Below are 47,358 nucleotides of genomic sequence, written 5' to 3'. Positions count from 1 at the left end.
TCCCCCCCCCCCCCCCCGCGTTTCATCTGGGGCGGGATAGCTCTGTGTGCTAGAGGCTCCTTCTCTCGGGACGGGTATGTCATTGGCAAGATCAATCCGAAAGGATATTGAAGCGTTTTACCTATTCCTCTAAATAGGCCTAAAATGATGCTGCGCGGGTCGAGGCAGTAAGCCTCAGGTGACGACGCCCTGTGGGCTCGCCCGACAGAGCATTTATGCTTCGGGAAGGAGCGTGGCTTTATGGACAGGACGACGATCAAGGATATCGCCAGGGTTGCCGGTGTGTCTCCTGGCGCAGTGTCTTTCGCCCTCAATGACAAGCCGGGCGTTTCCGAGGCTACGAGATCCCGGGTGAAGGCTGTGGCCAAAGATCTGGGATGGCGTCCCAACGTGGCCGCGAGAGCGTTATCGGCCAATCGGGCTGGAGCCGTCGGACTTGTTATAGCGCGCGATGATCGCAGCTTCGCTGGTGAAGGGTTCTTTCTCCACCTTATTGCCGGCATGGAGGAGGTCCTCACTCCCGCACGCACCGCTTTGGTGTTGCAGTTGGTTGCGTCACGTGAGGAGGAATGCGAGGTCCATCGTCAGTGGTGGGCGCAGCGACGGGTTGACGGTGTGGTCCTCGTCGATCCGGCCCGCAACGATCCGCGGTGGCCGCTTATGGCACAGATCAAGATGCCGTGCACGGTTGTTGGCGCTATGAGTGACACGCCGTTGCCTGGTGTGCATATCGATGACGCAGCCGCTGTCAGAAGCATCGCCACTCACTTGGTTGATCAAGGTCATCGTCGTATTGCCCACATCGGTGGTGACCCTGCTCTCGAGCACAGTATGGTTCGGCGACGAGCCTTCGCTCAGGAAGCCGAGAGGCTGAAGGTTGTCGTTATCGAGGCAGCGGCAACAGATTATTCTGAGCAGTCCGGGTTGCGAGAGACCAGCGCGCTGCTGGAGACCGAGGATCGTCCTACCGCGATCGTCTACGACAACGAGGTGCTGACGCTGGGTGGTCTGGCTGCCGTCGCCGAGCGCCGGTTACAGGTTCCCACTGACGTTTCGGTGGTGTCGTTTGAGGACTCTCCGGCATGTCGGGTGATGTCACCAGGAATCACCGCGTTGCGACGAGATCCGTCGGTCCTAGGCCGGGATTGCGTCACCATGCTGATGGGAATCATTAGCGGTGACGATGTCGACAACGTCACTGAGCAACCCCCTGAACTCGTTGTGAGAGGATCCACCAGCCAGGCCCGGTAAGGGATCGACACGATGGTGGTCTCAACCTTTGACCCCACCACCCTCAACTCCGCGGAAGAACACCTTCTGCATGGACGCGAAGACGATAATGATGGGGATGAGGGCGATCACCGTGCCGGCTGCGACCTCGCGCGGATCAGTGGACATCGTCGAGCTGAGGTACTGCATACCGACCGTCAGCGTGTACTTGTCCGGATCGTTGAGGACGACCAGCGGCCACAGAAAGTCGTCCCAAGCCCCGATGAACGAGAACACCGCGACCACGGACGCCATGCCCTTGATGTTGGGCCATACGATGTGGCGAATCTTCGACCACGTGCTCGCCCCGTCAACGGTTGCGGCGTCTAAAACCGATGGCGGGACGGCTCCACAGGCGGTCGCCATGAGCAGGACGTTGATGGCGCCGACGATACCCGGAATGGCCACGCCGGTGAGCGTATTCGCAAGACCCATACCTTTGATGACGAGGTACTGGCTGGTCAGCGTCACTTCGCCCGGCAGCAGGAGAACCGACAGCAGGATGGCCATCACGACTTTCTTGCCGCGGAACTTCATGCAGGTCAGTGCGTAACCGGCCAGCGAGGCTAGCACGACATTGCCGACGACGCAGACTGCGGCGACGATCACTGAATGCCAGGCGTACCGGAATATTGGCACCACATGGGCAACGCGTCGGTACGCGTCAATACTGAATTCCTGCGGGATGAGGTGGGGCGGAAATGAGTAGATGTTTTCATTGACGCCTTTGAGGGAGGTTGAGAGCTGCCACAAGAACGGTCCGATCGAGATGATGACGACGAAGACCAGTAGGAGGTAACGCCCGATGAGCCCGGCCAGGGTGGGGCGGGTCGGGTCAAAAGCGCGTCGGCTGCGCCACGGTTTCTGGGAGGTTGCCCTTGCGGTGCTCATGCCATCGTCTCCTTGGTGGCGTTCTGGATAGCGGCGGTCTGGTGAGTGCGGCTCTGTCCCCGTCTGGTCCGACGTCCTGATTGAAGGTCCTTGTTGTTGGCCCAACCGATGACCGTCAATGGGATGAGTGTGAGGAAGAACAACACCACTGATATGGCCGAGGCATATCCGAGTTGTCCAGACAGTCCGGTTCCGACCTGCTTAATAACCATGACCAGGCTGGAATCCTCCCCGCCTGGGCCACCCGTGCCGTTGGTGAGGACATAGAGCTCGGAGAAGATCCTCATGCCGGACACCGCGCTGAGGGCAATGATGAGGACCATTGCGGGGCGGATGCCGGGAATAGTGACGTTGCGGAATCGCTGGAAGGTGCCCGCACCGTCCAGGGCAGCCGCTTCGTGGAGATCGTGATCGACGTTTCCCAGCGCCGCGAGGTAGACGATCATGTAGTAGCCGAGGCCTTTCCACACCGTAAGCAGGATCGCGCAGCCGAGTAGCTTCCAGCGATCAACGAGAAAGGGGATGGGGCTACTGGTAGCGCCCATCCATTGCAGGGACTGGTTGATGAGGCCGCGTGAATCGAACATCCAACTCCAGATAAGGGCGACCACGACGACCGATGCGATGACGGGGAAATACGCGACTGTGCGGAAAAACGAAATACCTGGGATCTTCTTCTCGACCAGTAGGGCCAGCAGCAGAGGCAAGATCGTCAACAGTGGTATGCAGACGATGACGTAGACGAATGTCGTCCCCATGGCATTCCAGAACATGTCGTCGTGCCACAGTTCGATGTAATTCGCGAAGCCGATGAACTGCCCGCCGACGAGTGGTCGGGTGTTCGTGAAGGACAGGATGATCGTGTTGATGAAGGGGTAGAGGGCGAACACGACGGTCCACACGACTGCCGGAGCCACCAACAACCACGGTGTGTACCAGCGGTGGGAGTTCATGGAGTGCAATCCTTGGGCGAGGTAGGTAGGCGATGTCGACGACGATCCTGCTGGCCCCGCAGCAGGGCGGAGCCAGCAGGAAGATCACTTGGCGAGGTGGTCGTTGCAATACTTGACGGCGGTGTCGAGCGCGTCCTTAGCCGAGGCATCGCCTCGCATTGCCGAGGAGAACTGCTGACCGACATAGGTCTTCATGGCGTCGGTGTAGGCCATGGGCTCACCGATCTTGGCGGTCTTCATCTCGTCGGCAAGGGCTTCGGCAGCTTTCTTCATCTGCGGATCGGAGATGACGGAGGTGAAGGAGTCTGGGTTCTCATTGGCTTCCTTGGTTCCCGGCAGGAAGCCCTGTGCAAGTTTGACGAAATCGACCTGGTTGGCGTTGTTGGTGGCGTACTGGGCGAATGCCAGGGCCAGATTGGGGTTCTTCGAGTCTGCGGAGACGCAGATGCCCTGCACGAACAACGGTGGGACGCCGATGTGTGCGGTCATGGCGACGTGGGGGAGGAGGTTAGGCGCTTTCTTCTTGAGGTCGACGGGGAAGGAGGCCGAGCCAGTGGTCCACGCTACCTTGCCCTGGATAAATAGCTTCGAGTTACCGAGGTAATTGTTCTGCAGCACTTCGGGGGGCATAGCCTTCTTGGCGTAAAGCTCGACATACTTCTGGATGATCCCGACGGCCTGGTCGGTGTTGAAGGTGAATTTTCCGTTTTTGTAGACCTCGACACCTTGGGCGGCAAGATCACCGAGAGTTGGCGCGGTGGAGATGAGGGGCATCGTGCCGTGGGACTTCTCGGCCATCGTGATCGCTTGGGCATAAAGCTCATCAAGCGTGCTTGGTAGTTTCTTGGGATCGAGACCGTACTTTTCGAAAGCTTCGGTGTTCCACCAGTTCAGGTCAGTTCCGAGGTACCACGGGTAGCCGTAGACGCCGTCGTAACCGTCGAAGCTATAGGCGTCAATGCCGCCCTTCGTGTACTTATCGATGGCTGCTGCGTCAGCCTTCTTGAGGTCCATGACCTTGTTAGCTTTGCAAAGCTGCCACGCGAAGTTTGGCGGTATGTTGACCACATCGGGAAGCTGTCCAGCGGTGGCTTGCTGCTGGACTTTTTCCTCATATCCCTCGCCCGGCTGGTCGACCCACTTGATGGTGGTTCCGGGATGCTCCTTTTCAAAGGACTTGACGAGCTTGTCGAAGTAGGGAGTGAACTTCTCGTTCTTGAGGGACCAGGTTTGAAATTGGATGCTGCCCTCGAGTTTGGCGGAGGGATTAATAGATGCCTGACTCGACGACTTGTCATTCGAGCCACTCATGCCACATGCGCTGGCAGCGAGCACGGACGCTAGCGCAGCGGTGCCGCCGAGCAGCTGACGTCGACCGATGGTGAGGTTTCCCATGATCTTGCCTCTTCCCTCAGAAATGGGTCCTAGGATCCAGCACCACCGTTGGTGCCGGTTCTTGCCAAACTAATACGCTTTAGTACAGTATTGCTCGAACCTGAGTCGACCGTCAAGGTGTTCGGGCGGCTAGCACGGTCAGCGTTACTCTGCCTGTGGCGGCGCCCTCGGGTCGGGGGCACGCATGCACCCGCATGGAGAACCTAAGATTTTGGTTCCAGCCGAAGCGACCATGTAGAGTAGTTAGCCGGTCATGACGTCGTCGTGTTCCACTGGTCGAAGGGATCTTTGCGATGAACACCACCCATCGCCACCCCGACGCGTACTCGGGTCTCGTTCTCGAGACTCATTCGTTGCGTCGGCAAGTGGGTCAGATGATCCGGGTTCAACGGACGGTACCCGCTCCAGCGGATCTCGGTGTCGACATGATCGGCGTTCCCGAGGGCTCTCCGCTCGAACTTGATCTCCGCATGGAGTCGGTTGGAGAGGGGGTTCTCGTGACCGGGACCGTCGAGACCACCCTGAAGGGGGAGTGCTCTCGCTGCTTGGATCCCCTCAAGGAGGAACTCCTTCTTGACGTCCAGGAGCTGTACTTCTACCCCGACAAGGAGGCCGAGGAGGATGCCAGTCGGGTCAGTGCCGAGGAGACTATCGACCTTGACCCGGTCGTGCGCGCCGCGGTCGTGTTGAACTGTCCGTTCAGCCCGCTGTGTCGCGATGACTGTGCCGGGCTATGCCCAGACTGTGGCGCCAACCTCAACGATGATCCTGGGCATGACCATCCGGATCGGATCGACCCACGCTGGGCGGCCCTTAAGGGTCTGGTCGGCGAGGATGACTTGGATCGGTCCTGAACGTTCCCCATAGGCAGCCGCCGTGCGCGGGTGCCGCCCCTGAAGCACACCAAGGAGAAGATTGTGGCCGTCCCGAAGCGGAAGATGTCCCGCAGCAACACCCGGCACCGTCGTTCGCAGTGGAAAACGGTTGCCACCAAACTCGTGACCTGCGCCAACCCGGCCTGCGGCGAGAAACACCTGCCTCACACTGCCTGCCCCTCATGCGGCGGATACGGCGCTCGCGGTGACCGCCGTCAGGTTGTCGAGGTCTGAGATCGACGCCGTGCACGCAAGCAGGGACCAGAATATCGGTCGCCCCGACGTTGAGGGTTGGCCTTTCCTTGCCCTTCTCGAGGAGTTGGGAATCCGATGTGATCCCCAGCTCCTCGATCTTGCGCTGACACACCGCTCGTATGCCTTCGAAAACGGTGGGATTCCCACGAATGAGAGGCTGGAGTTTTTAGGTGACGCCATCCTTGAGGTTGGCGTCACGGACTATTTGTACCGAGCGTTCCCAGATAAGCCCGAAGGTCAGCTGGCCAAGTTGAGGTCGGCCGTTGTGAGCACTGTCTCGTTAGGGCAGCTCGCCCGGCAACTCGGCATTGGTCCTCGGATCAAATTGGGCAGAGGAGAGGAACGTACTGGCGGCCACGACAAGACGTCGATCCTCGCCGACACTACCGAGGCACTGTTGGGTGCTGTTGAGGTGTCGTCCGGGCTTCCGGATGCGCTGCGCCTGGTCCACCACCTCTTCGATCCCCTCGTTGACGAGGCAAATCGCTCCGGCGCGGGCACTGACTGGAAGACGGTCTTGCAGGAGTACTGCGCTGAGCATGGCTTTGATGCTCCGCGATATGAGATCGTCGGATCCGGACCAGACCACAATCGTCGCTACTGTGCCAGAGCGAATGTGGACGGGAAGTTGCATGCTGCCTACACCGGCCACAACAAGAAAGAGGCGGAGCAAGGTGCGGCTCGCCTTGCTGTCTGTGCGCTGAAGCCAGACTCTCGCACAGGTGCCTGAGCTCCCTGAGGTTGAGACAGTTCGAGCCGGGCTTGAAAATCTCGTCATTCCGGCTGTCGTCGAGAGCGTCGATGTCGTTGATGCTCGCGGTCTGCGTCCCAGCGGTGAACCAGAGGATGCCGCATTTTTCGAGACGGTCTTGACCGGTCGTCAACTCACTGCCGTGAGCCGTCGAGGTAAGTATCTGTGGTTCGTCCTTGATGATGACACCGCGTTATTGGCTCATCTGGGCATGAGCGGTCATTTCCGTGTCGTTGACCGTCATGCCCCGCAGCATCGCCATACCCGCATTGTCATCGCCCTCGACGAAGGTCGTGACCTGCGCTTCCTCGACCAGCGCACCTTCGGCGGATTGACCCTGACCCCGCTCCTTGACGGTATCCCCGGTCCGGTGACCCATATCGCTCCCGATCCATTTGAGGAGTGCTTCGACGCTGACGAGGTAGCGCGACGGCTGTGCGCACGCAGGTCCACCATTAAGAGGAGTTTGCTCGATCAGACCCTCGTCTCCGGGATCGGCAATATATATGCCGACGAAACTCTTTGGCGGGTCCGCCGTCACCCCGAGACGCCGTGCTCTCGCCTGAGCCAATCCGAAGCGGTGGAATTGTTACAGACGGCCCGCGATGTTATGGCAGAGGCCATGTCTCAGGGCGGTACCTCTTTCGATTCCCTTTATGTCAACGTCAACGGGGAACCGGGGTGGTTTTCCCGCGTTTTGGATGCCTACGGCCGGGAGGATGAGCCCTGCCCCCGATGTGGGACGCCGATCGTACGCGAGTCTTTCATGAACCGGAGCTCGTTCCGGTGCCCGAGGTGTCAGAGACTACGGTGATCCTGGGTGGCCGCATCTGTGAAGTTGAATCGTAAATAGTAGGCGGGGTCTCCGTCCTGCCTGCGGAGTTAGCGATTGAAGTGACTGCGGCTTGCCCAGGAATTGCGCTCGGGACGAGTGACATTTCTGGTGCTCAGGAGACGGCCAGTTTGCGCGTGACGTACTGGTTCAGGCTGAGGTGCTGCTCTGCAGCCTCGATCACGAGTCGCCGATGCAGGTCCTCGCCAAGTCGGAGTTGGAACTTCCCGGAGTAGTGCCGGGTGGACAGGGGTTCGGGCACAGGTTCGTCATTGGCGCGCATGTCGTCGATGACCTCGTCGATGACGATCCGCAGCCCAGTCAGCGCTTCCTCGGGCGTACCGGCCAGCCACGACAGCGAGGGGAACTCGACGCACGTGGCGATGAACTCGGCGTCCTCGGGGGACCAGGTCACGCGGAAGCTGTAGCGTGCGGGGTCGATGATCGTCTGGCTCATCACTGTTCCTTCAACTTCTCGATTGCTTGGAGCACCTGTCGGACTTGGTATGCCTTGGCCTTGCCGTGGTTGTTCTGGATGTTGACCCGCGGGTCGCCGGGCCATGGGGTCTTGAAGACGGCGTGCGAGCCGCCGGTGTTCCTGGCTGCTCCGAAGAACTCCTCGCACACGCGGAACAAGTCGGCATAGTCGATGTTGCGTGGATTGGCTCGCATGGAAGCGAGGATCTTGGCAACGCTTGACATGGCTCAATGGTACTACATGTGGTACCAGAGAGAAGTGACTGGCGTCCTAGAGGCGGGGCTGCTGGAGATAGCTGCTGGCCCGATCCGATGTTCGCGTCGCCGAACAAGAGAAGGTAAGACTCGTTTGACGTATCAACGTGCATTGCTGATGTAGTTGGGCTACCTGATCGGTCGCTTGATGCCTATGGGGCGAGAGGATAAGCCTTGTAAGCGTTGTGGCACCCCGATGGTGCGCGAGCACTTCACTAACCGGAGCTCGTACCGGTGTCTGAGATGCCGGCGATTGCGCCTTTCTGGACGCATCAGCCCCGCTCTCAATCGGATATGGCCGAGAGGACGTGGCCCGTGTTTTCAGGTGTCTCAGTATCGGGTCTATTATATCGGGAGTGATTACTGAGTCGACGACACCTGCGGGGAGACGCATCAAGAAGCGTCACTTGATTGAATTCATCAAGTTCGGGGTCGTCGGTGGATCTGGGTTTCTGGTCAACATCATCGTCGCCATCATCATGAATAAGGCGAACGGCGGTACTGAGCATGCCCAGGACATCCTGTTTAACTTTGCGGGTACCGAGTGGAATTTCCGCTTCACTAGTCTGGTGTGGCTAGTCGGTTTCGTGGTGGCCAACATTACGAACTTCCAACTCAACCGTTCTTGGACGTTCAAGCGGGAGTACCGGCGAGGATGGTGGCGTGAATTCTGGCCTTTCTTTGCCGTGGGATCGGTAGCCGCCATCATCGGTATGTTTATCAAGATCTTCTTTACTAACCCGACCTCTCCGATTTACCTGCCCGAGCCGTGGTTTAACGAGGGGAGGGGGATCCAGTCACGCGAGTACTGGTCCCAGATCTTCGCCATCGTCGTGACAATGCCTATCAACTTCGTCGTCAATAAGTTGTGGACCTTCCGAACGGTGAAGCACTCCGGAGAGCGTCCGGTGGCTGCCTGTGCGGTGACTCCCGAAAGTCTTGATGACGACAAGGTAGCCGAGTCGCGCTAGGGAGCGCGGCATCTCGGGTACTCTGCATTTGCGTACCCTGACGGAAAGGTCGTTCTCGGATGGTCATCTTCATCATTGCGATGGTCCTGATTCTCGCGGTCGCCCTGGGCGTCTGCGCTGTGGTGATGTTGGGGCTACGCCATCCTGGTGCCGATCCCGATGCCAGCTTTTGGCGTCACACCGCGACCCGTGTTGGGGAAGATCTCAGCGGTGTTCGACGTCGCTGAGGCGAATCATCCTCGTGGTTTTGTGAGCTGACCGACTAATATCGGCGAACGTGAACCCCATAATCCTGATCTGGATCATCTTCGGCATACTTATCCTGGTGACGGTGGTTGCCGCCGTCACTGCTGGGATTTCGCGGCGTAAGGCTCTGCGTGAGGGGTCTAAGCCTGCCCAAGTGCCCCCGGCTCCCACGGAAGGTGGGAAAGCAGCTCCCGAAGTGGAGTCTGAGGCCGGTGGCGCGACTGCTGTGGAGCACCCGGAGCCAGAAACATCGCAGATCGCCGGACCAGCGGTCGAGACGCCCGAGGCGCCAGGGTCACGGATGGCCCGACTGCGTCGCCGGTTGGCCAACAGCAACAACGCACTTGCTCGTGGCCTGGCCGAGTTGCTGAGCGCTGACAAGCTCGACGATGAGGCCTGGGACGACTTCGAGACCACCCTCATTACCTCCGACCTGGGCGTTGGTCCGACGACGGAACTCGTCGAGAAACTGCGTTCGGAGTTGGCTATTGATGGTATCTCTGACCCGGCTCATGCCCGCGAGGTCCTGCACCGTGAGCTGGTCGATCTTGTCGGACCGGACACGGATCGGTCTATTAACCTAGATCACCCGGAAGGCAAACCGTCCGTCGTCCTCATGGTGGGGGTCAATGGCACGGGTAAAACGACTACCTGCGGCAAACTGGCGCGTGTCTTTGTTGCCGAGGGAAAGACGGTCCTCCTTGGCGCAGCAGATACGTTCCGTGCCGCTGCTGGCGAGCAGTTGGAGACATGGGGAGAGCGCGTTGGTGTGCGCACCATCCACAAGGACGAAGGCGCTGATCCTGCCTCCGTTGCTTACGAGGCCGTTCAGGCTGGCATCGATGAGGGTGTTGACGTCGTGCTCGTTGATACTGCTGGCCGGCTTCACACCAAGGCTGGCCTCATGGACGAGCTGGGCAAGGTCAAGCGCGTCATCGAGAAGCTGGCACCGGTGAGCGAAGTGTTACTTGTCCTGGACGCCACCACGGGGCAGAATGGTTTGGCCCAGGCTCGCATCTTCTCGGAGGTCGTCGACGTGACTGGCATCGTGTTGTCAAAGCTTGACGGCTCCGCGAAAGGTGGGATCGTTGTTCAGGTGCAGCGTGAGCTAGGAGTGCCGGTCAAGCTTATCGGTCTTGGCGAGGGCGCTGACGACCTGGCCCCCTTTGATGCTGATGACTTTGTTACCGGTCTCATGGGTGACGATCCTGCCGAGCACTGAGGTCCGATAAGTGACAGATATCACGTGGTGTGCCCCGACCTGTGGGGTCATGATGGTTAGTATTCTCAGCCACAAGCTGTGTGTAACGGTGCTTGTTGCGGCCTTCGCTTTACCTCTAGCTTTCGTCACCTGGCGAACGGTTATGAGTACGGGAAGCTGGTGGCGCAAGATCCTGCGCGGTCTCGGCCATCTCGTGGTGATTCTGCTCGCGCAGGCCTTACTGATCACCGGCGTATTTCTTTACACCAACCGCGAATATGGGTTTTTCACGTCGTGGTCTGACCTGTTGGGAGAGGTTCAACCAGAGGGGCCAGTTCATGATCTGGTGCCGATCCGACGCACGAGGGTCAAGGATATTCCGATCAGTAAGTCCAATCCCCATCCCGACGGGCAGGTGACGGGCATGACGATGCCCGGTGCCGATGCCCAATATGCGTACGTTCAGGTCTGGCTTCCGCCCCAGTACTTTGAAAAATCTGAACATGGCACCCGATTCCCGGTGCTGTTTTACATCGGGGGCGTCAATGACACCGGCGCGCATGACAACCAGTCGATCAACCTGATAGATCCAGCAACCGAGCTCATCAAGGGCAGGAAGGTTAATCCCTTCGTCATCGTGTTTTTGCCAGGCAGGATCCGCAATGGCATTGACAGTGAGTGCGTTGACGTTGGCCCGTACAAGCACGAATCGTGGATTATGAAGACTGTCATCCCGCAGATCGAGTCGCACTACCGGGTCGGTCACGAGCGCGGGTCGCGGTTCATCAGTGGGTGGAGCACCGGTGGCTACTGCGCTGCCAATCTGTCGACCAAATACCCCAGAACTTTCAATGCCGGGTTCTCTTTGGGCGGGTACTACCATCCGATGTTTGAGAATCCGCGCATCGCGAGCATGGCCCGACCCTTCACAGCCAAGAACTCGGTGGTGCGTAGGGTTCAGGAGCGCAAGGTTGAGCGCACCGTGCGGTTTCTGTCCGTGCTCAATCCCAACGATTTACAGAGCTGGGGGCCTGGTCGTGAACCGGTGGTCTCCAACGGGCAGGTCGGCCCGGACGGCGGTCAATTTTACCATGTCGCTAAAGGCATGAAGCAGTTCGCGTTTATCATGCTTCCGGGTGGCGGACACCGCGTCAGTGTGTACGCACCGTATGCCGAGCAGTCCCTGCAATGGCTTGGCCAGTTCGGGCTGTGATTACTGCTGGGCGTCATTATCGAGGCCGGGACGGTAGTCTGTCCCGGTAAGGAACTAGCGCGCTGAAGGACAACCGTGTTCGACACTCTCCAAGACCGCCTCGCATCAACCTTCAAAGGATTGCGTGGTAAGGGGCGTCTCACCGATGCCGATATCGATGCCACGACTCGCCAGATTCGTATCGCCCTGCTTGAGGCCGACGTCAACTTATCGGTCGTCAAGGAATTCGTGGCGGCTGTTAAAGAGCGTTGTCACGGCGAGGAGCTCTCCAAAGCGCTCAATCCGACTCAACAGATCGTCAAGATTGTCAACGAGGAACTGGTCGAGATCCTCGGTGGACAGACCCGCACGGTTCGGTTTGCGAAGACTCCTCCGACGGTCGTCATGCTTGCCGGCCTCCAAGGTGCCGGCAAGACGACCTTGGCAGGTAAATTGGCGCGGTGGTTCAAGGAAGAGGGCCATTCTCCGCTGTTGGCCGCCTGTGACCTTCAGCGCCCCAATGCCGTCACTCAGCTACAGGTGGTCGGTGAGCGTGCCGGGGTGCATGTCTTCGCCCCTGAGCCTGGCAACGGAGTTGGGGATCCCATCCAGGTAGCCCGCAATGCCGTCGCACAGGCCGAGCACAAGCTCTACGACGTCGTCATTATTGATACCGCTGGTCGTCTGGGCGTCGACGCCGAGATGATGGCTCAAGCGGCTGACATCAAGGCTGCTACCGACCCAGATGAGACCCTCTTCGTCGTTGACGCCATGATTGGTCAGGATGCGGTCAACACCGCGGTGGCTTTCCAAGAGGGAGTCGGATTCGACGGCGTCGTCTTGACTAAACTTGACGGCGATGCTCGTGGCGGCGCAGCTCTGTCCATTGCTCGCGTAGTGGGCAAGCCGATCATGTTTGCCTCCTCCGGTGAGGGTCTTAAGGACTTCGACGTTTTCCATCCTGACCGGATGGCCTCGCGCATCCTCGATATGGGCGACATGCTCACCCTTATCGAGCAGGCCGAAAAAGCTTTCGATCAGGAGCAGTCTCAGGCGGCTGCGGCTAAGCTCATGGCCGGCAAGGGGGAGTTCGGTCTCGATGACTTCCTTGGTCTCATGCGGCAGATGCGTCGTATGGGCCCGATGTCCAAGATCATGGGCATGCTCCCTGGTGTCGGCCAGATGAAGGACCAGGTTGAGAACATCGACGAGCGCGAGATTGACCGCATTGAGGCCATCATCTGTGCGATGACTCCGGCCGAGCGTGCCGACGTGTCGATCCTCAACGGGTCGCGTCGTGCCCGTATTGCTAACGGGTCTGGCGTTGAGGTTCGTGACGTCAACAACCTGGTCAATCGCTTTGTTGACGCTCGGAAGATGATGAGCCAGATGGGCCAGATGATGGGTCCTGGTGCTGGGCGCATGATGGGATCGATGGCTAAACGTGCTTCCAAGCAGTCGAAGAAGAAGCAGAAGAACCGTAAAGGCTCTGGTAATCCCGCCAAGCGTGCTGCCCAGGCTCGTCAAGGCGCAAAGAAGCCGCAGCACAACAGCGGTGAAGCGTTCGGGCTGCAGGGTCAGCAACAACCTAGCCAGGAAGACTTGCAGAAGGCAATGAGTGAATTCCAGATGCCGCCGTCAATGCAACAGATGTTCAACCAAACGAACAAGGGGCCCCGCTGAGTCTGCGTCGGCAATGTGTCACGAGGTCGAGGGTTTGACGTCACGTCTGCCTCGACCTCGTGACACGATGGGGCCATGACCGAGGACACCCAGCCGCTGTTCCACACCCACACCCACGACGGATGGACTCATACCCATGTGGCCCCTGAAGCCCAAACCGCTCCTGCTGAGGATCTGCGTATCCGGGGTGTTGTGCTACCCGACGGGGAAGAGCGTGAACTGTGGGTTCACGATGGAGTCCTGGTAGAAGGGCCGCTGCCAGGCGCTCGAACCTTGGCTGACGGCTGTTGGATCATTCCCGGTTTGGTTGACGCCCATAACCATATTGGTTTGGATGCTCACGGCGCCGTTGATGGGGAGACCGCCGAGGAGCAGGCCCGGACCGAGACGAAGACGGGCACTCTTCTCATCCGCGATGCTGGGTCTCCCAGCGACACCCACTGGATCGACGATCGCGACGACCTTCCGCGAGTCATTCGTGCCGGACGCCACATCGCCCGTCCTAAGCGCTACATCCGTAACTACGCAGCCGAGGTGGATCCGGAAGAACTCGTCACCGAGGTCGATCGTCAGGCCCGATCTGGTGACGGCTGGGTCAAGCTCGTCGGCGACTGGATTGACCGCGGTGAGGGGGATCTCGCTCCGCTGTGGCCCGCAGATATCGCCCAAGCTGCCATAGCTCGTGCTCATGAGCTTGGTGCTCGCGTCACTGCGCACTGCTTTTCCGAAGAAGCCCCTGCGCAGCTCGTGGACGCCGGCATCGACTGTATCGAGCACGGCACCGGGCTCACCGACGAGACGATCGCCACTATGGCTGAGCGCGGGGTCGGACTCGTCCCGACCTTGATCAACATTGAGACCTTTCCGTCCATCGCCGCTCAAGCGGACGGCAAGTTCCCGAAATATGCCGCTCACATGCGTCACCTCCATGCTCACCGTCGTGAAACGATTGCCAAGGCCTGGGATGCCGGAGTGCCGATTTATGCCGGAACCGACGCCGGCGGCACCATCAAGCACGGCCTCATTGCCTCCGAGGTTCGGTTGTTGGCCGCCGTCGGGGGAGCGGAGATGGCGTTAGGTGCGGCGTCCTGGCGGGCTCGTGCGTGGTTGGGCGGTGAGCAGCTGGGTATTGGCGACTCCGCGGACCTCCTCGTCCTTGACCGTGACCCGAGGATCGACGTGGGGGTGCTGGAATCTCCCAGCTACATCCTGCTGAGGGGACGAGTGGTTATCAGGTGAGATTCGTCCCGGCTCGCGTCAATCTGCCTACCTGTGGCATACTCTCGAGAGCTTCTGTCCGTTCGGTGCCCTCTCTTATCGGCGGATGGTTCCACCCGAGTTCGGGGGCGATGTCCCCACGTCGTATCCGTGCTCACCCGCAACTTCCCGGGTTTCGTCCCGGGCGTCTCACTACAGGAGTTACCACACACGTGGCTACTAAAATTCGTCTGAAGCGTCTCGGCAAGATCCGTACCCCGCACTACCGTGTTGTTGTTATGGACTCGCGCACCAAGCGCGACGGTCGTGCCATTGAGGAGATCGGCCAGTACCATCCCAAGTCCGATCCGTCGGTTATCGAGATCGATTCCGAGCGCGTGCAGTACTGGCTCGGCGTTGGTGCTCAGCCGACTGAAGCTGTTGTTGCTTTGCTGAAGCGCACTGGTGATTGGCAGAAGTTCACCGGCGATACCTCGCCTTCCGGCGTGACCCCGCAGCCCGAGCGCCCCAACAAGGACGACTTGTTCAACGCTGCCCTGGCCGAAGCCGACGAGGCTCCGCGCGAAGCTATTACCAAGAAGTCCGAGGAGCCCACTGCTGATGAGGCTGCCGAGCCGGCAGCTGGGAGTAACAGTGGCGAGAAGGCTGAGGCCTGATCGTGCTCGCCGATGCCCTGGAACACCTCGTCTCTGGCATCGTCGCCAACCCTGACGACGTCCGGGTCCGTGAGAAGGACCTGCGGCGCGGCCGAATGCTCGAGGTACGCGTCAATCCTTCCGACATCGGCAAGGTCATCGGTCGTCAGGGCCGTACGGCTTCTTCACTGCGCACGGTCATTGGTGCGCTGGCCGGTGACGAGCAGATCAGGATCGACTTCGTTGACGTTGATCGGCATGGTTCGGGACGGCGTTCCGACCACCGTGGCCGTCGTCACTGAGCCGCCAGTCTAGTGGCAGCATGGGCTGTGGTCCCGCTTTGGCGGGGCTGCGGCCCATGTGCTGTTTAGCAGTATTTTTGTTTATTCCCCATCATTCTCAGGAGTCACAGTGGAACAAACGGCAACGGTGGAGGTCGTCGTCGGACGGGTGGGCCGTGCCCACGGGTTGCGAGGCGACGTTGTCGTTGAGGTGCGCACTGACGAACCAGATGAGAGGTTCGGGATAGGTGCTACCGTGCGTGTTGAGGGAGGCAAGCGAGATCTGACGGTTGTGCGGTCCCGCTGGGCCAAAGGCAGCCTTATTGTCGCCTTTGACGAGGTGAGTGATCGTCATGGGGCAGAAGATCTGCGCGGATCCATTCTCGTCGTTGATGTTGAGGCCAACGAGGATCCCGATGACCCCGATGAGTTCTGGGACCGGCGGTTGCGTGGGTTGGCAGTGGTTGACGAATCTGGTAATGCCCGCGGGATTGTCAAAAATGTGCTTCATATGCCAGCCCAAGATGTGCTCGTGATTGACGTAGATGGGACGGAACACCTGGTGCCTTTCGTCCACCAGCTCGTCCCCACCGTCGATGTGGCGTCCGGGCGGATAGTGGTCAGCAGTGTTCCTGGGCTGCTCGATTCGAACGCCGAAGAGGCGAGGTGACGATGAGGCTCGACTACCTGTCGATCTTTCCGGCCTACTTTGACGTCCTCGACATATCGCTAGTGGGCAAGGCAGCCATCAACGGCCTGGTGGAGATTCATGCCCACGACCTGCGCGACTGGACCCACGATCGCCATCGCACGGTGGATGACACTCCGTGTGGCGGAGGTGCGGGCATGGTCATGAAGCCTGACCCGTGGGGGGAAGCCTTCGACGAGATCATCGGCACTGAGTCAGACCCGTCAGTCCATGTGATTTTCCCCGCCCCGTCAGGTACGCCATTCACCCAGTCCGCTGCTGCGGAGCTGTCATCAGCACAGCGGATCGTGTTCTGCTGTGGACGGTACGAGGGGATCGACCACCGCGTGATCGATTATGCGCGTTCGATGTGGACTGTTCACGAGGTGAGCCTCGGAGACTACGTGCTCAATGGGGGAGAAGTAGCGGCTCTGGCGATCACTGAAGCTGTAGTCCGGCTGGTGCCCGGATTCATGGGTAACCCGGAGTCCTTAGCGGAAGAGTCGTTCTCGGCTGGACAAGACGGCTTGTTGGAGTATCCGCTGTTTACTCGGCCGGTCTCATGGCGTGGTCTTGATGTCCCTGAGGTTCTTATGAGCGGCCATCATGGCCGGATCGCAAGTTGGCGTCGCGACGAGTCAGTCCGGCTGACTCGTGAGCGGCGCCCTGATCTGACGGATTCCGACTCTAGCGGAATCCATTGAGTGCTTTAACCATAGCAAATTCGAACCAAAAACGTTGCGATAATCAGAAGTAAAATCCCTAGTGGATCGCGGTTTGCTGGTGATTTTCGAAAACAGAGGGGGCAGCGGCGCACAGGGGCTGGGAATTGGCTAATGTTTGCTCCGTGGCGACTACAACACTTACTACTCATCAGAGAGCGGTACGATCTACTGTCGCGGCGAAGGTCCTCATGGCCGTCACCGGACTATTCTTGATCCTCTTCCTGCTCATGCACATGTTCGGCAACTTGAAGGTGCTCGCTAGCAACGAGGACTTCAACCGTTACGCAGGCTTCCTGCGCACGATTCTCAATCCGATCCTGCCAGGTGATTCCTTCCTGTGGATTTTCCGGATGTTCTTGCTGCTGGCAGTCGTGCTGCACATCTGGTCGGCGATCCGCGTCAACAAGCAGCGCAACATCGGAACTGGTGGTGCCGGGCGCTACTCCGTCAAGAAGAACCTCTCACCGGAGAACACCTACGCTGCCCGCACGATGTTCTGGGGTGGCTGGATCATCCTCGCCTTCCTCATCCTCCACTTGCTGCAGTTCACCATCAGCCCTGGCCTGCTTCACAACCCGCCTACCGATGAGGCTGGACGTGCAGGGATGGTGCTTACGGCGTTCAGTCACTGGTGGTTCGTGCTCATTTACCTCATCGCCATCATCGCGGTGTGCATGCACATCTCCCATGGCTTCTGGAGTGCCTTCGCGACTCTCGGTGTCAACGTCTCCGGTACCGCTCGCACTGTGCTGCGCGTATGCTCCTGGATCGTCGCCATCGTGATCCTCGTGGGCTTCATGACTCCTCCTTTTCTGATCCTGTTCGGGGTGGTTTCCTGATGACTGCAACAGTTGCATCCAATAACAACGCCGCTCTCGCTGACCAGTACTGGACGACCGGCGACGAGATCTGCGACACGAAAGCCAACCACGATCTTCCGATCGAAAAGATTTGGACTGATCGTCAGTTCACTTCTCGTCTGGTCAACCCGGCTAACCGCCGCAAGATGACCGTCATCATTGTTGGCACTGGTCTGGCTGGTGGCGCCGCCGCCGCAACTCTCGGTGAGGCCGGTTACCGCGTTGAGAACTTCTGCTATCAGGACTCTCCGCGTCGCGCTCACTCCATTGCAGCCCAGGGCGGAATTAACGCTGCGAAGAACTACAAGAACGACGGTGATTCGATCTACCGCCTGTTCTATGACACCGTGAAAGGCGGCGACTACCGGTCCCGCGAGACGAACGTCTACCGTTTGGCTGCGGTCAGCGCGAACATCATCGACCAGTGCGTCGCCCAGGGTGTTCCGTTTGCCCGTGAGTACGGTGGTCTGCTCGACAACCGTTCCTTCGGTGGCGTCCAGGTGCAGCGCACCTTCTACGCTCGTGGTCAGACGGGTCAGCAGCTGCTCATCGGCGCCTATCAGGCCCTCGAGCGTCAGGTCCACGCCGGCACCGTGCACATGCACACTCGTCACGAGATGGTCGAGCTCATCGTCGCAGACGGTCGTGCTCGCGGCATTGTGACTCGTGACATGGTCACTGGCAAGATTGAAGAGTGGTTCGGCGATGCCGTCGTCCTGGCTACCGGTGGCTACGGCAACGTCTTCTTCCTGTCGACAAACGCTATGGGCTGCAATGTCACCGCTTCGTGGCGTGCCCACCGTAAGGGTGCCTACTTCGGCAACCCGTGCTACACCCAGATTCACCCGACCTGCATCCCGGTGCATGGCGAGAACCAGTCGAAGCTGACCCTGATGTCGGAGTCGCTGCGTAACGACGGTCGTATCTGGGTGCCGAAGCGCGCGGAAGATTGCGAAAAGGATCCTCGCGACATCCCCGAGGAAGATCGCGACTACTACCTGGAGCGCATCTACCCGTCCTTCGGCAACCTGGTTCCTCGAGACATTGCTTCCCGGCAGGCCAAGTATCGCTGTGACGAGGGCCGCGGAGTCGGACCGAAGGTTCGCGAGGTCGATGCTGACGGCACCGAGCACATGCGCTCTCGTGGTGTGTACCTCGACTTCTCTGAGGCCATCCAGCGCATGGGGCGGGATGCTGTCGAGAAGAAGTACGGCAACCTCTTCGACATGTACCAGCGGATTACTGACGAGAACCCGTATGAGGTTCCAATGCGTATCTACCCCGCTGTGCACTACACCATGGGTGGTCTGTGGGTTGACTACGATTTGCAGTCGACCATCCCGGGTCTGTTCGTCTGTGGTGAGGCTAACTTCTCCGATCATGGCGCTAACCGACTTGGTGCTTCGGCCCTGATGCAGGGCCTGGCAGATGGTTACTGGGTGCTGCCCAATACCATCACCGACTACCTGGCGGACTCTCCGAAGTTCGGCAAGGTTGATCAGAAGCACCCGGCTGCGGTCGAGGCGCGTCAGTCCGTTGAGAGCCGCATCAACAAGCTTCTGACGATCAACGGAACCCGTACCGTCGACTCTATTCACAAGGAACTCGGCCACATTATGTGGGAGTACTGCGGCATGGAGCGTAATGAGGCCGGCCTCATCAAGGCCATCGGTCTCATCCGCAACCTGCGCAATGAGTTCTGGACCAACGTCAAGGTCACCGGCGTCAACGAGGAGCTCAACCAGACCCTCGAGCGCGCTGGTCGTCTCGCTGACTTCCTGGAGCTCGGTGAGCTGATGTGCATCGACGCTCTGCATCGCCGCGAGTCCTGTGGTGGTCACTTCCGCGCTGAGTCTCAGACCGAAGAGGGCGAAGCCCTGCGTCACGACGACGAGTACCAGTACGTCGCTGCCTGGGAGTGGACTGGCGAAGGCCACAAGCCGACCTTGCACAAGGAGCCGCTGGTCTACAAGTCCATCCAGGTCAAGCAGAGGAGCTACAAGTGAAGATCAACCTGCGAATCTGGCGCCAGCGCAACACTGAGGATCAGGGTCGCCTCGTCGAATACACCCTTGACGGTGTCTCCGGCGACATGTCCTTCCTCGAGATGCTGGACATGCTCAACGAGAACCTCACCGCTCAGGGCGAGGAACCCGTGGCCTTCGACTCAGACTGCCGTGAGGGCATCTGTGGTCAGTGTGGCGTCGTTATCAACGGCGTGCCGCACGGTGGCATGGGCGTCGCCCAGCCGGTGCGCACCACGACCTGCCAGCTGCATATGCGATCCTTCGCCGATGGCTCGACCATCACGATCGAGCCGTGGAAGTCGGGCGCCTTTCCGATCCTGCGTGACCTCATCGTGGATCGCTCGGCCCTCGATCATGTCATCCAGGCTGGTGGCTACATCTCGGTGAACACCGGTGCGGCTCCGGATGCTCATGCCGTCCAGGTCAACAAGAAGCGCTCTGACCGCTCGTTCGACGCTGCTACTTGTATCGGCTGTGGCGCCTGCGTGGCCGCATGCCCGAATGGTTCGTCAATGCTGTTCACCGCGGCGAAGATCACCCACCTGGCCATGCTTCCGCAGGGTCAGCCGGAGCGGATGCGCCGTGCTAAGGCCATGGTTGCCCAGAATGACGCCGAAGGGTTCGGTGGCTGCACCAACATTGGTGAGTGCGCCTCGGTTTGCCCCAAGGGCATTCCGCTGGAATCCATCAGCCAGCTCAACCGCGATCTCATCGCCTCGTTGTTCAAGCATGACGGCAAGGACGACTGAGTTCTGACCTCCGTGGTCGACGTCCTGGGCTTCGGCACCTCAAGGTGCCGAAGCCCAGGCGTATTGTGAGGCATTGCGATGCTTTCCGGTTGTGGCGCGGTGGATTTGGTGCCGGGGCTGTGGGTATGGAAAAATATCTTGCTGTTGTCTGTGTCCGGCTCCTGCCGCAGGGGGATCGTCCGGAGCACGGGGAACAGCATGTTTTGAACACGAACACCAGGTGACCTGTGGCACCGGCGAGGAAACACCATGAGCAACATCATCGACGAGATCGACAAGGCTTCGATGCGCGACGACATTCCCGAGTTCCGTCCTGGTGACTCGGTGAAGGTCCACGTCAAGGTCGTTGAGGGTAGCCGCACCCGCGTGCAGGTCTTCGCTGGAACCGTCATCTCGCGTACCGGTGGTGGCGTCCAGGAGTCCTTCACCGTCCGCAAGCTGAGCTTCGGAACCGGCGTCGAGCGTACCTTCCCGCTGCATTCTCCGATCATTGACAAGATCGAGGTTGATCGCCACGGTGCCGTTCGCCGCGCCAAGCTGTACTACCTGCGTGGCCTGCGCGGCAAGGCTGCCAAGATCAAGGAGAAGGGCGCAGCTCGCTGACGTCGTCTTGACAGCAACGGGGTTTCGCTACGGCGAAGCCCCGTTTTTGCTTCTACTGGTATCTATGGATGGGCTAGCACGCCATCATGCGGCCTAGTTTATGGGTTGGTTACACTGCAGGATGGCACCCGACGGGACGTTCCCGCCGGGACGAGGGAGAGGTTTTGCCGTGGCGGATGACTACCAGGCGCAACGGGCTGCAAACGGCGGCACCAAGGAGTCTGAGGGTGCTGGGGAGCAGGCGTCTGGATGGCAGCGCTTCAGGTCGGGGGCCATCGAAGTTGCTCTGATTGTCGTCGGTGCTCTCATCATCTCCGCTGTGCTGCGTGCCTTCATCGGTCAGATGTTTGTCATTCCGTCGAAGTCCATGCAAAACACCTTGCAGGTAGGTGACCGCGTAATCGCTGTGAAAGCTGCGGATTTCCACCGTGGCGACGTTGTCGTGTTCAAAGACACCGAGCATTGGTTACCCGCTGCCCAGGATCGCCGCTCTGTTCCAGGGCAGATCCTCGAATTCGTCGGGTTGTTGCCTAACACGAGCTCGAATTACCTCATCAAGCGAGTGATCGGCATGCCCGGGGACACTGTTGCCTGCTGCAACATCAACGGCCAAGTGACGGTTAATGGTAAGGCTCTCGACGAGCGGTCTTACTTGTACTCCGAAAATGGCGAGACGGTTAAACCCTCGGCGATGAAGTTTCGGGTCACTGTTCCTCAGGGGCGAATGTTCGTCTTAGGGGATCACCGCAATGCTTCGGGTGACTCGCGCTATCACCTCCAGGACCTTGATCCGGACGAGTACACGGGCGCTCCTGGGTTCGTACCGCTTGACGACGTTGTAGGGCCAGCGAAAGCCATTCTCATGCCGCTCAACCGCATTGACAGTCTGGGGACCCCCGACACCTTCCAGGGAATCCCGGATAGGTCGTCGTCAGCTCCAAGCAAGGCGCGCATTTGCGTCGGTGACACGTGCTCTCCTAAGTGACGGGACGGGTGCCATGACGGCGATGGTGCGAGTCGGGCGGGGACCGATGGGCCATGAACGGGCCCTCACCAGGGCCGGTCTTGGACCCGTGGCCGGATGCGACGAGGCGGGCCGGGGCGCGTGCGCAGGGCCATTGGTTGCCGCAGCTGTCATCCTTGACGATCGCAGATCCGGCAGGATTGTGGGTCTAGCAGATTCCAAGACACTATCTGTGGCCAAGCGCGAGGCCCTGTTTGACGTCATCATGGATAAAGCTTTGGCGGTGTCGTGGGTACGTGTAGAGGCCGACGAGTGTGATCGGTTGGGAATGCAAGAGGCAGATATCAGCGGCTTGAGGCGTGCCGTGGCGCGGCTGGGAATTGAGCCGGGATACGTGCTGTCGGACGGCTTCCCGGTCGATGGGCTGACGGTTCCCGATCTGGGAATGTGGAAGGGCGATTCGGTGTGTGCGTGCGTGGCGGCCGCTTCCATCGTGGCTAAGGTGGCCAGGGACCGCATCATGGTTGCTATGGACGCCGAGATTCCTGGATACGATTTTGCGGTGCACAAGGGATACGCGACTGCCTTGCACCAGCGTCACCTGGAGGAGCTAGGACCGTCTCGTCAACACCGGATGAGCTACGCCAATGTGCGACGAGCAGCTAGGCTTCATTCATCATGAGTGCCGAAGATCTGGAACAGTACGAGAATCGGATGGAGCTGGAGCTCTACCGCGAGTACAAGGACGTCGTCGGGATCTTCAAATATGCCGTGGAGACCGAGAGACGTTTCTATTTGTGTAACGTCGTCGATCTCAAGGTTCGCACTGAGGGGGGCGACGTCTACTACGAGGTGTCTATGGCGGACGCCTGGGTATGGGACATGTACCGGCCATCCAGGTTCGTCAAAAGCGCTAAGGTTCTTACCTTCCGCGATGTGTCCATCGAGGAGATCGTGCATCCTGACTTTGACGAAGTGCCGTCAAAGTAACCTCAGGCTCGCATTCCTCGACGCTACCTGACTAGCGATGCGACTTGAACGATTGAGCATCGCGTGGTCTTGCCACCCCGAGTCGGGAACTTGTGGACAACTAGTGACGTTCATGATTCCCAAACATTGATCTGTGGATAACTGAATAATCAGGCGCTCTGCGACGACAACTGTTGTCGGAGGTGGTGAACGATGACACCTAAGCCATTGTCAGCAGAGCTGACGACCCCGCGTGGAGCTGCGCTGCGTGGGCGCCATGGTGGCAGACCCGCGTTCGGTGCGTGGGGCGAGGATCTTGCCGCTGAGTATGTGGAGTCCCTGGGATGGACGATCATCGCGCGCAACTGGGCGTGTGATGTGGGAGAGATTGACCTCGTCGCGCGTGAGGGCCAAACCGTCGTCTTTATCGAGGTGAAGGCCAGATCAGGCACTGGCTTCGGGGACCCGCTGGAATCCATTACGACGGCGAAGGTCCGTAAGCTTCACGAACTAGCACTGACGTGGTTGGTTAGCCAGGATGAGGGGGCCCATTCGGTGCGGATTGACGCCATCGGTGTCATGGTGCGCCCAGGTACTAAGCCATCCATCACTCATGTGCGAGGTATCCGGTGACCGGGGCAAGTGCGTGGTCGGTCGCGTTGGTGGGGATGGAAGGCTCCATGGTCGAGGTGGAGGCCGCAATCTCGTCCGGACTGCCACGCACCGTGCTCGTCGGCCTGCCAGACGCGGCCCTCCACGAGGCCCGGGATCGATGCCGAGCAGCTGTCTGTGCGACGGGGTTGTCGTGGCCTAGCAATGTGCTGACGATCAACCTCACGCCAGCTGGTTTGCCGAAAGCCGGGACCCATTTTGATTTGGCCATCGCTGCAGCGACGCTGGCTGCTGACGGAAAGGTGCCACAGACTCTCCTGCGATCGACGGTTCTGATTGGAGAACTTGGGCTGGACGGCCGAGTACGACCTGTGCGCGGTGTGCTGCCAACGTTGTTAGCGGCGCGGGAGGCTGGGTTTGAGCGGGCGGTAGTGCCGACTAGTCAACGGGATGAGGCCAGTCTGGTCGGAGGGCTAACGATCTGGCCAGTGGGCCATCTGGGGGATGTCGTCGACGTGCTACACGGCCGTCCAGCGTTGCCGCCTCATGACCCCATTGTGGAACCACCCGAGATGGATCCGGGGATCGGAGACTTAGCGGAGGTTATCGGTCAGCATGAGGCGCGCCGAGCCCTGGAAGTAGCGGCAGCCGGTCGTCACCACATTCTGCTGCGTGGCGCTCCAGGTTGTGGGAAATCCATGTTGGCACGACGGTTACCTGGGATTCTTCCCCGACTTGATCACCGTGACGCCCTCGAAGTCACCGCGCTGCATTCCTTGGCCGGACGAGGGAGCGGGCATCTCATGACGAGGCCCCCACTAGCTCAACCTCATCATTCGGTGTCGATGGCGGCGATGGTCGGCGGGGGAGCCCGTATTGCCCAACCCGGAGCTATCTCGCTGGCGCATCGGGGAGTGTTGTTCCTCGACGAGGCTCCGGAGTTCGCGCCGAAGGTGCTGGACTCGCTGCGCGGGCCACTGGAGACTGGGGAAATCGTCATTGGACGCTCCCAGGCACACACGACATTCCCGGCTCGGTTTCAGCTTGTTATGGCGCTCAATCCATGCCCGTGTGGGCTGGCCGATGACCCATCGGGACGATGCACGTGCACTCCGCAACAGGTTCGCCGGTATTCAGGCCGGCTTTCGGGCCCGATCCTTGACAGAGTGGACGTCACAGTACGGATGCGGCCGCTGACGTCAGCGCATCTGCTTGACGCATCAGCTCTGGCGGCGGGGGAATCTAGTGCAACGGTGCACGCGCGGGTCGCGCAAGCCCGTGAGCGTGCTGCCGCCCGATGGCAGGAAGTTCCCTGGCGATGCAACGCCGAGGTGCCAGGAAAAGTCTTACGACAGATGTTGCCGGCCAATGACGCCACTCGAATCATCGAAGATGCTCTGACGACCGGACGGCTCACGGCGCGAGGCGTCGACAAAGTGCTGCGAATCGCTTGGACGGTGGCCGACCTTGCGGGCAAGGACGAGGTTGACAAGTCATGTGTGGCGGAGGCCATGGGGATGCGACGAGGGAGGTTGCGATGATGTGGACTGACGAAAGACTGGCGCGTGCCGCTCTGACAGCAGCAGTCGAACCCGGGAGTGTTACGACGGCAAATCGGCTATGTGAGATGACCGCCGAGGGGCTGTGGCGGCAACTACTCACCGATTCTGGCGAAAGATGGCATGAACGAGCTAAATCGCTCGACGTCGGTCGACTCGTCGAGCGGTCAGAACAGGCTGCGATGCGGTTTCTCATTCCGGGGGATCAGGAATGGCCTACAAGTCTCGACAGCCTCGCGCGGGTGGCGAAGTCTGGAATGGGCGGAATACCGTTGGGGCTGTGGGTTGTTGGGCCTGCTCACCTCGCCAATATGTCACAGCAGTCAGTGGCTATTGTGGGATGCCGCTCTCCCAGTAGTTATGGTCAGGACGTTGCCGTAGAAATGGCCTACCAGCTGGTACGTGGGCACTGCGATGGAACCGGGAGCCATACTGTCGTATCTGGTGGCGCGTTCGGCATCGATGTGGCTGCTCATTGGGGGGCGTTGTCAGCTCGCGGAAACACTATTGGCGTCCTCGCGTGTGGACTCGACACTCTTTACCCTCGCGGCAACATCGCGGTGTTGGAGCACATCGCGGAAACAGGCATCCTCATCTCAGAGCTGCCTCCGGGCCGCCATCCGACGCGACCTGGATTCCTAGCCCGAAACCGGCTCATCGCAGCACTCACGATAGGAACCGTCGTTGTGGAAGCTGGATGGCGGTCGGGAGCGATCAATACCGCGTCCTGGGCCAACGCATTAGGAAATCCTGTCATGGCAGTCCCCGGGCCAGTGACTTCAAGCCGATCGACAGGAACGAACAAGCTGATCCGTGACGGTGAGGCGATCCTGGTGCGCGATGCTGAGGACGTCCAAGGGATAGTCGGGGAACTCGCCCCAGAGCCGAAAAGACCAGCAGGCCACACCCTGCCAACTGACATTTTGGGCCCCACTGAACTCGCTGTTCACGAGGCGCTCCCCGCTCATGGATCGTGCGGGCTAGATGAGTTGGCGGCTTTGACTGGGGTGTCTATTGCGCAGTGCACGACCGCGTTGACCGTTCTCGAGCAACTCGGCATGGCGGCGTGTTGCCTCGACGGCACGTGGTCCGTCACGCTAGCAGGTCAGCCGAGGTGACAGTTCTCTAGATCTAGCAGGAAGCGCTTGAGACGAGGACCACCGAGATAGCCGCCGAGCTGACCATTACTGCGTAGCACTCGATGGCACGGGATAAGGATGGGCAGGGGGTTTGATGCACAGGCGTGGCCGACTGCGCGAGACGCATTCGGTCGTCCAATGATGCTCGCTAGTTGGCGGTAGCTGACAGTTTGTCCGTAGGGCACCGTCTGCAAGCCGGTCAGCACAGCGCGTTGGAAGTTCGTCGTCGCAGAGAGATCCAGCGATACGTCAAATGACGTCCGTGATCCTGACAAGTACTCGGTGATCTGTGCAATGGCACGAGAGATCAAGTCGCCACCGCGATGAGAATGCAGTACCGCTGGTGACGGTGACATATCCGTCTTAACGAAAGTGAGCCGACTGAGCCCATTGGGGGTGGCTATCACTTCCAACTCGCCAATGACGGTGTCGAAGCGGCGCTGGGACTGTGCTGTCATGGCAGAAAGCGGGCCGGACACCTGGTGCCCGGCCCGTCCTTCGTCAGTCCTTCAGCTTGTCAGCGGCGGCTTGGGCATCGTGCTTGACGTCAGTCGCTTTGTCTTTGACGTCCTCGACCTTCTGATCCACCTTGCCGCTGGCCTTCTGATCGGCGCCGTCACCCTTGAGATCACTGTTATTGGTGAGGTCACCGATCTTCTCTTTGGCAGCGCCGACGGCCTGGTCGGTCTTGCTACTGATCTTGTCACTCAGACCCATAAGTCGCTCCTTTCGTTGGTCCCAGGGTCGCTGATCAGCCCGGGGCATGTCCGTAATTTTACTCGTCAGTCCATGGTCAGTTAGGGGTTTTACCTAAAGAGTTTTGTGGGATGGACGGGACCTAGGGGGCGGCGTATCCCCCCAGGTGGTTAGCTCACTTGTTGTGGGCGTCGATCCAGTCGACGGCAGTCTTGATGACTTGGTCCTTAGTGGGCTCGTTGAAGATCTCGTGCATGAGGCCATGCCACTGGATGATCTTCTTGTCTTTTGAATTGATGGCGTTGTACCAGTTGACGTCGAAGTAGCTGGGCACCAGGCCGTCGTTTTCGCCATGCATGATTAGGGTCGGAGCCTTGAAGTCATGGGCGTTCATGACGTTGTAAGCCTCGGCGACACCCATCTGCTCGACGAGTCCGAGACGCATGTACTTGTTGTACAGCGGGTCATGTTGCCAGTGGTCAATACGAACTGCTGGATCGGAGCACAAGCCGTATGGCGGGTAACCGGGCAGGATGATGTCGGCGGACAGCGGACCTGAAGGCATCCGAATCGCCTTGGGGTCCTTGATGGCGGCCTTTGCCAGGCGTCCGTTGAAGCTAGTCAGCTGGGTCATGGGGAGAAGCTGGCTGATCTGGGGCAGGGCATGACGGGCGAAGAAGTTGAGATTATCCGGGGTGATGGTGGTGGCACCCTGAGTGTCAGGGCCATCGACATTGACGATGGTGCCGCCGCCGGAGGAGACGATGCCGTCGACGGATCCGGGGTACATGATTCCGTAGGACTGGACGGCGATGCCGCCCATGGAGTGTCCGAGTAGGAACACCTTTTTACCGGTATTTTCCTTGTGAGCGGTGCCGACTACCTGGTGGATGTCGGACTCGATGTTCCACCAGTCGTCGAACTGGCCGCGCGGGATGGCGTTGTTGACGTATGGGGCAGCGCTACGCCCATGGCCACGGTTGTCGAAGCGGTAGACGCTGTAGCCAGCGTTAGTAAGGCTCTTGGTTAGGTACTCGTAGTTGGAGGAGTTCTCCATGAGCCCGTGGACCAGGACGACGGCTCCCTTAGCGTTGGGGACGATGTCCTTGCGGTAGAAAAGCTGGGTCCCTAGCTTGTCGGTGGTCTTGAAGTAGCCAGTCTCCTTATGTACCTGGTTGGTGGCGGGCGCTGCTGCGGCTGGCTGGGAACCGCTACCGGCGCTGGCAAGGGCCGGGGTTGCCACCGTCACGCCAGTCACTGCCATGGTGCCGGCAATGGCCAATGCGCTGAGTTTGCGTGGGAATGACATCAAGATGCTCCTTTGCGTCAGTTGCGCCGCCTCATCCTCGAAGACGACCGCTACGCACAATAGGAGCTAAGAGGCTCGTCGTGGGTCGCTAGCTCGCAGATCTGGGTAATCGTGCATGAGGTTAATTTTAGTCTGGGAGGATAACCACTCTCGACGTCGATGGTGCTCGTTTTCTGTCCTGTCTTCGCAATGGTCTGAACAGTTCTGCAAGATTGCCCGGCGGCCCTTGCCCTCACATCAACCGGTGGCACTCGGCATCCGTAGGACAAGGATCGTTACCCTGTGGCGCCCAGCGGCGGTAGATGTAGAACTGCGCGCGCATCGGACGCCTTGTTCATGCTGCTATAGCACGACTTAAGCCAGTGTGCCGTGGGGAATGGATGGTGACTGGAACCGTCACAGCGTGGCATGACCCTCGTTGCGAGATGAAAAGATCCCCGACCAAGAAAACTTGGCCGGGGATCAATCCTGGAGTGTCCGAGAGAGGACTTGAACCTCCACAGCCTTAATCGGCCACTAGCACCTCAAGCTAGCGCGTCTACCAATTCCGCCACCCGGACTCGGGTTATCCGCTGCCGCGCAATCGCACCGTACCGGACAGTCATAGAACTGTAGTGCGCTTTCGTTGCATAATGCAAATCGGCGTCACTTGGGCATCCCGGCGGAGGCTCAAGGCTCCTTCAGTGACACAATCGCGGCATGTCAGATCTCTTCACCATGACCCTCGAGGACCTTGTTGACGGGCCGAATTGCCCGCAGGCCGAAGTTGTCGACATCTGCTCGCGAATGATCCAGATCGACTCGCAGAATTTTGGTCCACAGGACGCCAGGGGCGAGGGTGAGATGTGTCACTACGTGGCCGGCCTCCTCGACGACATCGGAGTTGGCGTCACCATTCACGAATCTGAGCCCGGCCGTGCCACCCTGGTTGCCGAATGGGCACCGGAAGGCACCGATATGAGTCGTCCTGCGCTATTGCTGCACGGCCACAGCGACACTGTCCCCTTCGAGGCTGCTGACTGGACCCATCACCCGCTGTCTGGCGAGATTCATGACAACTGTGTGTGGGGCAGGGGAGCCATTGACATGAAGGGGTTTTTGGCGATGGTTCTCTCGGCTATCCGGGCTCGTCAGCGTCGCGGTGAAGTGCCCTCTCGACCCATTCGCTTCATCATGTTCGCTGATGAGGAATGCTCAGGAACCCTCGGTTCAACGTGGCTCGGCGTCAATCATCCAGAGGCGTTTGATGGTGTCACTGAGGCCATCAGTGAAGTCGGCGGGTTTTCCCTGACGACACCGCAGGGCAGGCGAGTCTACGTCGTCCAGTCCGCAGAGAAGGGGCTGTGGTGGTTCCGGATGAGCGCCACCGGCAGCGCAGGGCACGGGTCTATGCGCAACCCAGATAACGCCGTCACCCATCTGCTTGATGCTCTGTCCCGTATCGACTCCTATCAGTGGCCCGACCTGCATCATCCGGTCCAGGAGGAGTTCCTGAACCAGATAGCCGCGATGTGGGGTCTGACGATCGACCGGGATGATCTCGAATCCAGTCTGTCCGCCATCGGCCCTTTGTCGCGCATGGTGGCTGCGTGCTGCGCGCATAGTGTCACCCCGACTGTGCTATCGGCGGGGTACGAGGTTAACGTTGTGCCGACTCGTGCCAGCGCCGAAGTCGACGCCCGATTCATCCCCGGAGCACAGGAGGATATGATTTCGACGATTAAGTCTTTGGCTGGTCCTGGAATCGACTTCGAGACGATCTCCCTCAAGCCGGCGGCAGCAGCGCCCTTTGAGGGAGCGGCCGTTGCTGCGATTCGCCAGGCCGTTAATGCTGAGGACCCGGGGACTGTCGTGCTGCCCTACCTCAATTCGGCAGGAACCGACGCCAAAGGGTTCGCGGTTTTGCCTGACGGCCGACGAATCAACTGCTACGGCTGCACTCCGCTGAGACTGCCGGCCGACTTCGACTTCATCAGTCTTTTCCATGGAGTTGACGAGCGAGTCCCCGTCGGATCTCTCGTTTTCGGTGCCAAGGTCGTCGATCACATACTGCAGGAGGCCTGACGATGAGTGTCCCAAATCAGAAGCCGAAGGGCGAAGCAACAGCAACCCTTATCCTGGACGGCCAGGAATACACTCTGCCCGTTATTACAGGAACTACCGGAGATCGCGTCATCGACATCTCCAACCTTCGCCAACTAACTGGCGGGGTCACAACCTTCGATCCGGCGTTCGCCAACACGGCGTCCTGTCGTTCGGCGATTTCGTGGATCGACGGCGAAGCAGGCGTGCTCACTTATCGCGGTCTACCGATCGAGGCCCTGGCTCAGGAGCGTGTTTCCTTTGTGGAAACAGCGTGGCTGCTGATCTTTGGCCACCTGCCCACGGAAGCTCAGCGCGACGACTTCCGGAATCGATTGACCGAGTACTCGGCTTTGCATCGGTCGATGAATCTTCACTTCAACGCCTTCCCGCCTAACGGTCACCCGATGGCGATCATGTCTTCGATGATTAACGCGATGAGTACCCATGACCGTCCGCGAATCACTGACGAGGAATCCTTCACTGACGCGGCTGCCAAGCTCATGTCCAAAGTGAGGACGATCGCGGCTGCTTCGTACAAGGCATCTATTGGGGAACCAGCGATCTATCCGCGCTATGACCTTAAATATGTCGAAAATTTCATGCACATGATGTTTTCTCTGCCGTATCGCGATTACGAACCGGATCCAGTGGCGGCGAGGGCCCTCAACCTGTTCTTCGTGCTACACGCTGATCACGGCCAGAACTGTTCGACCTCGACGGTGCGAATGGTCGGATCCTCGGGTGCCAACCTTTTCACTTCGTGCTCGGCCGGAGTGTGTGCCCTGTGGGGAGACCGTCACGGCGGTGCCAACGTCAACGCCGTGCTCGCCCTGCAACGCATCTATGACTCTGGCCTCACTCCGCGTCAATATCTGGCGAAGGCCAAAGACTCGGGGGAGAGGATTTCTGGCTTCGGGCACCGCGTTTACCGCAATTGGGATCCTCGAGCGAGAATCTTCCGCAGCGTCGTCGGCCCATTGCTCGAAACTATGCACAAACCGGACCCGCTGCTCGACGTTGCCCTGGAGCTAGAAGAAGCTGTGCTGGCCGACGACTACTTCATCGAGCGCAGGCTGTACCCCAATGTGGACTTCTATTCTGGGATCGTTCTGCGCGCGCTCGGTATTCCGCTCAACATGTTCACTGTGATGTTCGCCATCGGACGAATGGCTGGTTGGATCGCTCACTGGAAGGAAGTTTTTGAGGATCCGACGACGCGGATTTCCCGTCCGCGCGAGCTCTACGATGGTCCGGTATCGACTCCGTGGGTGCCGCGTGGCGAGCGCTGAACTATGCGGCCTAGACCTCTTCGCGGGCGAGGTTTGGCCCGCCGGTGATGTCGTCGAGGGCTGAGGTAATTTCCTTGGGGAGACTAACTTCGTCAGCCCCGAGCAATTCCTCGAGCTGTGCGGTGGTCCTCGGGCCGACAAGAGCCGAGGACACTACGGGAGCGTCGCGCACCCATGCCAGCGCGATTTGTGGGATCGTCGCTCCCAGCCCGTCGGCTGCCTTCAAAATGGCTTCGACGACAGCGCTGGATTTGCGCGTCAGATAGGGCTGTACAAACCACGATAGGCGATCAGAACCACCTCGGGAATCTTTAGGAGTTCCGTGTCGGTACCGGCCTGCCAGCACGCCGCGTCCCAGCGCCGACCATGCCAGCAGCCCCATCCCGTGGTGCTGGGCCGAGGGGGCGACCTCGATTTCAGCGCGCCGGGCCAGCAAGGAGTATTCCACTTGGTTACTGACTAAGGGGGTTCGTGCTCCGGTTGCTCGCTGCCAGGTCGCCGCCGTGGCGGACTGCCAACCCACGAAGTTGGACACCCCGACGTACCGGGCCATTCCCGACTTCACGGCATGGTCGAGGGCTGCGCAGGTTTCCTCGATGGGGGCATCTCCCCAGGCATGAACCTGCCAGAGATCGACGTGATCGGTGTGGAGGCGGCGCAAGGAGCCTTCGAGGTCACGCAGCAGCGCACTGCGCGACGTATCGACGATTCTTTTATTACCTTCCACGATGAATCCCGCCTTGGTGGCGATGACAAGGTCGTCTCGACTGATGTCGGTATGGATGAGCTTTCCGATGAGTTGCTCGGCAAACCCGCCTCCATACGCCGGGGCGGTATCGACAAGATTGCCACCGGCGTCAACAAAGCGACGAACCAACGAGCGAGCCACACGGGCGTCAGTCTGGCCACCCCATGTTAGGGATCCCAGCCCAATGGCAGATACCTTGAGGCCGCTGGCCCCGACGGTTCTCATGCGCATGTGCATCCTCCTCGTCTAGATCACCCTAACGGAGCACCCTCAAGCCGACCTTGAGGCACGGCTACTCCTAGCCGACGCCAACCTGCGCTTCTCGGTCCCGTGACTAGGGTGGGAGTATGTCTCGTCGCACTTTCCGACTCGAACAACCCGAACGTGTGGTCGTCGGCACCGCGGGTCGGCCAGGAGCGCGTACCTTTCACCTGCAAGTCCGTGAAGGATCCCGGATCGTGACGGTCCGCTGCGAAAAGGTTCAGATCGACCAGCTCGCCCTCCAAATGGATAGGATCTTGGACGGTCTAGCCGCTCATGTTGCGGATGTATTCGTCCCACCACCAGTCGACAATCCAGACGATCTGGCCCCTCTCGATGCACCACTCGAGGAAGAATTCACCGTAGGAACGATGGCGATGGCCTTCGACGATGAGACCAAGCGCATCGAGATCGAGATGTACGCAGCTAGCGATGATGAACTCATGATCAACGATCCAGCGATGTTGCTGACGACCCTTCCCGAGGCGGCCCCAGATTCTCTAGAAATCCTTATGACGACGTGTCAGGCTCGCCAATTCGTCGCGAGGTGCCGCGTGGTCGTCACATCCGGGCGTCAGAGTTGCCCATACTGTCGCCAGCAGATCCTTTCGGCTGAGGGTCATCTGTGCCCGCGATCGAATGGCTACCGTAAACCACTGGTGTGGTGAGTTCGACGAAGCCCTCATTTGCCGTGTGCTCCCTGTCGAGAGCTTCATAGTACGTTGCGGGGGCCTGGTCGGATTCCAGTAACGGCGCGCTGCTGGTGCGTGATGTGGCCGTGGCCTTGGAAGTGATGCGACGAGCCGCTGCCGATCTGCGAGAATAGGATGGCTGCCTGCAGGTGACCGGAAAGGTGTGCGCTGTGTCCGACGTTCTCACGTCTCTGCTTAATGCCCAGCTTGACGTGGGGTTGGGAAAGCCGATCCTGTGGCGTGAGGTCATTGGAAATCTATTCGGACTTGCTTCGGCTCTCGGCGGCGCGCGACGTCGAATATGGGCTTGGCCAGTCGGCATCGTCGGCAACGTCATCCTTTTCACGGTGTTTCTCGGTGGGGTGTTCCACACCCCGCAGGACCTTAACCTGTGGGGGCAGGCCGGGCGTCAGATCTTTTTCCTCGCGACAAGCGCGTATGGGTGGGTGGTCTGGGCAGCAACTCGGCGCAATAATGGCGCGTCCCAGGTGGCCGTCCATCCCCGCTGGGCCACCCGTAGAGAACGCATTTTGGCGTTGATGGCTGCCCTCATCATGCTCGTTGTCTTCTTCTTCGTTCTCGAGGCACTGGGATCCTGGGGGCCGCTATCGGATTCGTGGATTCTCACTGGATCGATCCTCGCGACCTGGGGGATGGCGCGTGGGTGGAATGAGTTCTGGTTTGTATGGATTGCGGTTGATATTGTCGGCGTCCCGCTATTGGCCACGGCTCAGTACTACCCGAGTGCACTTATGTACGTCTTTTACGGCGCCTTTTGCGTATACGGATTCGTGACGTGGTGGCGTGCCCAGCGTGCGGCCACGAACGACGCCTTCCGCTGACGTGACACTCTAGGGATAGCAGTGGTCCGTCACGTGGGCGCGCCTGCGCCGTTGTGAGGCCAGTCAGTAGCCTGGTAGCTGTGAGCAAGACATTCGAGGAACTCTTCGCCGAGCTGGTTACAAAGTCACAGGCACGCCCTGCAGGGTCGGGAACTGTCGAGGAGCTTGACCACGGAGTGCATGCCATCGGTAAGAAGATCGTGGAGGAAGCCTCCGAAGTGTGGATGGCAGCCGAATACGAGGGTAATGAACGGCTGGCTGAAGAGATCAGTCAGGAAATTTATCACCTGCAGGTCATGATGATTAAGCAGGGCCTATCCCTCGACGACGTCTATAAGCATCTGTGAATTCTCGGACGCCCCGATCTGTCATCGTCATCCCTGATATTTCCTGAGGAGAATTCATGCCTGATTTGTTGCGCGTTGCTGTGCCGAATAAAGGTGCTCTCTCGGAGGCGGCATCCTCCCTGCTCACCGAGGCTGGCTACCGCCAGCGCACTGATCGTAAGGATCTTTCCCTGATCGACGAGGCCAACGGGGTAGAGTTCTTCTATCTGAGGCCTCGCGATATCGCGGTGTATGTGGGGGAGGGCACTCTAGATATTGGCATTACCGGACGAGATCTCTTGCTCGATTCCGAAGCTGATGCCGCCGAGATCAAGGGATTGGGTTTTGGTCACTCCTATTTTCGGTTCGCTGCTCCCAAAGGTTCGAAAAACACCATCGAAGGGCTGGCGGGAAAACGGATAGCCACCTCATACCCCGGCCTGCTGGGCGCTTTTCTGACGGAGCGGGGGATCAACGCTCACCTTATCCACCTGGATGGCGCAGTTGAGTCGGCGATCCGACTCGGCGTTGCCGACGCAATTGCTGACGTGGTCGAGACTGGGACAACCCTGCGCCGGTCTGGCCTTGAGATTTTTGGCGACGTCATGTTGGAGTCTGAGGCTGTGCTGGTTCAGCGTCGAGACTTCGTTGGGAACACGACATTTGATCACTTTATGCGTCGTATCAACGGCGTGCAGGTCGCTCGTAGCTACGTCATGGTCGACTACGATGTTCCCGCCGAAGTTCTTGATACCGCCACCGCCCTGACACCGGGACTCGAAGCTCCTACAATCTCGCCGTTGTCCAAGGGCGGCTGGTATGCGGTGCGAGCCATGGTGCCGCGCACGGCCGTGCAAGGCCTGATGGACCAACTGTGGGACGTTGGTGCTCGAGCGATTTTGTCGACCGAGCTATCTGCGTGCCGCCTGTAACTGGTTGCCAGCTAGCGATTGGGGCTTGAATTCCGGGGTAGCAGCGCCTGCGAATGAAGGATCATTCGATCCCGCGTTTGCGCAAGATCTCTTCAAGCTCGGCATCTTCATCCTTATCAGCACCCGAGATTGTGGGGGAAGGCTTTGAACTGGAGGCAGGCTCTGATGTGCGCACCGGCGCGTCGGTCGGGGTCCGCCGAGTTCCGGAGGCACTGTGCGACGGGGCCGTATCCGGCGCAGCACCGGATGTCGGAGCGTTGTCTGTGGGATTGCGGGTCGGAGCTTCGGTAGAGCGAGAATCCTTGGCCGACGAGGCTTCGCGCGTCTGCTTACGGGCAGCATGGTCTTGACGGCGTTGACGTCCAGTCTCGCGATCGACCGGTGCCATGATCCCGGCTACCAGCCAGGTGACGAGGCCCACAGCGATGACGATGACACCGATCCACATGGTCGATGTCATGACCGTGCCGGCGAACCAATCGACGACGAGGCGAATTGCTCGGACGAAAAGGCGCATCAGGCCAGTTAGTACTAGACCAATAGGAATGAGGGCTAGGCCCAGCCCGCGAAGCATGGCGCGCGAGGAGCGGCGGGAGAACCACCCCGACAGGGCCCATAGCAGCGGTAGGACGACCAGCACAATGGTGACGACGGCAACGACGGTCGTTTCGCTCATACCCCCACTGTTCCACATGCAGGGGCGCATGTGTGCTCGGGGACTCGCTGACCTCGGCGTTGGGTATCGACTAATGTTTTGCAGGTGCCTGCTCCACTATCACCGATCGGCGGCGACATGGGAGATGCCGATCCTCGGGTGCGCGCTGCCTTGGCAGCCTGCCTCACTAACGATCCGGACGCTTACCGAAGGTCGTACCTTGCGGCGGTATCCACTTTGTGTGCGGGCGCACGGCTATTCATGCCGGTGATGACAGACGCGGAAGGCGAAATCGGTGCAGTGAAGCTCACCAACGAGCAAGGAAGCACCGCTCTATTGGCATTCACCGGGATCGATTCCCTCACAGCGTGGGACTCGCGGGCTCGTCCGGTTCCGGGACGTCTCCCAGAACTTGCGGCCATCGTCACCGAGGTGGGAGCCGATGCCCTTCTCCTTGATGTTGCTGGTCCGGCTCCCCTTGTCATCGGCAGTGATGTCCTCAAACCAATCGAGGGTGGCCGACGTCTCGTGAAACTCGATGATGGTTGGGGATGGGCGTGCAGCGGGGATCTTGCCTGACCGGTCAGCTTCGCCGGTGCCATCACCTCGCTACGGGCAACCCCCGATTTGTGATGGCGCTGTTCCTTGTCGTATTCTGGCCGAAGCGATCAGGATAATACTGGTCTTGCGTAAGCGGGGGCCTGACCTCCCACCTAGGTGGATTTCGTTCGCCGGGTTGTGATGATGAGCTTCGTCGGCTCGTCGGGATGTGTAGACATCCGCATATGTCAGGTCTTCGCGTATTCGCGAAGGCTTTTTTCGTATCCGGGTCGTGGAGGCGCAGACACGTGCCGCATCTAATGAAAACAGACATCCGGGAGGACCCCATCAGTACTGAACCCCGCATCAACGAGCGGATTCGCGTTCCCGAGGTGCGCCTGGTCGGCCCTAATGGCGAACAGGTCGGCATCGTCAGGGTCGAGCAGGCCCTGCAGCTTGCCCGCGAGCAAGACCTTGACCTCGTCGAGGTGGCTCCGCAGGCCCGGCCCCCTGTCGTCAAGCTCATGGACTACGGCAAGTTCAAGTACGAGGCGGCTCAGAAGGCCCGGGAGTCACGACGCAATCAGGCGAACTCCATCATCAAGGAGATGAAGCTTCGTCCGAAGATTGACGATCACGATTACGAGACCAAGAAGGGCCACGTTCTGCGGTTCCTCAAGGCCGGCGATAAGGTCAAGATCACGATCATGTTCCGTGGCCGTGAGCAGTCCCGACCAGAGCTCGGTGTCAACCTGTTGCGTCGTCTTGCCGATGATTTGACTGAGTACGCGACCGTCGAGTCCCCTCCTAAGCAGGAGGGCCGCAACATGCTCATGATTCTGGCCCCGACTCGTAAGAAGAATCAGGCCAAAGCAGATCAGAAGGTTGAGCGTGACCGTCGCGCCGCTGAGCGTGCCGAGGCTGCCGAGGCTGATAAGGCCTACGAGGCTGCCCAGCGGGCTGCTGCAGGCACTGCGAAGAAAAAGAAGAAGAAGGGTCCAGCCGACAATATGGATCCTGACATTGACCTCTGAGCATTGCTCAGAACCAGGTGATCCGGTTCCTACCGGTGAGCCAGCCCGGGACCTTCCCTCCGGTTTGCGGGACGACATACATGAACGAATGGAGCTATCCATGCCCAAGATGAAGAGCCACTCCGGGACGAAGAAGCGTTTCAAGGTGACCGGCTCGGGCAAGGTCACCGCTCGCAAGGCTGGCAAGCGCCACCTCAACGAGCACAAGTCCTCACGCGTTACTCGCCGCCTGACCGGGGAGACCGTGCTGTCTAAGGGCGAGGCCGCCAAGGTCAAGAAGCTGCTCGGTGGCCATCCCGGTCGCTGACCGCAGTCGACGTCGCGATTGACGGCGTCCCTAAGTCCATTGGGCGGTATCCGCCTCGAACCAATCCGGGATTGACCCGGCAGATCCAAGGAGAATCACTATGGCACGCGTGAAGCGTTCTGTGAATGCCAAGAAGAAGCGTCGTGAGGTCCTCGATCAGGCCTCCGGTTACCGTGGACAGCGCTCGCGCCTGTACCGCAAGGCCAAGGAGCAGTCCCTCCATTCGGCCACCTACTCGTTCCGTGACCGTCGTGCCAAGAAGGGCGACTTCCGCTCGCTGTGGATCCAGCGCATCAATGCTGCCTCCCGCGCCCAGGGCATGACCTACAACCGTTTCATCAATGGTCTGAAGAATGCTGGCGTTGAGGTCGACCGCAAGATGCTCGCAGAGCTTGCAGTCTCCGACATTGACACATTTAACAGCCTCGTCGAGGTCGCCAAGGCTAACCAGCCGCAGAGCGCTGCTGCCTGAGGTGGCCATGAGCGACGGGCCGAACGGCGACTATTCGGGATGGGGCCGTATCTCGAAGGGGTCATTGCGTTCGGCCCGCCGCCTTTCATCTCGGCGCGGACGCGACGAGTCCGGGCTGTTTTTGGTAGAAGGCGCGCAGGCAGTTCGCGAGGCCCTGGCATGGCCCGGCAAGGTTAATCTGCTGGCGACCTCGAACCTATCCCGCGATGCTGAGCATGTCGAGGCGGCCGAGCGCCGTGGCGTTCGGGTCGCGGTGCTCACTGACGAGGATGTCAATGCGCTCTCTGACACTGTCACCAGTCAGGGGATCTTCGCGGTGTGTCGTCAGGTCACACGCCGCGAGCTGCCCGACGAGGATGTTCGTCTCGCTGTCATCTGCGCTCAAGTGCGTGATCCTGGAAATGCCGGAACGGTCATCCGCTGCGCAGATGCGTTTGGCGCCGATTGCGTCATTTTGACGCGGGGATCGGTCGACCCGCATAACCCCAAAACGGTTCGCTCTTCGGTCGGGGCGATCTTTCACCTGCCCGTCGTCGTCGGTGTCGAGCTGGCTGAGGCGGTTGAGTGGGCCCATCGGCACCGGATGTCGGTATTGGCGGCTGACGGGGGAGGTCATAGCCTTGACGCCGTTGCTCGGTCGGGGCGTCTCAAGCGGCCTATTGCGTGGTTGATGGGTAACGAGGCGTGGGGTCTTCCCGAGGCTGACCGAGCTTTAGCGGATGAGGTCGTGGGGGTTCCGATGTGGGGGGCCGCCGAGTCTCTCAACCTGTCGACTGCGGCCGCGGTAGTGCTGTACGCCACGGCGAGTGAACAGCGAGCCTGAGGAGTGTAGGGTGGCCGGCCATCGTTGCTGGCGTCGGCGCCACTAGACTTGTATCCGCTAGTCGCACATGTGCGCCCGGAACACGGGCGTTTTTCCAACGTCAACCCATCAGGGGGAAGGCCCATGAGTGGCCCCAACACGAATTATGACCCTGTCCAGGTGAGCACCCTGGACGCTGACCAAGTCGAGGCCCGAGTGGCTGAGGCCTTGGAGGCGATTGCCGGGGCTTCTACCACTGCCGAGCTGAAGCAGGTGCGTATCGCTCATACCGGTGACCGGTCTCCGCTGGCTGTGGCTAACCGCGAGATTGGCGCGCTGCCGCCGGCTGCCCGAAAGGATGCCGGTAAGCGCATTGGGCAGGCTCGGGGCCGGGTCAATCAGGCTCTCAAGGCCCGCCAAGAGGAACTTACTGAGGCTGAGCTTGACGCCCGACTCGCAGCGGAGGCCACCGACGTTACGTTGCCGGTCGTTACGTCGCCTCGAGGCGCCCCGCACCCGATCACTGCTCTCATTGATGACATCTGTGACGTGTTTACCGCCATGGGTTGGGAAGTTGCCGAGGGTCCCGAGGCTGAATCTGAATGGTTCAACTTTGACGCTCTCAACCTCGGCGCCGATCACCCGGCTCGTGCTTTGCAGGACACGCTATGGCTCGATCCGGTCAGTGACGGTAAGTGTATGCGCACAGCTACCAGCCCGGTGCAGATTCACACCCTGCTTAAGCAGCAGCCTCCGGTGCGCATTATTAGCCCGGGCAAGGTGTTCCGTGCTGATGAGTACGATGCCACTCACCTTCCGGTCTTCCACCAGGTCGAGGGATTGTGCGTCGACAAGGGCATTACGATGGGCCACCTCAAGGGGACCGTCGACGCCTTTGCCCGCGCCATGTTCGGTGACGTCCGCACCCGTTTCCGCCCACACTATTTCCCCTTCACCGAGCCCAGCGCTGAGGTCGACCTGGAATGCTTCGTGTGTCATGGCGCCTCGGTTGGCAACCCTGATCGTCCGTGCCGTACGTGCCGTTCTGAAGGGTGGATCGAATGGGGCGGCTGTGGGGTCGTCAACCCACGGGTGTTAGTTGCCTGCGGTATCGACATCGATGTCTATTCGGGTTTCGCCTTTGGCATGGGTGTCGATCGCACGGTGATGTTCCGCAACAATGCCCCCGACCTGCGTGACTTTGTCGAGGGTGACGTCCGATTCAGCCGCTCACTGAGGGGAGGAGCACGATGAAGGTTCCCATGTCATGGCTGCAGGCCATGGTTAATCTGCCAGACGGTACTACTACTGACGAGGTGGCCAGGGCGCTGACCAACCACACAGCCACTGTCGAGAAGGTCGAGGTCGTCGGCGGCGAGCTGACCGGCCCGATTGTTATCGGACACATTCTCTCCTCAGTTCCCGAGCCGCAGAAGAACGGCAAAATCATCAACTGGTGTCGGGTTGACGTTGGCCCCCGGTACAACGCAGAAGGACACCCCAAAAACATTGCGGAGGGGACCGAGGGCCGCGGCATCGTCTGCGGTGCCCCCAATGCCGTTGAAGGTGCCTGGGTTGTCGTCTCCCTGCCCGGTGCTGTGCTCCCTGGCGGATTTGCCATCAGTGCCCGCAAGACGTACGGCCACATGTCTGACGGCATGCTGTGCGCCTCCGACGAGTTGGGTATCGGTGTCTACGAGCCCGGTATCATCACTCTGCCGCCTTCGGTAGAGGGCCACCAGCTCGTTCCTGGTGAGAACGCCCTGCCGATCCTCGGGGTTCCCGAGCAGGTGTTAGATGTCGATGTCACTCCCGATATCGGCTACTGCATGTCGATGCGTGGCATCGCCCGCGAGGTGGCGCACGCCATGTCGGTACACTTCCGCGACCCTTATGACGAGGAGCCTATCGCTGCGGTGTCGGGCCCCGTCGCGGTAGACATTCAGTCTGACGCTTGCAGCCAGTTCATCGCTGTGCCGGTCCATGGCCTAAATCCCGGTGCCCCAACTCCCAGATTCATTGCCGACCGCATCACTCGTGCCGGGATGCGTCCGATTAACCTGGCCGTCGACATCACCAACTATGTCATGTTGGAGTCCGGTCAGCCGCTTCATGCTTATGATGCCGACAAGGTCAGCGGGGCGATCGTCGTCCGTAAGGCCCACGAAGGTGAGCATCTAGTTACCCTCGACGGCACTGATCGCACCCTCGATCTCGATGACCTGGTCATTGCCGACGACTCGGGCGCCATCGCTTTAGCCGGTGTTATGGGTGGCGCGGCCACCGAGATGACCGCCGAGTCAACCTCACTCATTCTCGAGGGCGCTCACTTCGATTCGATGACGGTGGCTCGTGCCTACCGACGCCACAAGCTCGGTTCGGAGGCTTCTCGTCGCTTTGAGCGGGGTGTTGATCCGGTTTGCGCCCATGCCGCAGCCGTTCGGGCAGCGGAATTACTCGCTCAGTACGGCGGTGCCACGGTCGGTGAGCCCACCGTTGTTGGTGAGGTCCCCGAGATGCCGCGTCAGACGATCAACGCAGATTTACCTAGCCGTATTCTCGGCACGAAGGTGTCCACTGAAGAGATCATCGAGATCTTGACGCGTTCTGGGGTCAAGGTGACTGCCCTGGGGGACTCTCTCACCCTTGTTGCTCCGACCTGGCGTCCCGATCTCGTTGATGCCTACGACTACCTCGAGGAAATCGGCCGCAAGATTGGGTTTGACCGTATCGAACCCGCGTTGCCCCCGAGCCTGGGCGCTCGCGGTCTGACAAAGACTCAGCAGGGTCGTCGGCGGGTGCTGCGCTCAGTCGTCGAGGCTGGCTTCGTCGAGCTCATCACCTTGCCGTTCATCGGCGATAAGGACCTCGATGTTCTCGGCATTAGTGGTGACGATGCGCGTCACGCAACCGTCAAGCTTGCCAATCCGCTTGACGATACCCACCCCTACTTACGCACTACCCTGTTGCCCGGTCTATTCCATGCAGTGACGACGAATATGTCGCGATCCCAGGAAGATCTCGCGGTCTTCGAAAGTGGAACTGTCTTCCGCGCCGTCACCCCGGCGGCGGCTCCGCATCCCGGCGTCGACGAGCGTCCTTCCGATGAGGTGCTCGCCGAGATCGGCGCCGCACTGCCAGCTCAGCCGCGCATGCTCGCTGCTGTGATTTGTGGTAACTGGTTGCCGGATCGCTGGGACGGACAGCCGGTGAAGGCTGATTGGCGTCACGCTGTACTGGTCGCCGAGAAGGCTGCTGATGCCCTCGGTGTGACGCTAGTGCGTAAGGGTGCCCGTCAGGCCCCCTGGCATCCCGGTCGCTGCGCGGCTCTTATCGTGGATGGGAAGGTCATCGGGCATGCTGGTGAGCTGCACCCCACTGTGGTGTCGAAGGCTGGTCTGCCGCAGCGCACCTGCGCGGTCGAACTTGACTTTGATGCCCTGGTAGCTGCGGCTCCTCATGGTGGTGAGGTCACGGCCATCTCAAGCTTCCCCGTCGCCAAGGAAGACGTTGCTTTGGTCGTCGACGAATCTGTTGCTGCTGACGACGTTCGTCAGGCTCTCATTGAGGGAGCCGGACCACTGCTTGAATCGGTCGAGCTTTTCGACGTCTATGAGGGCGAGCAGGTGGGCGACAAACGCAAGTCGTTGGCCTTTAACCTGCGAATGCGGGCAGCCGATCGGACCTTGACCGACGCCGAGGCTGCGGAGGCTCGTGACACTGCGGTGGCACGCGCTGAGGAAGCTTGCGGCGCTCAGCTGAGGTCCTGAGCTCTACATACAAACACCGCGGGGCCGACATCGTGTCGGCCCCGCGGTGTTTGACCACAGCTCAGGCGTTCGCCGGAACCTCGGTTCCGATGCCTCGGTGGCGGATCGGAACCGCGTTAATGGGCAGGTCAGCCGAACGATCTGCGTTGACGTCGGTGTGAACCATTGGCTGGCCGTCTGCTCCCTCGGGAACGAATCCGCCATCCTCAATCATCTGCAAGTCGGCGGCGCCGGCAGCCCCCTCGCTGGTGAGGTAATCCCCTAGGAAGATCGAGTTGACGACCTCGAGGGCCAGCGACTGCATGGTGCGGATGTGCTGCTCACGTCCGGCAGCGGCACGCACCTCGGAATCGGGGTGAACAAAGCGCACCATGGCCAGACGTTTGAGGCACCACTGCGGGGTGATGTGCTGGGCTCCGCCGGCCAGCGGAGTGCCCTCGAAGGGGAGCAAGAAATTCACCGGCACCGAATCAACTCCGTGCTCGCGCAGGTCGAAGATGACATCGACGAATTCCTCGTCGGTTTCACCCATGCCGGCAATCACTCCAGAGCAGGGCGACAGACCGTTGCGCTTGAGGACCTCGACGGTATCCATCCTGTCCTCGTAGGAGTGGGTGCTGCAGATCTCGCCGTAATGGGAGCGAGAGGTATTGGCATTGTGGTTGTAAGCGTCGGCGCCGGCTTCCTTAATAGAGGCAGCCTTTTCGTCGTCGACAAACCCTAAGCAGACACAAACCTCGACGTCGGGGTGCTCAGCTTTGAGGGAACGCACCATGCCATTGACGCGTTCGACATCTCGCTGGGATGGACCATGACCCGATGCCACCATGCAGACACGTCGTGCGCCACCGGCAATGCCAGCCTCGACGGCGTCATGCACCTTATGCGGGTCGGCCCAGGAATACTTCATGATCTCGGCACGCGACCCCAGGCGCTGCGAGCAGTAGGAGCAGTCCTCGGGGCACAGGCCCGACTTGAGGTTGACCAGGTAGTTGAGGCGAACCCGGTTCGCGAAAAAGTGGCGACGAACCTTTCCGGCGGCGGCGACGATCGACATGAGCTCGTCATCACTGCTGCGAAGAATCTCGAGGGCTTCCTCACGGGTGATGGACTCCCCCCTGAGGCCGCGCTCGGTCATATCGGCTAGATTCAGCAATGCTCTGGTCCTTCCGAGACTGGAGACGTCCTGAACGCTGTTCAGGATTGAACGGGGTTCAATGTAGTCCATGGGGTAGCGCCAATGTGGGCCACCCCCGGAAATGGTGTCGTCGTCAAGGGAGTCACAGTGAGCCTGACGAAGCAGGACGTTGTTCGGGCCGGAGTAGAGATTCTTGACGCATACGGACTTGGTGACCTCTCTATGCGACGTCTGGCCGAGCGTCTTGGGGTCAAGGCTGGAGCGCTGTACTGGCACGTTGCCAATAAGCAGAGCTTGCTGGCCGCAGTGAGCGATGAAATCCTCGCCGTTGCCGCCGGCCCGACGATGGTGCCTTCGGATGACGCTGATCTTTCTGATGGAGTTGACGAATGGGCTCGGTGTTTCCGGGCTACCCTCCTGGCTCACCGTGACGGTGCTGAGCTCGTTGCGTCGACGATCTCGGTGGGGCTGGGGAAGATTGATCCAACCGTCAAGTTGCGCCAATTTATGGAGCGCCAGGGGTTTTATGGCGAGCGTGCGGATTCGGTGTGCCGGGCCTTGGTGCACTTGGTGCTTGGCCACACGATGGAAGAGCAGACCCGTACTCAGTTGCATGACCTCGGGGTGGTGGGCGAGATCGATCTAGGTAGACAAAATGGTGACTTTGACCTTGCCTTGGCCATTTTTGTTGCCGGCCTTGCCGCTTTGGCGTGAACCAGCGGCTGGACGCCATAGCCCATCATGGTGCATCCTTATGTAGCTAGGAGAATGTTTAGTAGACGCGCCTAGTGGGCGTAACCGAGGGGGGTTGATGAGTGAGGGGCAGTCTGCACCAACCTCACGTACGGCGCGTCATGCCCGGATTCGCGCCTTAATTCAGGAAGGGCGAATCTCATCTCAAGGCGAGCTGGGGGAGATCCTTGCTTCCGAGGGTTTTGTAGCCTCCCAAGGCACCCTGTCACGTGACTTGGTTGAGATCGGTGCCGTGCGTGGACGTGATCATGCTGGGAATCCGTGCTATTCAATTCCCGAAGGTGAGCATCCCTCCGATGTGACGACAGGGTCGCCGGCCTGGGTCAAGCTGGCGAGGATGACTAAGGAACTGTGTACCGGGGTGCAGAACAACGAGTATCTCGTCGTCCTTAAGACGCCACCGGGCGCGGCCCAATATTACGGATCGGCCATTGATAAGGCAGGCCTGGACATCGTGTTGGGGACGATCGCTGGAGACGACACTCTCGCGTTGATGTGTGCTACTGGGGTGGATGCAGGAGAACTTGCGGACGCCTTTTCGCAGATGGCCGCTACCGGAGTGCCAGCTGAGATCCTGTCGCGCACGATGCGTGAGAGGCGCGCTTGACCAGGTAGACGGCTTGGTCCGGCCCGATAGCTAGACTTACGGTCAGTCGACCTCGTACGAGATCGTTGATGAGAGGAAAGTGACGTGTCGGATCTGTTGGACGACCTGGAGTGGAGGGGTCTTGTCGCCGACTCCACCGATTGTGAGGCGCTGAAGGCCCACCTCGCCCAAGGGCCCGTCACGTTTTATGTGGGCTTTGATCCGACCGCCAAGAGTCTCCATATTGGCCATCTTGTCCAGTTGATGCTGGTGCGAGCTCTCCAGGAACGCGGTCATAAGCCGTTGCTCCTCGTCGGTGGGGCGACAGGTCTTATCGGTGATCCCAAAATGACCGGTGAGCGGCATATGAACGATCGAAAGGTCGTTGCTGAGTGGGTGGAGTCCATTAAGGACCAGGTGAGTAAGTACGTCGATACTGACGGCCCGAATGCTGCTCGGATCGTTAATAACTACGACTGGACGGTTGAGTACACGGCTCTGGACTTCTTGCGCGATATCGGTAAGCACTTCTCGGTTAACCGGATGCTGGCTCGCGACGTTGTGGCTCGGCGGCTGGATAGCGGGATCTCATACACCGAGTTCAGCTATGTCTTGTTGCAGTCGCTGGACTTCTACGAGCTTCATAAACGTTTCGGCTGTACGTTGCAGACGGGTGCTCAAGATCAGTGGGGGAACATCACCGCTGGTGCCGACTTCATCCGTAGGACCACCGGGGACGTCGTCCACGGTCTGGTGACCCCATTACTTACCAAGGCTGATGGCACGAAGTACGGCAAGACAGAGTCCGGGACGGTGTGGGTGGATCCCGAGTTGACGAGCGCATATGCCTTTCATCAGTTCTTCCTCAACGCGGAGGACTCGAAGGTCATCGAGTATCTCAAGATCTTTAGCCCTCGTTGTCGGGAGGAGATCGAGGATCTTGCCCGCAAGACTGAGGAAGAGCCGTGGCGCAGAGCGGCTCAGCACTGCCTTGCCGACGACCTGACCGATCTGGTGCATGGCGTGGAGCAGCGCAAGGCTGCTGAAGCGGCAGCTCAGGCCATTTTCGGACGTGGCGAGTTGCGCGACCTCGATGAGCAGACGGTGCTTTCTCTGTCTGACGAGCTCGGTGCTGCCCATCATGAAGGGGGCGAGTACCCGACGGTGGTTGACGCGATGGTGGCTGCCGGTGTGGTTGACACGAAGTCGGCGGGCAAGCGTGCTGTCACCGAGGGCGGTGCCTACCTCAACAATGTGAAGGTCACTGATCCTGATCAGCGTTTGGTTGACGACGACTTCCTTTGTGGTCGTGTTGCCCTCGTCCGTCGTGGCAAGAAGACTGTGGGCGCTGTGACCCGCTGACCTACCTTCGACAGATCCGTCCGGGGACCGCTAGCTCTAGTGGTCCCCGGACGGTTGTGTGTGTGCGGTAATGTGCGCCAACCAAGGGCCGATGAGCACCCAGGTTTGCGCTGGCGGTGGGGTGTGTGTATTGTTCCTTCTCGGCTCCGCGCCTGTGGGTGTGAGGCTGGTAGGAGTTCTGGTGATTCCTTTGTGGAATTGCTGGGGGCATGATTTGACGTTTGTCTGATGAGTGTTTAAACTTCTGCGAGTTCCCTTTGTTGGGAGCTAGGAATTGCGATGATTCGTGGAATTCATTTCCGGGAGTTATGGTGGTTCCGGCTGGCATTAAATTGGATTTGACAATCTGATTTAATCTGGTAAGGTTGGCTGGGCTGCTGCTTTTGGGTGGTGGTGTGGTTGGCTGGTTCTGCTGGCTGGTCTTGGGATCATGGTTTTGTGGTTTCGGGGTTGGTGTGGTAGGATTGGTCGGGTCGCCTTGTGA

The 47,358-nt window shown here is 59.8% G+C and carries 50 protein-coding genes, 1 tRNA gene and 2 pseudogenes; 41 read left to right on the top strand and 12 right to left on the bottom strand.

Translation table 11 applies throughout. From position 1 onward, the window contains the following. The first annotated feature begins 240 nt into the window (after window positions 1-240). The gene (locus tag A5483_RS06965; RefSeq protein WP_063811370.1) at window positions 241-1,251 is read left to right on the top strand and encodes a LacI family DNA-binding transcriptional regulator; all 1,011 of its coding nucleotides are present in this window, start codon (window positions 241-243) and stop codon (window positions 1,249-1,251) included. Between the two features lie 21 nt (window positions 1,252-1,272). Here A5483_RS06965 and A5483_RS06960 read toward each other — a convergent pair whose 3' ends face one another. The 3 genes from A5483_RS06960 to A5483_RS06950 form a co-directional block, all read right to left on the bottom strand. Continuing rightward, a complete protein-coding gene (locus tag A5483_RS06960; RefSeq protein ID WP_063811369.1) occupies window positions 1,273-2,160 on the bottom strand; it encodes a carbohydrate ABC transporter permease in 888 nt (295 codons plus the stop codon). Then, window positions 2,157-3,113, bottom strand: a complete 957-nt coding sequence (locus tag A5483_RS06955) for a carbohydrate ABC transporter permease (RefSeq protein WP_063811368.1) — start codon at window positions 3,111-3,113, stop codon at window positions 2,157-2,159. Before A5483_RS06955 ends, A5483_RS06960 begins: the two co-directional genes overlap by 4 nt. An 84-nt stretch (window positions 3,114-3,197) precedes the next feature. Further along, window positions 3,198-4,508 (bottom strand): ABC transporter substrate-binding protein, encoded by a 1,311-nt coding sequence (locus A5483_RS06950; protein WP_002548267.1) that lies wholly within the window; start codon window positions 4,506-4,508, stop codon window positions 3,198-3,200. A 293-nt stretch (window positions 4,509-4,801) separates the two neighbouring features. On the opposite strand from A5483_RS06950, the gene A5483_RS06945 reads away from it, so the two are divergent. The 4 genes from A5483_RS06945 to mutM all read left to right on the top strand — a co-directional run bounded on the left by A5483_RS06945 (window position 4,802) and on the right by mutM (window position 7,203). After that, window positions 4,802-5,362, top strand: coding sequence for a YceD family protein (locus A5483_RS06945; protein ID WP_063811367.1), 561 nt, complete (start codon window positions 4,802-4,804; stop codon window positions 5,360-5,362). Window positions 5,363-5,425: 63 nt separating this feature from the next. Beyond that, a complete protein-coding gene (gene rpmF, locus A5483_RS06940; protein WP_002548322.1) occupies window positions 5,426-5,617 on the top strand; it encodes a 50S ribosomal protein L32 in 192 nt (63 codons plus the stop codon). Between the two features lie 10 nt (window positions 5,618-5,627). Then, window positions 5,628-6,368, top strand: coding sequence for a ribonuclease III (gene rnc, locus A5483_RS06935; protein ID WP_002548345.1), 741 nt, complete (start codon window positions 5,628-5,630; stop codon window positions 6,366-6,368). Further along, entirely contained in the window at window positions 6,361-7,203 is an 843-nt protein-coding gene (mutM, locus tag A5483_RS06930) for a bifunctional DNA-formamidopyrimidine glycosylase/DNA-(apurinic or apyrimidinic site) lyase (RefSeq protein WP_063811366.1), read from the top strand. The genes rnc and mutM overlap by 8 nt, the downstream gene beginning before the upstream one ends. A gap of 133 nt (window positions 7,204-7,336) precedes the next feature. On the opposite strand, the gene A5483_RS06925 is transcribed toward mutM, so the two are convergent. Next, window positions 7,337-7,678 (bottom strand): type II toxin-antitoxin system HicB family antitoxin, encoded by a 342-nt coding sequence (locus tag A5483_RS06925; RefSeq protein ID WP_063811365.1) that lies wholly within the window; start codon window positions 7,676-7,678, stop codon window positions 7,337-7,339. Next, window positions 7,678-7,865 (bottom strand): annotated as a pseudogene (locus A5483_RS06920) (toxin-antitoxin system, toxin protein, HicA family). Before A5483_RS06920 ends, A5483_RS06925 begins: the two are co-directional and overlap by 1 nt. Window positions 7,866-8,309: 444 nt before the next feature. On the opposite strand from A5483_RS06920, the gene A5483_RS06910 reads away from it, so the two are divergent. From A5483_RS06910 to dprA, 20 genes are all read left to right on the top strand, one after another. Then, a complete protein-coding gene (locus A5483_RS06910) occupies window positions 8,310-8,924 on the top strand; it encodes a GtrA family protein (protein ID WP_193790455.1) in 615 nt (204 codons plus the stop codon). Window positions 8,925-8,983: 59 nt separating this feature from the next. Continuing rightward, window positions 8,984-9,151, top strand: coding sequence for a hypothetical protein (locus A5483_RS12125; protein ID WP_002548340.1), 168 nt, complete (start codon window positions 8,984-8,986; stop codon window positions 9,149-9,151). Window positions 9,152-9,201: 50 nt separating this feature from the next. After that, window positions 9,202-10,392: a signal recognition particle-docking protein FtsY gene (gene ftsY, locus A5483_RS06900; RefSeq protein ID WP_063811364.1), complete on the top strand. Its 1,191-nt coding sequence runs from the start codon at window positions 9,202-9,204 to the stop codon at window positions 10,390-10,392. Window positions 10,393-10,441: 49 nt separating this feature from the next. Continuing rightward, window positions 10,442-11,584 carry an alpha/beta hydrolase gene (locus tag A5483_RS06895; protein WP_063811372.1) on the top strand — a complete coding sequence of 381 codons (1,143 nt, stop codon included), beginning with the start codon at window positions 10,442-10,444 and terminating at the stop codon, window positions 11,582-11,584. A gap of 75 nt (window positions 11,585-11,659) precedes the next feature. Beyond that, window positions 11,660-13,246: a signal recognition particle protein gene (gene ffh / locus A5483_RS06890; protein WP_002548238.1), complete on the top strand. Its 1,587-nt coding sequence runs from the start codon at window positions 11,660-11,662 to the stop codon at window positions 13,244-13,246. 75 nt (window positions 13,247-13,321) lie between these two features. Beyond that, window positions 13,322-14,485 carry an amidohydrolase family protein gene (locus A5483_RS06885; protein ID WP_002548356.1) on the top strand — a complete coding sequence of 388 codons (1,164 nt, stop codon included), beginning with the start codon at window positions 13,322-13,324 and terminating at the stop codon, window positions 14,483-14,485. A 191-nt stretch (window positions 14,486-14,676) separates the two neighbouring features. Then, entirely contained in the window at window positions 14,677-15,120 is a 444-nt protein-coding gene (gene rpsP / locus A5483_RS06880) for a 30S ribosomal protein S16 (RefSeq protein WP_063811363.1), read from the top strand. 2 nt (window positions 15,121-15,122) lie between these two features. After that, window positions 15,123-15,401 carry an RNA-binding protein gene (locus A5483_RS06875; RefSeq protein WP_002548289.1) on the top strand — a complete coding sequence of 93 codons (279 nt, stop codon included), beginning with the start codon at window positions 15,123-15,125 and terminating at the stop codon, window positions 15,399-15,401. Between the two features lie 109 nt (window positions 15,402-15,510). After that, entirely contained in the window at window positions 15,511-16,050 is a 540-nt protein-coding gene (rimM, locus tag A5483_RS06870; protein ID WP_002548293.1) for a ribosome maturation factor RimM, read from the top strand. 2 nt (window positions 16,051-16,052) lie between these two features. Then, complete coding sequence (trmD, locus tag A5483_RS06865; protein ID WP_042842516.1) at window positions 16,053-16,772, top strand: tRNA (guanosine(37)-N1)-methyltransferase TrmD; 720 nt, start codon at window positions 16,053-16,055, stop codon at window positions 16,770-16,772. Between the two features lie 125 nt (window positions 16,773-16,897). Continuing rightward, on the top strand, window positions 16,898-17,632 hold the full coding sequence (locus tag A5483_RS06860; protein ID WP_082864014.1) for a succinate dehydrogenase cytochrome b subunit: 735 nt from the start codon (window positions 16,898-16,900) through the stop codon (window positions 17,630-17,632). Then, entirely contained in the window at window positions 17,632-19,659 is a 2,028-nt protein-coding gene (locus tag A5483_RS06855; protein WP_063811361.1) for a fumarate reductase/succinate dehydrogenase flavoprotein subunit, read from the top strand. The genes A5483_RS06860 and A5483_RS06855 overlap by 1 nt, the downstream gene beginning before the upstream one ends. Further along, on the top strand, window positions 19,656-20,429 hold the full coding sequence (locus A5483_RS06850; RefSeq protein ID WP_063811360.1) for a succinate dehydrogenase/fumarate reductase iron-sulfur subunit: 774 nt from the start codon (window positions 19,656-19,658) through the stop codon (window positions 20,427-20,429). Before A5483_RS06855 ends, A5483_RS06850 begins: the two co-directional genes overlap by 4 nt. Before the next feature lie 249 nt (window positions 20,430-20,678). Continuing rightward, window positions 20,679-21,032 (top strand): 50S ribosomal protein L19, encoded by a 354-nt coding sequence (rplS, locus tag A5483_RS06845; RefSeq protein ID WP_002527199.1) that lies wholly within the window; start codon window positions 20,679-20,681, stop codon window positions 21,030-21,032. A 169-nt stretch (window positions 21,033-21,201) separates the two neighbouring features. Further along, window positions 21,202-22,017 carry a signal peptidase I gene (gene lepB, locus A5483_RS06840; protein ID WP_002548302.1) on the top strand — a complete coding sequence of 272 codons (816 nt, stop codon included), beginning with the start codon at window positions 21,202-21,204 and terminating at the stop codon, window positions 22,015-22,017. Between the two features lie 13 nt (window positions 22,018-22,030). Further along, window positions 22,031-22,678 carry a ribonuclease HII gene (locus A5483_RS06835; protein WP_081474384.1) on the top strand — a complete coding sequence of 216 codons (648 nt, stop codon included), beginning with the start codon at window positions 22,031-22,033 and terminating at the stop codon, window positions 22,676-22,678. Beyond that, a complete protein-coding gene (locus A5483_RS06830) occupies window positions 22,675-22,986 on the top strand; it encodes a DUF2469 domain-containing protein (RefSeq protein WP_002548287.1) in 312 nt (103 codons plus the stop codon). Before A5483_RS06835 ends, A5483_RS06830 begins: the two co-directional genes overlap by 4 nt. Window positions 22,987-23,178: 192 nt before the next feature. Beyond that, window positions 23,179-23,598: a YraN family protein gene (locus A5483_RS06825; protein ID WP_063811359.1), complete on the top strand. Its 420-nt coding sequence runs from the start codon at window positions 23,179-23,181 to the stop codon at window positions 23,596-23,598. After that, entirely contained in the window at window positions 23,595-25,118 is a 1,524-nt protein-coding gene (locus A5483_RS06820) for a YifB family Mg chelatase-like AAA ATPase (RefSeq protein WP_063811358.1), read from the top strand. The genes A5483_RS06825 and A5483_RS06820 overlap by 4 nt, the downstream gene beginning before the upstream one ends. Then, the gene (gene dprA / locus A5483_RS06815) at window positions 25,115-26,254 is read left to right on the top strand and encodes a DNA-processing protein DprA (protein WP_063811357.1); all 1,140 of its coding nucleotides are present in this window, start codon (window positions 25,115-25,117) and stop codon (window positions 26,252-26,254) included. Before A5483_RS06820 ends, dprA begins: the two co-directional genes overlap by 4 nt. Here the strand turns inward: dprA and A5483_RS06810 are convergent. From A5483_RS06810 to A5483_RS06795, 4 genes and pseudogenes are all read right to left on the bottom strand, one after another. Then, a pseudogene (locus A5483_RS06810) lies at window positions 26,229-26,754 on the bottom strand (methylated-DNA--[protein]-cysteine S-methyltransferase). The gene dprA and the pseudogene A5483_RS06810 sit on opposite strands and share 26 nt — an antisense overlap. Before the next feature lie 22 nt (window positions 26,755-26,776). Then, entirely contained in the window at window positions 26,777-26,992 is a 216-nt protein-coding gene (locus A5483_RS06805) for a CsbD family protein (RefSeq protein WP_002548243.1), read from the bottom strand. A gap of 154 nt (window positions 26,993-27,146) precedes the next feature. Continuing rightward, on the bottom strand, window positions 27,147-28,280 hold the full coding sequence (locus tag A5483_RS06800) for an alpha/beta fold hydrolase (protein WP_063811356.1): 1,134 nt from the start codon (window positions 28,278-28,280) through the stop codon (window positions 27,147-27,149). A 474-nt stretch (window positions 28,281-28,754) separates the two neighbouring features. After that, a tRNA-Leu gene (locus tag A5483_RS06795) sits at window positions 28,755-28,840 on the bottom strand. A 139-nt stretch (window positions 28,841-28,979) separates the two neighbouring features. On the opposite strand from A5483_RS06795, the gene A5483_RS06790 reads away from it, so the two are divergent. Together A5483_RS06790 and A5483_RS06785 are read left to right on the top strand one after the other, a co-directional pair. Beyond that, window positions 28,980-30,344: a M20/M25/M40 family metallo-hydrolase gene (locus tag A5483_RS06790; RefSeq protein WP_063811355.1), complete on the top strand. Its 1,365-nt coding sequence runs from the start codon at window positions 28,980-28,982 to the stop codon at window positions 30,342-30,344. Between the two features lie 2 nt (window positions 30,345-30,346). Continuing rightward, window positions 30,347-31,654: a citrate synthase gene (locus tag A5483_RS06785; protein ID WP_063811354.1), complete on the top strand. Its 1,308-nt coding sequence runs from the start codon at window positions 30,347-30,349 to the stop codon at window positions 31,652-31,654. Between the two features lie 10 nt (window positions 31,655-31,664). Here A5483_RS06785 and A5483_RS06780 read toward each other — a convergent pair whose 3' ends face one another. After that, window positions 31,665-32,639, bottom strand: a complete 975-nt coding sequence (locus A5483_RS06780) for an aldo/keto reductase (RefSeq protein WP_042842520.1) — start codon at window positions 32,637-32,639, stop codon at window positions 31,665-31,667. A 110-nt stretch (window positions 32,640-32,749) separates the two neighbouring features. Here A5483_RS06780 and A5483_RS06775 point away from each other — a divergent pair, with 110 nt between their 5' ends. From A5483_RS06775 to hisG, 4 genes are all read left to right on the top strand, one after another. Then, window positions 32,750-33,331, top strand: coding sequence for a DUF3090 domain-containing protein (locus A5483_RS06775; protein WP_063811353.1), 582 nt, complete (start codon window positions 32,750-32,752; stop codon window positions 33,329-33,331). Window positions 33,332-33,525: 194 nt separating this feature from the next. Beyond that, window positions 33,526-34,197 (top strand): nicotinamide riboside transporter PnuC, encoded by a 672-nt coding sequence (gene pnuC, locus A5483_RS06770; protein ID WP_063811352.1) that lies wholly within the window; start codon window positions 33,526-33,528, stop codon window positions 34,195-34,197. Between the two features lie 80 nt (window positions 34,198-34,277). Continuing rightward, window positions 34,278-34,544 (top strand): phosphoribosyl-ATP diphosphatase, encoded by a 267-nt coding sequence (locus A5483_RS06765; protein ID WP_063811351.1) that lies wholly within the window; start codon window positions 34,278-34,280, stop codon window positions 34,542-34,544. A gap of 56 nt (window positions 34,545-34,600) precedes the next feature. Continuing rightward, window positions 34,601-35,455, top strand: a complete 855-nt coding sequence (gene hisG / locus A5483_RS06760; RefSeq protein WP_063811350.1) for an ATP phosphoribosyltransferase — start codon at window positions 34,601-34,603, stop codon at window positions 35,453-35,455. A gap of 61 nt (window positions 35,456-35,516) precedes the next feature. On the opposite strand, the gene A5483_RS06755 is transcribed toward hisG, so the two are convergent. Further along, window positions 35,517-36,131, bottom strand: coding sequence for a hypothetical protein (locus A5483_RS06755; protein ID WP_063811349.1), 615 nt, complete (start codon window positions 36,129-36,131; stop codon window positions 35,517-35,519). 117 nt (window positions 36,132-36,248) lie between these two features. On the opposite strand from A5483_RS06755, the gene A5483_RS06750 reads away from it, so the two are divergent. From A5483_RS06750 to pheT, 7 genes are all read left to right on the top strand, one after another. Continuing rightward, window positions 36,249-36,689, top strand: a complete 441-nt coding sequence (locus A5483_RS06750; RefSeq protein ID WP_063811348.1) for an SseB family protein — start codon at window positions 36,249-36,251, stop codon at window positions 36,687-36,689. A gap of 281 nt (window positions 36,690-36,970) precedes the next feature. After that, a complete protein-coding gene (gene infC / locus A5483_RS06745) occupies window positions 36,971-37,684 on the top strand; it encodes a translation initiation factor IF-3 (RefSeq protein WP_166806827.1) in 714 nt (237 codons plus the stop codon). Window positions 37,685-37,784: 100 nt separating this feature from the next. Then, window positions 37,785-37,991: a 50S ribosomal protein L35 gene (gene rpmI / locus A5483_RS06740; RefSeq protein WP_002548241.1), complete on the top strand. Its 207-nt coding sequence runs from the start codon at window positions 37,785-37,787 to the stop codon at window positions 37,989-37,991. A 100-nt stretch (window positions 37,992-38,091) separates the two neighbouring features. After that, the gene (rplT, locus tag A5483_RS06735; RefSeq protein WP_002548255.1) at window positions 38,092-38,463 is read left to right on the top strand and encodes a 50S ribosomal protein L20; all 372 of its coding nucleotides are present in this window, start codon (window positions 38,092-38,094) and stop codon (window positions 38,461-38,463) included. A gap of 1 nt (window position 38,464) precedes the next feature. After that, the gene (locus A5483_RS06730; RefSeq protein WP_176607835.1) at window positions 38,465-39,286 is read left to right on the top strand and encodes a TrmH family RNA methyltransferase; all 822 of its coding nucleotides are present in this window, start codon (window positions 38,465-38,467) and stop codon (window positions 39,284-39,286) included. A 123-nt stretch (window positions 39,287-39,409) separates the two neighbouring features. Next, the gene (gene pheS, locus A5483_RS06725) at window positions 39,410-40,519 is read left to right on the top strand and encodes a phenylalanine--tRNA ligase subunit alpha (protein ID WP_063811347.1); all 1,110 of its coding nucleotides are present in this window, start codon (window positions 39,410-39,412) and stop codon (window positions 40,517-40,519) included. Next, window positions 40,516-43,035, top strand: a complete 2,520-nt coding sequence (pheT, locus tag A5483_RS06720) for a phenylalanine--tRNA ligase subunit beta (protein ID WP_063811346.1) — start codon at window positions 40,516-40,518, stop codon at window positions 43,033-43,035. The genes pheS and pheT overlap by 4 nt, the downstream gene beginning before the upstream one ends. 61 nt (window positions 43,036-43,096) lie before the next feature. On the opposite strand, the gene bioB is transcribed toward pheT, so the two are convergent. Then, complete coding sequence (bioB, locus tag A5483_RS06715; protein WP_063811345.1) at window positions 43,097-44,263, bottom strand: biotin synthase BioB; 1,167 nt, start codon at window positions 44,261-44,263, stop codon at window positions 43,097-43,099. Between the two features lie 57 nt (window positions 44,264-44,320). Here bioB and A5483_RS06710 point away from each other — a divergent pair, with 57 nt between their 5' ends. From A5483_RS06710 to tyrS, 3 genes are all read left to right on the top strand, one after another. Continuing rightward, the gene (locus A5483_RS06710; protein WP_161485342.1) at window positions 44,321-44,887 is read left to right on the top strand and encodes a TetR family transcriptional regulator; all 567 of its coding nucleotides are present in this window, start codon (window positions 44,321-44,323) and stop codon (window positions 44,885-44,887) included. A gap of 97 nt (window positions 44,888-44,984) precedes the next feature. Continuing rightward, complete coding sequence (locus A5483_RS06705; RefSeq protein ID WP_002548264.1) at window positions 44,985-45,533, top strand: arginine repressor; 549 nt, start codon at window positions 44,985-44,987, stop codon at window positions 45,531-45,533. Window positions 45,534-45,617: 84 nt separating this feature from the next. Further along, window positions 45,618-46,874, top strand: coding sequence for a tyrosine--tRNA ligase (gene tyrS / locus A5483_RS06700; protein ID WP_063811343.1), 1,257 nt, complete (start codon window positions 45,618-45,620; stop codon window positions 46,872-46,874). Window positions 46,875-47,358: the final 484 nt, after the last annotated feature.

This window comes from Cutibacterium namnetense, assembly GCF_001642025.1.
GTDB classification, from domain to species: domain Bacteria; phylum Actinomycetota; class Actinomycetes; order Propionibacteriales; family Propionibacteriaceae; genus Cutibacterium; species Cutibacterium namnetense.
This window is presented reverse-complemented; position numbering and strand designations above follow the sequence as displayed.

What these genes read in the sequence shown, in the direction of transcription:
- A5483_RS06965 (WP_063811370.1), top strand. Translation starts at nt 241, where the DNA reads ATGGACAGGACGACGATCAAGGATATCGCCAGGGTTGCCGGTGTGTCT.
- A5483_RS06960 (WP_063811369.1), bottom strand. Translation starts at nt 2,160, where the DNA reads ATGAGCACCGCAAGGGCAACCTCCCAGAAACCGTGGCGCAGCCGACGC.
- A5483_RS06955 (WP_063811368.1), bottom strand. Translation starts at nt 3,113, where the DNA reads ATGAACTCCCACCGCTGGTACACACCGTGGTTGTTGGTGGCTCCGGCA.
- A5483_RS06950 (WP_002548267.1), bottom strand. Translation starts at nt 4,508, where the DNA reads ATGGGAAACCTCACCATCGGTCGACGTCAGCTGCTCGGCGGCACCGCT.
- A5483_RS06945 (WP_063811367.1), top strand. Translation starts at nt 4,802, where the DNA reads ATGAACACCACCCATCGCCACCCCGACGCGTACTCGGGTCTCGTTCTC.
- A5483_RS06925 (WP_063811365.1), bottom strand. Translation starts at nt 7,678, where the DNA reads ATGAGCCAGACGATCATCGACCCCGCACGCTACAGCTTCCGCGTGACC.
- A5483_RS12125 (WP_002548340.1), top strand. Translation starts at nt 8,984, where the DNA reads ATGGTCATCTTCATCATTGCGATGGTCCTGATTCTCGCGGTCGCCCTG.
- A5483_RS06895 (WP_063811372.1), top strand. Translation starts at nt 10,442, where the DNA reads ATGATGGTTAGTATTCTCAGCCACAAGCTGTGTGTAACGGTGCTTGTT.
- A5483_RS06885 (WP_002548356.1), top strand. Translation starts at nt 13,322, where the DNA reads ATGACCGAGGACACCCAGCCGCTGTTCCACACCCACACCCACGACGGA.
- trmD (WP_042842516.1), top strand. Translation starts at nt 16,053, where the DNA reads ATGAGGCTCGACTACCTGTCGATCTTTCCGGCCTACTTTGACGTCCTC.
- A5483_RS06855 (WP_063811361.1), top strand. Translation starts at nt 17,632, where the DNA reads ATGACTGCAACAGTTGCATCCAATAACAACGCCGCTCTCGCTGACCAG.
- rplS (WP_002527199.1), top strand. Translation starts at nt 20,679, where the DNA reads ATGAGCAACATCATCGACGAGATCGACAAGGCTTCGATGCGCGACGAC.
- A5483_RS06835 (WP_081474384.1), top strand. Translation starts at nt 22,031, where the DNA reads ATGACGGCGATGGTGCGAGTCGGGCGGGGACCGATGGGCCATGAACGG.
- A5483_RS06830 (WP_002548287.1), top strand. Translation starts at nt 22,675, where the DNA reads ATGAGTGCCGAAGATCTGGAACAGTACGAGAATCGGATGGAGCTGGAG.
- A5483_RS06825 (WP_063811359.1), top strand. Translation starts at nt 23,179, where the DNA reads ATGACACCTAAGCCATTGTCAGCAGAGCTGACGACCCCGCGTGGAGCT.
- dprA (WP_063811357.1), top strand. Translation starts at nt 25,115, where the DNA reads ATGATGTGGACTGACGAAAGACTGGCGCGTGCCGCTCTGACAGCAGCA.
- A5483_RS06805 (WP_002548243.1), bottom strand. Translation starts at nt 26,992, where the DNA reads ATGGGTCTGAGTGACAAGATCAGTAGCAAGACCGACCAGGCCGTCGGC.
- A5483_RS06800 (WP_063811356.1), bottom strand. Translation starts at nt 28,280, where the DNA reads ATGTCATTCCCACGCAAACTCAGCGCATTGGCCATTGCCGGCACCATG.
- A5483_RS06790 (WP_063811355.1), top strand. Translation starts at nt 28,980, where the DNA reads ATGTCAGATCTCTTCACCATGACCCTCGAGGACCTTGTTGACGGGCCG.
- A5483_RS06785 (WP_063811354.1), top strand. Translation starts at nt 30,347, where the DNA reads ATGAGTGTCCCAAATCAGAAGCCGAAGGGCGAAGCAACAGCAACCCTT.
- A5483_RS06780 (WP_042842520.1), bottom strand. Translation starts at nt 32,639, where the DNA reads ATGCACATGCGCATGAGAACCGTCGGGGCCAGCGGCCTCAAGGTATCT.
- A5483_RS06775 (WP_063811353.1), top strand. Translation starts at nt 32,750, where the DNA reads ATGTCTCGTCGCACTTTCCGACTCGAACAACCCGAACGTGTGGTCGTC.
- hisG (WP_063811350.1), top strand. Translation starts at nt 34,601, where the DNA reads ATGCCTGATTTGTTGCGCGTTGCTGTGCCGAATAAAGGTGCTCTCTCG.
- A5483_RS06755 (WP_063811349.1), bottom strand. Translation starts at nt 36,131, where the DNA reads ATGAGCGAAACGACCGTCGTTGCCGTCGTCACCATTGTGCTGGTCGTC.
- A5483_RS06750 (WP_063811348.1), top strand. Translation starts at nt 36,249, where the DNA reads ATGGGAGATGCCGATCCTCGGGTGCGCGCTGCCTTGGCAGCCTGCCTC.
- infC (WP_166806827.1), top strand. Translation starts at nt 36,971, where the DNA reads ATGAAAACAGACATCCGGGAGGACCCCATCAGTACTGAACCCCGCATC.
- rpmI (WP_002548241.1), top strand. Translation starts at nt 37,785, where the DNA reads ATGCCCAAGATGAAGAGCCACTCCGGGACGAAGAAGCGTTTCAAGGTG.
- rplT (WP_002548255.1), top strand. Translation starts at nt 38,092, where the DNA reads ATGGCACGCGTGAAGCGTTCTGTGAATGCCAAGAAGAAGCGTCGTGAG.
- pheS (WP_063811347.1), top strand. Translation starts at nt 39,410, where the DNA reads ATGAGTGGCCCCAACACGAATTATGACCCTGTCCAGGTGAGCACCCTG.
- pheT (WP_063811346.1), top strand. Translation starts at nt 40,516, where the DNA reads ATGAAGGTTCCCATGTCATGGCTGCAGGCCATGGTTAATCTGCCAGAC.
- bioB (WP_063811345.1), bottom strand. Translation starts at nt 44,263, where the DNA reads ATGGACTACATTGAACCCCGTTCAATCCTGAACAGCGTTCAGGACGTC.
- A5483_RS06705 (WP_002548264.1), top strand. Translation starts at nt 44,985, where the DNA reads ATGAGTGAGGGGCAGTCTGCACCAACCTCACGTACGGCGCGTCATGCC.